Raw genomic sequence first — 57425 nt, 5'->3', positions numbered from 1 at the left:
CCCCGAGCACGAACGGGAGGCTCTCCGCGGCCAGCGACGGCAGCATAGTGGCGAGGGACGGCGTCGTGAACACGGCCTGAACGGTCAGGGCGCCGGCGTAGAGCACCACGAACTCGACGAGCAGGACGGCCAGAATGGCGGGCAACGTGCGGCGGAGCACCCGGCGGATGACCAGCGCCGTGGTGGGAAGGCCCCGGCTCCGGGCGGTCTGGACGTGTCCTTCGATCGCGGCGATCCGAGTCGCAGCGCGCACATGCACCGTGATGGCCGTTGCGCCACCCAAGAGGACCACGGTGGCGGGAAGGAGCAGGGTGCTCAGTGCGCCCGCACCGGCATGGGCGGTCGGCCCGTCATCCAGCACGGGCATGAGTTCGGCCTGGACGGCGAACCAGAACACAAGGATGAGCGCCAGCCAGGCCAGACAGACAGCGCAGCCGGCGGCAACCAGCGACCGCAGTCTCGGGTCGATCCAGCCGTTCCGCCGAGCGGCCAGCAGGCCCCCGCCGATGCCCAGCACGCCGGACAGGATCGGTGCGGCCACGGTGCCGGCGGTCGCGAGGGGGAGCCGGGCCGAGAGTGTGTGCAGCAGCGCACTGTCGGAGCCACCGAGCCAGGTCGCCAGGAGCACGCCGCCGACGGTCAGGGAGAGGATCAACAACCCTAGCCAGCGGGGCCCTGCAACTGTGCGCATGAGTGCTCGGATCTGCTTGGTGCGGCCGGATCGTGGCCTGACGGGTGTCAGAATCGGACTTGAGCTAACTGTATGCAAAAAAGACGCCTGCCCGCACCTTTGGTGCCAGAGTTTGCCCCGATTGGGTCGCGAGTTCGCTTCATATTGTATGCATCATGCGGAGGGTGCGGCGGCGATATGGTCAGGAAACAAACCGGCAACACCGGATGGCTAGCATCCAGACATGGTTGACCTCTTCAGTGGTTATGGCGCCACCTCCGCCCCGCCCCGCGAGCGAGGCCGGACCTCGGCCTGGGACGAAATGTTTCCTGACCCGTCGTCGCTCTCCCCCTCAGAGGCGCGCGCCGCCTACAAGGACGTGTACGCCGCCCTCGCCCGGATGACGCAGGAAGAACTGCGGGGCCGTACGGATGCGCTCGCCAGTTCGTACCTGGCGCAGGGCGTGACGTTCGACTTCGCCGGCGAGGAACGACCGTTCCCCCTCGACGCTGTTCCCCGGGTGATCGAGCAGCCGGAGTGGGTGAACGTCGAGGCCGGCATCAAGCAGCGGGTCCTCGCACTGGAAGCCTTTCTCGCCGACATCTACGGCCCCCAGGCCGCGGTTCGGGACGGCGTCATCCCGGCCGGCCTGATCACCTCGTCCACACACTTCCACCGTCAGTCCGCGGGCATCGTCTCGGCGAACAACGTACGCATCCAGGTGTCAGGCATCGACCTCATCCGCGACGAGATGGGCGCCTGGCGGGTGCTCGAAGACAACGTGCGGGTGCCCAGCGGGGTCAGTTACGTCATCTCCAACCGGCGTGTGATGGCCCAGACCCTGCCCGAGCTGTTCGTGTCAATGCGGGTGCGACCGGTGGGCGACTACCCCAACAAACTACTGCAGGCCCTGCGCGCCTCGGCCCCGGCCGGCGTCGACGACCCGAACATCGTGGTGCTCACCCCCGGCGTCTTCAATTCGGCCTACTTCGAGCACACCCTGCTCGCCCGCCTGATGGGCGTCGAGCTCGTCGAGGGCCGCGACCTCTTCTGCTCCGGCGGCCGCGTGTGGATGCGCACCACGGCCGGTCCTACCCGGGTCGATGTGATCTACCGCCGGGTCGACGACGAGTTCCTGGACCCGCTGCAGTTCCGCGCCGACTCGCAACTGGGTTCGCCTGGCATCCTGATGGCCGCGCGGCTGGGCAATGTGACCATCGCCAACGCCGTGGGCAACGGGGTCGCCGACGACAAGCTCGTCTACACCTACCTGCCCGAGCTGATCAAGTACTACCTCGGCGAAGACGCGATCATACCCAACGTCGACACCTGGCGGCTCGAAGACCCGCTCGCGCTCGAAGAGGTGCTGGACAGGCTCGACGAGCTCGTCGTCAAGCCCGTCGACGGCTCCGGCGGTAAAGGCCTTGTGGTGGGCCCGGCAGCGTCGAAGGCCGAACTCGAGACCCTGCGTCGGCAGCTGCTCCTGGATCCGCGCGGCTGGATCGCCCAGCCTGTGGTGCAGCTGTCCACCATCCCGACCCTCGTCGACGACGGCATTCGGCCCCGGCACGCCGACCTCCGCCCATTCGCGGTGAACGACGGGTCGGATGTCTGGGTGCTGCCCGGCGGGCTCACCCGGGTGGCCCTGCCGGAGGGCGAGCTGGTGGTCAACTCCAGCCAGGGCGGCGGGTCGAAGGACACCTGGGTGATCGGGCTCGAGCCCGACTTCCACACCAACGGGTCGGCCCGCAACATCCAGGGCCTGGTCAACGACCAGGCCGCTAACACCCAGTCGATCGCCATCATCCCGACCCGGGTCGTCGACCATTCCCCGCAGGACACCCCGCCGGGTGGCGACCAGGACCAGGACCAGCAACAACAACAGCAGCGCACCACCACCACCAACATCGCGACTGCCAACGCGGAGGGGACCCTCGAATGCTGAGCCGCATCGCCGAGAGCCTGTTCTGGATCGGCCGCTACATCGAACGCAGTGACGGCACCGCGCGCATCCTGGATGTGCACCTGCAGCTGCTTCTGGAAGATCCGTGGATCGAGGAGAACCTGGCCTGCCGGTCGCTGCTGCACCTGATGGGCAGCCCGGTGCCGCCGGACCGTGAACTCACCCGCAAGGACGTGCTCGCGACCCTGGCGGCCGACCGCACGCATCCGGCCTCGATCGCCTACTCGCTCGGCGCCGCCAGGGAGAACGCCCGCCGGGCCAGGGAGATCGTCTCCACCGAGCTGTGGGAGTGCCTGAACACCACGTACACGAGGATGCCGAGGAACATCGCCAGTGCCAAAACCCACGACTTCTTCGGCTGGGTGCGCGAACGTGCCGCCCTGGCCGTCGGCATCGTCGAGTCCAGCGCCAGCCGGGACGATGCCTGGCACTTCTTCACCCTGGGCTGCAGCCTCGAACAGGCCGATATGACCGCGCGGCTGCTCGCCACCCGGTCGCTGACCGAGAACAGCGGACCGTCCTGGACCACGATCCTGCGTTCCTGCGGGGCGTACGAGTCGTACCTGCGCACCTACCGGGGGGTGCCGTCCGCGCGGAATGCCGCCGAGTTCCTGCTGCTGGACCGGCTGTTCCCCCGGTCGATCGTGTTCTCGATCTCCCGGGCCGAGCAGTGCCTGCAGGAACTGGAACCGCGCACCGACCGGCTGGGCGTCTCCGAGTCGTCGCAGCGGGTGCTCGGCCAGATCCGCAGCCAGCTGGAGTACCGGCCGATCATGGAAATCCTGGGCGACCTGCCTAAACACATGGACATGGTGCAGGACGCCACCAGCACCGCGTCGGAGTCGATCGGGCACCGGTACTTCCCGACCAGCGCGGTGCCGACCTGGACTGGAGAGGCCTCGTGAAGCGCCTGCGAATCCGGCACACCACCGGCTACCGATACCAGGGCGAGGTGGCCACCTCGTACAACGAAGCACGGATGCTGCCCGTCACGTCACCCGACCAGTTCGTGTTGTATTCCAACCTGGACATCAGCCCCGTCTCGAGCAACCACGACTACGTGGACTACTGGGGCACCAGGGTGTCGTCGTTCGAGGTGCTCACCCCGCACGCCGAGCTCACCCTCACCGCCAACAGCCTCGTGGAGGTGTCGCCGCGAGAGCACCAGCTGCATCCGATGCAGTGGGAAGACCTGGCGGCGTTGGTGGCCCGCTCGACCTCTTCGGTCGAACAGTCCTGGCAGACCTCACTCACCGAGCCGCCGGCGGACGTGGTCGCCAGCGCCGCCGAGATCGCCGGCCGGCTGGACCCCTGTGACGCGGCGCTGGCGATCTGCCGGTTCGTGGGCGAGAATATGGCCTACGTGCAGGGTGTCACCGGGGTCAAGACCAATGCCCGCGAGGCCTGGGCCGACAAGCGCGGCGTCTGTCAGGACATCACCCACGTGGCACTCGGCGCGCTACGGTCGGTGGGCATCCCGGCCCGCTACGTGTCCGGCTACCTGCACCCCAAGCCTCAGGCCGGGATCGGCGAGACCGTCACCGGGGAATCACACGCCTGGGTGGAGTGGTTCTGCGGCGAGTGGCGGGGCTTCGACCCCACCAACCTGATCGACATCGGCGACCGGCACGTGGGCGTGGGCCGCGGCCGTGACTACAACGACATCGCCCCCCTGCGCGGCGTGTACGCGGGGTCGAGCGGATCGCAGCTGTTCGTGAAGGTGGAGATCACCCGGGAGTCGTAGCCGCGCGCTCGGCCCGGGCGACCGCGCTGCGTAGACTGGTAGTTGCAAGCGCGTTGTACTTGCGTCTTAGTCGAAAGTCGGGTCGAGGGAGCAGCACGGATGAGCATCGAAGACGACGCTGTCGAGGTTCGGGCGCAGGGCTGGCGCACCCTGGCCGCCCTGCACGGCCGCATTGAGACAGTGCTGGAGCGGACCCTGCAGGCCGGCTTCGACCTGTCGGTGGTGGAGTTCACTGTGCTCGACGCCCTCAGCCGCCAGCACGGCTGGCACATGCGGATGCAGCAACTCGCCCGCGCCGCCGCCCTGTCGAGCAGCGCGACGACCCGCCTGGTGAACCGGCTGGAAGACCGGGCGCTGCTCACTCGCATCCTCTGCGCCGACGACCGCCGCGGCGTCTACACGGAGCTCACCGAGGCCGGCAAGGCGCTGCTGGCCCGCGCCCGCCCGGTCTACGACGAGGCGCTGGCCGGCGCCCTGGCCGCCGCCGAGGAAGAATCCGAACTCGGCCCGCTGGTCGCCGCACTGCACCGCCTGCCCGACCTGGCCCGCGCCGGGGTCTAGCCTTCGCCCGCGCTGCCATCGAGCAGCCCGAGCCCGAGTCCGCCCGCATCCGCGCTTGCCCGCCCGAATCCGCGCCCGCGAGTCGCCGCAGAAGTGCCCTTCGGGTGCTCTGAAGGGGCACATTGCGGCAAGTCGGTGCGGTCAGGCGGGGGCGTGCGCCTCGAGGAACTTGTAGACCTCGGTGGGATCGACGCCGGGGAACGTGCCCGTCGGCAGGGCGGCGAGCAGGCTTGTGGGGGTGCGGGCGACGGGCCAGGCCTGGCCCGCCCAGCGGCCGGAGAGGTCGTCGGGCGCGCGGCGGCAGCAGGATTCGTCCGGGCAGTGTGACACGGCCCGGTTGGTGGTCTCCCGACCGCGGAACCAGTTGACGTGGGCGAACGGCACGCCGACGCTCACGGAGTAGTCGCCCTCCTTGGCCTTCTCGATGCGGGAGGTGCACCAGAACGTACCGGCCGGGGTGTCGGTGTACTGGTACCAGGGGCTGAAACGGTCCGGCACGTCGAAGACCGTGCGCGCCGTCCAGCTGCGGCACACCGTGCTGCCCTCCACGGCGCCGAGCGCGTCGCTGGGGAACTGCACGTCGTCGTTTTCGTAGGCTTTGATGATGGTTCCGGATTCGTGCACCTTCATGAAGTGCACCGGAATGCCCAGTCTGGCCGTGGCGAGGTTGGTGAACCGGTGCGCGGCGGTTTCGTACGACACCGAGAAGGCATCCCGCAGGTCTTCAAGCGAGATCCTGCGGGCGGCCTTGGCGTCGTTCAGCAGTCGCAGGGTGTCGGTCTGCGGCAGCAGGATGGCCGCGGTGAGGTAATTGGTCTCCACACGCTGTCGCAGAAAATCGGCGTAACTTTCCGGTTCGGAGTGCCCGCAGAGGTGGCTGGCGAAGGCCTGCAGGATGGGGGAGCGGCTGTCGCGGGACGTGGACTGCTCGGTGGGCAGGTAAATTCGGCCGTTGCGCTTGTCGGTGACCGACCGGGTGGAGTGCGGCAGGTCGCCCACGTAATGCAGGGAGAAGCCGAGATGCGCCGCCATGTCGGCGACCACCTGGTGTGAGACCGGGCCACCGGAATGCCCGACGGCGGTGAGCAGCTCGAGCGCCTGCGCCTCGAGGTCGGGGAAGTAATTGTCCCGTTCGCGCATCTCGGCGCGCAGCTGCGCGTTGGCCCGCCGGGCCTCCTCCGGGGTGGCCGCCCGTTCCCGGTGCAGCCGTTCGATCTCATTGTGCAGGGTGAGGATGGTCTGCAGGGTGTCGTCGGGCTGGCCGGGTCCGACCCGGAACCGCGGCAGCCCCAGCGCCGTGAAGACAGGCCCGCGCTGGGCGCGTTCGACGGCGATCTCCAGCGCCGCACGCGGGGTGGGCGCATCCGTGCGGAGCAACTCGTCGACCGTGGTGTCCAGGGCCGCCGCGATCAGCCGCAGCATCGACAGGCGCGGTTCGCGTTTGCCGTTCTCGATCATGGAGATCTGCGAGGGTGCCCGGTCCACGGCCGCGGCGAGGGTGTCGAGGGTGAGGCCGAGCCGGTGCCGGCGGTCCCGGATGCGCCGGCCCAGCGTGAGCGCGTCGAGGCCCGCTGCGCCCGGATCGGCACCGCCCGGCACGGGGGGCCCGGCGGCGGCCGGCCGCGTGATCGGCGCTGCGGACGACTGGATGGGATCGACGTTGACCATCTGCTCATGCTCACATGCGGCGATTGTTCACACAACCGGAAGAACAGGATTTCTTCTTCGGATCGAGCTCGGAGTGCGGTCGATGGCGCGCAGCAGAGTGAGTGCACGCACCTGTTCGCAATGACGCTGACCGAGGAGAACACCATGACGAATCCCACCGCAGCCGGCACCCCCGCATCCGGCCGCCCCGCCGCCCGCCCCGGCGACCAGACCCAGACGGCCGCGGAGCTCGCCCTGGAATGGGCGGCTGACCCCCGCTGGGAGGGCGTGCGCCGCGACTACACCGCCGAGGACGTGATCGCCCTGCGCGGCGCCGTTCGTGAGGAGCGCACCCTGGCACGCCGCGGAGCCGAGAAGCTCTGGGAGCTCATCCACGAGAACGGCACCCCGGAGAATCCCGAGTGGGTCGCCGCACTCGGCGCCCTCACAGGCAACCAGGCTGTGCAGCAGGTGCGCGCCGGGCTCAAGGCCATTTACCTGTCGGGCTGGCAGGTCGCCGCCGACGCGAACCTGTCCGGCCAGACCTACCCCGACCAGTCGCTCTACCCGGCGAACTCGGTGCCGGCCGTGGTGCGACGCATCAACAACGCGCTGCTGCGGGCCGGCCAGATCGAGGGCGCCGAGGCGGCCGGAGCCGACACCTGCAGTGATGGCGCCGGCATCGATTGGATGGCGCCCATCGTCGCCGACGCCGAGGCCGGGTTCGGCGGACCGCTGAACGCTTACGAGCTGATGGCCTCGATGATCGAGGCCGGCGCGGCGGGCGTGCACTGGGAGGACCAGCTGGCCAGCGAGAAGAAGTGCGGCCACATGGGCGGCAAGGTGCTCGTGCCCACCGGCCAACATATCCGCACCCTCAACGCCGCCCGGCTGGCGGCGGATGTCGCCGGCGTGCCCACCGTCATCATCGCCCGCACCGACTCGCTCGCGGCCAGCCTGATCACGAGCGACATCGACGAGCGCGACCAGGAATTCCTCACCGGCGGCCGGACCGCCGAGGGGTTCTACGACACCGCCAACGGACCTGACGTGGTGATCATGCGTGGCCTGGCCTACGCGCCGTACGCCGACCTGCTGTGGGTGGAGAGCTCGGAGCCCGACCTCGAGCTCGCCCAGCGCTTCGCCAGGGAGATCCACGCTCAGTTCCCCGGCAAGAAGCTCGCCTACAACTGCTCCCCGTCGTTCAACTGGAAGTCCCACCTCAACGACGAGCAGATCGCCGCGTTCCAACGGGAACTCGCGGCCTGCGGCTACGCCTTCCAGTTCATCACGCTGGCCGGTTTCCACGCCCTCAACCACTCCATGTTCACCCTGGCCAAGGACTACTCCGAGCGTCAGATGAGCGCATATGTCGACCTGCAGGAGGCCGAGTTCGCCTCTGAGGCCGACGGATATACCGCCACCCGCCACCAGCGGGAGGTGGGCACCGGCTACTTCGACCGGATCGCCACCGCGCTCAACCCGACCAGCGCCACCCTCGCCCTGGCCGGATCCACCGAGGCCGAGCAGTTCTAGCCGGCCTCGCCCCAGGCATCAGCCCGACATCCGTATCGCTTCGAAGGAGAAAACGATCATGACCACACCACCGCTTTCTACGGCGCCGAGCACCGCTCGCCGGGTCTCGACAGGCTCGACCACCGGGACAGGCTCGACCACCGCCCCGCGCCCTGCCCGCGCATTCGGTGAGACCAGCACGGGCAGCTTCGCCACCATCCCCCCACACCTCGAGGTGACCGGGTCCCTCGGCGACCGCTACGACGAGGTCCTCACGCCGGCGGCCCTCGAATTTTTAGCCGAGCTGCACGACCGGTTCGCCGGTACCCGGCACGACCTGCTGGCTACCCGGCTCCAGACCCGGGTGGACGCCGCCAATGGGCGCGACCCGCGGTTCCTGCCCGAGACCGCGCACATCCGCGACGACCCGACGTGGCGGGTGGCCGGCGCGGGCCCCGGCCTGGAAAGCCGCCGGGTGGAGATCACCGGACCGACCGACCGCAAGATGGCCATTAATGCGCTGAACTCCGGAGCGGCCGTCTGGCTGGCCGACCAGGAAGACGCGACCAGCCCCACCTGGGCGAACGTGATCGAGGGCCAGCTCACCCTGTTCGACGCCGTGCGCGGCACCCTTTCGTACGACGGCCCGGACGGCAAGGCGTACAGGGTCACCGGCGCTCCCTCCGACCGAAAGGACGGCGCGACCCCCGGGTCCACGCCGACCATCGTCATGCGGCCGCGCGGCTGGCACCTGGTGGAGAAGAACCTCACCTTCGTCGACCGGGCCAATCGGCGGATGCCGGCCTCCGGCAGCCTGGTGGACTTCGGCCTCTACGCGTTCCACAACGCGCACAGGCTGATCGAGAACGGCAGCGGGCCCTACTTCTACCTGCCCAAGCTCGAAAGCCACCTCGAGGCGCGGCTGTGGAACGACATCTTCAGCCACAGCGAAGATCACCTGAACCTCGGCCACGGCACCATCCGCGCCACCGTGCTGATCGAGACCATCCAGGCCGCGTTCGAAATGGACGAGATCCTTTACGAGCTGCGCGACCACTGTGCGGGCCTGAACGCCGGGCGCTGGGACTACATTTTCAGCATCATCAAGACCTTTCGCGCCAGGGGCCGCCGGTTCGTGCTGCCCGACCGCAAGGAGATCACCATGACGGTGCCGTTCATGCGGTCCTACACCGAGCTGCTCGTGGCCACTTGCCACCGGCGGGGCGCGTACGCCATCGGCGGGATGAGCGCCTTCATCCCCAACCGGCGTGACCCCGCCGTGACCGCGCGGGCGCTGGAACAGGTGGCCGCGGACAAGCGCCGCGAGGCCGGCGACGGTTTCGACGGCACCTGGGTGGCGCACCCGGACCTGATCCCCACCGCCAGGGCGGAGTTCGACGCCGTGCTGGGCGACCGGCCCAACCAGCTGCAGCGCACCCGCGATGAGGTTCAGGTCACCGCTGCCGAGCTTCTGGATGTTGCGTCGGCCGGCGGCCAGATCACCGAGGCCGGGGTGCGCGACAACGTGCGTATCGCCCTCCGCTACATCGAGTCCTGGCTGCGCGGCGTCGGCGCGGCGGCGATCGACAACCTGATGGAGGACGCCGCGACCGCGGAGATCTCCAGGTCGCAGATATGGCAGTGGATCCACGACAAGTCGGCCCTCGCCGACGGTCGCCGGGTAGACGCGAACTGGGTGGCCCGGCTGGTCGATGAGGAGATGGCGGCGCTGTCACGCACGCCAGGGGACAGATTCGACGACGCCCTCGAGGTGTTCCGGGCCGCAGCCCTCGAACCCGAGTTTCCGACCTTCCTCACCGTCGCCGCCTACGCCCGCTACCTGTAGGCGCCAGGCACCCTGCGAACGGCACCCGATCGGCCCCGTCGGCACCCCGACGGGGCCGTTTGCGTGCCCGGGGCCGGACTGTGAAGCTGGGACAGTGACCGAGACCACACCGACAGACCCCACGCCCACGCGGCCCGCCACCGAGATGCGGATTCGCCCGGCCCGGCCCGGCGAGGCCGCGGCGCTCGCCGAGCTGGCCGCGGCTACCTTCGCGCTGGCCTGCCCGCCGCACACCAGTGCCGAGGCCATTGCCGCGTTTCTTCGCGATGTGCTCGCCCCGGCGAACTTCGAGGCCTTCCTCGCCGACCCGGATCGTCTCCTGCTCGTCGCCGAGACCGGCGCGGGCGCCCTCATCGGCTACACGATGCTCGTTTTCGGTGAACCACACGACGCGGATGCCGCCGGGGCGATCCGCATGCGCCCCACCGCCGAACTGAGCAAGTGCTACGTGCGCTCAGAGGCGCACGGCAGCGGCACGGCCGCCGCCCTGATGGCGGCCACGCTCGACGCCGCGCGGGAGCGTGGCGCCGCCGGCTCCTGGCTCGGGGTCAACCAGGAGAATGTGCGTGCCCTGCGCTTCTACGGCAAGCACGGGTACGAGCGGGTGGGCATGAAACGGTTCCTCGTGGGTGAGCGCTACGAGGACGACTACGTCCTCGAGCGCGCCCTTTAACGCTCACCGCATCCGCGAACCGTGAGTTAAGCCCCAAAAATCAAGAAATTCTGGTGCTTAGCTCACAGTTCGCGAACCTCCGGGCGAGCGGCCTTGACCTGCTCGTAGGCGGCCAGGGCGGCCCGGCGGGTCTCGCCGAGGTCGACGATGGGCTGCGGGTAGGCCGCGGTGCCCCACTCGGGCACGTTCTGCCGCACGTACTCGTTGTTAGGGTCGAACTTGGCCGCCTGCAGCTCGGGGTTGAACACCCGGAAGTACGGCGCGGCATCCGCCCCGGAACCAGCCACCCACTGCCAGCCGAACGGGTTGCTCGCCGGGTCGGCGTCGACGAGGGTGTCCCAGAACCACTGCTCGCCCAGCCGCCAGTCGATGAGCAGGTTCTTGATCAGGAACGACGCCGTCACCATGCGCACCCGGTTGTGCATGCTGCCGGTGCGCCACAACTCCCGCATACCGGCATCCACCAGGCGGAAGCCGGTGCGGCCCCGCCGCCAGGCGGTGAGCGCGGCGTCGTCCAGGGGCGGCCAGGGGAAAGCGTCGAAGCCGGGACGCAGGTTGGCCGTGGCCAGATCGGGCGCGTGGAAGAGCACGTGGTACGCGAACTCGCGCCAGCCGACCTCCGTGAGGAACCGGGTGGCGCTGGTGGCGGCCGCCCCGGTGAGGCCTCGACGGGCCACATCGGTGGCGTGCCAGATCTGGTGCGGGCTGATCTCGCCCCAGCGCAGGTGCGGCGAGAGCCTCGAGGTGGCCTGCTGGGCCGGCAGGTCGCGTTCGGTGCCGTACTGCGGCAGGGCGTCGTCGAGGAAGGCCGCGAGCGACTGCTGGGCGGCGTCCTCGCCGGGCGTCCAGGCCTCGCGGAGGCCGTCCGCCCAGTCCGGCCCGTGCGGCTCCAACTCCCACGATGCGAGGTCCTCGGAGTGCGCGCCGGCGAGTGCTGGGTGCGCCAGGTCGCCGGAGGGGTCGCCGTCGCCGGGCAGATCGAGCGACGCCGGCGCCGGGTAGGGCGCCCGCGGCGGCGGCCCGGCGGTGCAGGCCCGCCAGAACGGCGTGAACACGGTGTACGGGGTGCCGCCTCCGGTGCGGATGGTCCACGGTTCGAAGAGCAGGGAGCCGGCGAAGCTGTGCGCCACGACGCCCGCGTCGGTGAGGCTCGCCTTGATCCGGGTGTCCACGTCGCGCTCGGCGGCGCCGTACCGGCGGTTCCAGAACACCGCGCCGGCGCCGAGCTCTTCGACGAGTTCGCCGATCACGGTAGCCGCGGCACCGCGGCGCAGCAGCAGCCGGCCGCCCAGGGCCGCCGTGTCGGCGGCGAGCGAGGCGAGGCTCTGGTGCAGCCACCAGTGGGCGGCGCCGCCGAGCGGGCGGATGCCGGGGGAGACCTCGTCGAGAACGTAGACCAGCGCGAGCGGCCGGCCGCGTTCGACCGCGGCGGTCAGGGCCGGGTTGTCGCCCAGCCGCAGGTCGTCGCGCAGCCAGACGACCGACGGGCCCTCTGGTCGAATCGGAGAGGGGGCGGCGGCGCCCGGGTCGCCGGTCACGCGGCGCTCTCGTCGGCGTCGGAGACCCGCAGCACGATCTTGCCGCGGGTATGTCCTCCCTCGATCGCTCGGTGCGCTGCGGCGCCGTCATCGAGGTCGAAGACCGAGTCGATGTTCACCCGCACGCTTCCGTTGTCGATCAGCGCGGTGATGGTGTCGAGCACCCGGGCGTCCGCGGCGACCTTGTACCCGGTGGCGCGCACCCCGGCGGCGGCAGCCTCGGCCCGCATGGTGGGCCAGCTGCCGGTGGGGGCGTTCACGAGCAGGCCGTCCGGCCGCAGCACCGCAAGCGAGCGGGTGCCGGTGTTGTCGTGCACGTTGCCGATCAGGTCGATGACACTGTCGACGCCCGTGAGGGCTTCCTCGAACCGGGTCGTGCTGTAGTCGATCACCTCGTGCGCGCCGAGGCGGTGCAGGAACTCGACCGACGCCGTAGAGCCCGTCGCGGTGACGTGGGCGCCCAGGTGTCGGGCGAACTGCACCCCGAAGTGACCGACTCCGCCGCTGCCGGCATGCACGAGCATCCGCTGACCGGGGCGGGCCCCTGCGATGGTCACCATGCCCCAGGCGGTCAAGGCAGCCAGCGGGATGCCGGCTGCTTCGATGTGGCTCACCGCGGCGGGCTTGCGGGCGACGGACAGGCTCGACACCGCCAGGTACTCGGCGTAGCTGCCCGCGATCCGCGGCGGCCGGGCCATGCCGTACACGGCGTCGCCGGGCTGCAGCCCAAAGGTGTCGTATGGAGCGCGCACGACAATGCCGCTGAAGTCGTTGCCGAGAACCGCGGGGTAGGCGCCGATCGCGGCCGCGGCGCCGGACCCGGCCCTTGTTTTCGCGTCGATGGGGTTGATGCCGGCGGCCACCACGCGCACGAGGAGTTCGTCACTCACCACGACGGGCAGCGGGAGCTCGGCCACGTGCAATTCATCAGGGCCACCCGTACGGTCGATGACCAGGGCGCGCATGGAGGTGGGCAGGACCGAAGAAAAGGGCATGTGCCTATTCTGCGCCACGATCCTGAAGCCGTCCCCGACCGGGCCGGGCGGCTAAGTCCCGGACGGGCCCCGAGTGGCGAATCGTTGCTGCAACAACACCGCGACCACGATGATGAGACCTTTCGTGATGGACTGCACCGAGGTGTCCAGGTTGTTCTGGGTGAACACGTTGGTGAGGGTGCTGAAGATCAGAACTCCCAGCACGGTGCCCACGATCGTGCCGCGGCCGCCGATGAGCAGGGTGCCGCCGACCACCACGGCCGCGATGGCGTCGAGCTCATACAGGCCGCCGTGGGTGGACGTGCCGGCGGTGGTGCGGCCGAGCATCATGATCCCCGCGATCCCCGCGGTCAGGCCGCTGAGCACGTAGACGTAGACCAGGTGCCGCTTCACCCGGATGCCGGCCAGCCTGGACGCCTCCCGGTTGCCGCCGATGGCCACCGTGCGGCGGCCGAAGGTCGTGCGGTTCAGCAGGAACCAGGCCACGATGGCGACGATGAGGAAGACCCAGATCAGCAGGGGAACGCCGATGATGCTCGACCGGGTGAACTGCAGGAACCCGGTCTCGATGACGATCTGGGTGCGGCGGCCGGAGATGAGTTCGGCGAGGCCGCGGGCACCGACGAGCATGGCCAGCGTGGCCATGAACGCGACGACATTGCCGTACGCGATCACGATCCCGTTCACCAGCCCGGCCGCGATCCCCACGCCGAGCGGGATCAGCACCATCAATATCCAGGAGCTCTGGGTGGCGGCCGCCTGCACGGCGGCGAGGCTGGCGACCACGGTGGCCAGTCCCATCACCGACCCGACAGAGAGGTCGATGCCGCCCGCGATGATCACAAAGGTCAGGCCGATGCTGATCACTCCGATGATCGAGGCGAAACGGATGATGGTGAGGAAGTTGTCGTAGCTGGCGAATCGGTCGCCTGCCGTGATGGTTCCCACGATCACCAGCACCACGAGCGCGATCACCAACCCGAGGTTGCGGCCGACCGATCCGCTCATGATCCGCCGGAGGACTCCGGGATGGTTCTCGGCTTCGTTGTGGGAATCGCTCTGGGCGGCGATGGCGCCGTCTCGTTCGCTCACGCTGCTGCTCCTTTCATGACCAGATCGAGCACGCCGCGCTCGTCGATGGCGTGTGCGTCGGTGGTGGTCAGCACCTCGCCGTCGCCGATGACGAGTACCCGATCGGCCAGTCCGATGACTTCCTCGATTTCACTCGACACCAGGATGATGGCGGTGCCGGCGGCGGACAGCCGGCGGATGAGCGCGTAGATTTCGGCGCGGGCGCCCACATCGACGCCCCGGGTCGGTTCATCCAGCAACAACACCTTGGTGCCGTGCAGCAGCCAGCGGGCGAGGAGCACTTTCTGCTGGTTCCCGCCGGAAAGCGTGCGGGTGGCCCGGTCGGGGTCTGCCGGCCGCAGTTCGAGTGCCTGCATCTGCTCGAGCGCCAGTTGCCGTTCGCGGCGCTCGTCAAGGAACCCGCCGCGAGCGAACCTCGCGAAGGTCGACAGGGTGACGTTGCGGTAAACCTGTTCGTCGAGGATGAGGCCCTGGCTCTTGCGCTCCTCCGGAGCCAACCCGATACCGGCCCGGACGGCGTCGTTCACCGAGCCGGCCGTCAGCCGCACCCCCGACACCCTCACCCGTCCGCCCGAGGCCTTGCGCGCCCCGTAGATGGTCTCCAGAATCTCCGACCGGCCGGATCCGACCAGCCCGGCGAGGCCGACGATCTCGCCGGCGCGCACACTCAGGTTGACGTCGGAGAAGTGGCCGCGCAGGCTGAGGCCCTGCACATCGATCAACACCGGGGCGTCAGCGGCAACCGGGACCCGGTCGGGGAAGACGTTAGCCACGGCCCGTCCCGTCATCAGGGTGATCAGGTCGGCGGTGGGGGTGTCCGCAACGCTCAGGCCGACGGACATGCTGCTGCCGTCCTTGATCACGGTGATCCGGTCGCCGATCTGCCGGATCTCCTCGAGGCGGTGAGAGATGTATACGACGGCGACGCCCTGGGCGGTGAGCTCGCGGATGACCCTGAACAGGTTGCGCACCTCTTCGGAGTCCAGCACCGCGCTGGGCTCGTCCATGATGATCAGCTTCGTGTCGTGAGACAATGCCCGCGCCATGCTGACGATCTGCTTGTTGGCGGCGGACAGTCGGCCCACCTCGGTGCCGGGCGACAGATTGCCGTGGCCGAGCCGCACGAGCAGGGCGCGGGCGGCCCGGTTGGCCTCCTTCACCTTGAGCATTCCTCCGGACGCGCGCTCGTGCCCGAGGAAGATATTCTCGGCGATGGTGAGGCCCTCGACGACGTCGAGTTCCTGATACATCGTGGCGATGCCGAGACCGAGGGCGAAGACCGGATGGATGATGGACACCTCGTCGCCCTGCCACCGGATGACGCCCGCATCGGGTTGATACACCCCGGAGAGCACCTTGATCAGGGTGGACTTGCCGGCGCCGTTCTGCCCAAGTAGGCAGTGCACTTCGGCGGCACGAACCTCAAGGTCGACACCCTTGAGTGCCTGCACGCCGGCGAAAGCCTTCGTGATTCCGTGCACCATGAGCAGGGGTTCCGGATGGTCGTCGTCGATCATGTAGGCAACCTAACACACATATGTCGACGGGCGAGATTAAGTCGGCGATATTTGGGATACTTCTGCTACTGTGTGGTTCGTCAGCGTGGACAGGCCACCGGGATGCACCCTTCGCCCGGTTTGCTGCGCACCTCTTCGTTGGCGAACACTGCGATTCACCAATAAGGAGGACCACATGCATGCACTACATCCCAGGCGCCACAGGATGCTCCTGGCCGCCGGCACCTCGCTCGCCATGGTCGGACTGCTGGCGGCGTGCACCCCCGGCACCACCACCGAAACCGAGACCCAACCCACCGGCGCTTCTCTTGAGGGCAACGCGGAATCCGGGGACACCGTTGTGATCGGCTTCTCCGGCCCGGCCGCCGACCACGGCTGGTTGGGTGCGATCAACTCGGCGGCCATCGCCGAGGCGGAGAAGTACCCGGACATCGACCTCAGGGTCGCCGAAGGCACCAACGACGCGAACCTCCAGATCAGTCAGGTGGAGGGCTTCATCAACGACGGCGTCGACGCCATCGTCCTGCTGCCCACCGACGGCGCTGCCCTGACAGAGGTCGCCATCCAGGCGATGGAGGCGGGGATCCCGGTGATCAACGTCGACCGCGAATTCTCGAGCACCTTCGCCGCCCGCACCACGATCCTCGGCGACAACTACGGAATGGGAGTGAGCGCAGGAACCTACATCTGTGAGGAGCTCGGCGACAACCCAGACGCCGTCGTCGCGGAGATCGCCGGTATCGACTCGCTGCCGCTGACCCAGGACCGCAGCCGCGGCTTCGCTGACGCCCTGGACGACTGTGGCCTGTCGGTCGAGAACCGGGTGGCGGCTGACTTCACGGTGCAGGGTGGCGAGGCGGCGGCGTCCCAGCTGCTGTCCGCGGCGCCGCGGATCGACGCCCTCTGGAACCACGACGACGACCAGGGAGTCGGGGTGCTCGCGGCTATCGACGCGGCTGGCCGGGATGAGTTCATCATGGTCGGCGGAGCCGGTTCGGCGAACGCGATGCGGGAGATCGAGTCCGGTGACAGCGTGCTGAAGGCCACCGTCATCTACCCGTCCACCCAGGCCGCCGACGGCATCCGGCTCGCCAGGCTGCTGGTGCAGGACAAGTCGATGAGCGACCTCATCGAGGTTGAAGTGCCCAGCCGCATCGTGTTGAACGCCCCGGTTGTCACGAGCGAAAACGTCGACAAGTATCTGCCGAGCGCCTTCGAGTCCTGACCAGTCGGGACGCTCACGGCGGTTTCCGTGGGCGTCCCGCCATTCACGCCTTTCATGCGATGCCGGAAAAGAGGACACGTTGGACACGCTCCCGTTGAGGATTGCCATGGTGGGACACGGATTCATGGGGGCGGCACACTCTCAGGGCTGGAGGGTCGCTCCACGGTTCTTCGACCTGCCGGCGCGGCCTGAGATGGCGGTGCTCGTGGGCCGGAATCCCGACACCGCCGCCGCCGCCGCCGAGAAGTGGGGCTGGGCGGAGACCAGCACTGACTGGCGATCCGCTGTCACCCGCGATGACATCGACGTCGTCGACATCGTCACCCCCGGCCACAGCCACGCTGAGATCGCGATCGCGGCTCTTGACGCCGGCAAGCACGTGCTCTGTGAGAAACCCCTGGCGAATACCGCAGAAGAGGCCGAACAGATGGCGGCCGCGGCAGCCCGCGCGGCCGCGAACGGCATTTTCGCGATGGTGGGATTCACCTACCGGCGGGTGCCGGCCGCCACCTTCGCCCGAGATCTGGTGGCCGCTGGAACCATCGGCGAGATTCGCCAGGTGCGCGCCGCCTATCTGCAGGACTGGCTGGTCGACCCCACTGTGCCGTTGGCCTGGCGGCTGCAGAAGGACCTGGCCGGGTCCGGTGCTCTCGGTGACATCGGTGCGCACGCCATCGACTTGGCCGAGTTCATCACCGGTCAGCGGCTCACCTCGGTAAGCGGGGTGATGGAGACGTTTGTGACGGAGCGTCCGCTGCTCGCCAGCTCGTCGGGTCTCTCCGGCACTGCCTCGGCCGAGCGCGGCGCGGTGACCGTCGACGACGTTGCCCTGTTCACCGGTCGCTTCGACGGCGGCGCGCTGGGATCGTTCGAGGCCAGCCGAATGTCGACGGGGCGCAAGAACGCCCTGCGGATCGAGGTCGCCGGTTCCCTGGGTGCGGTCTCGTTCGACCTGGAAGACCTCAACGCGCTCGGCTACTACGACAGGGCGGCGCCCGCTGACCGCCAGGGCTTCACCCGCGTGCAGGTCACCGAGCCCGAGCATCCGTACATCTCGGCATGGTGGCCGGCGGGTCACCTGCTCGGCTACGAGCACGGGTTCACTCACCAGGCCCGGGATTTCGTGGAGGCGATCATGGCCGGCAGCCAGCCGAAACCGTCATTCGCGGACGGGCTGCACGTTCAACAGGTGCTCGCGGCCGTCGAGCGCAGTGCCGCGACGGGCAGCGCCTGGACGCCGACCCTCGAGAACGCCTGACCAACCCCTTTTAATCAGCCGGTTCCACCTAGTCACTGGAGAATTCGATGCCCCGTCCCGTCACCCTGTTCACCGGCCAGTGGGCCGACCTTCCGTTCGAAGAAGTGGCCAGGCTTGCGTCCGGCTGGGGCTACGACGGGCTGGAGATCGCCTGCTGGGGCGACCACCTGGACCCCTGGCGGTGGGATGACGACGCCTATGTGGCCGATCGACTGGCGATTCTGGCGAAGTACAACCTCAAGGTCTACGCGATCTCCAACCACCTCAAGGGGCAGGCGGTCTGTGACGACCCGATCGACCAGCGGCACCGGGACATCCTGCCGGATGTGGTGTGGGGCGACGGCGACCCGGAGGGGGTGCGGCGGCGAGCGGCCGAGGAGATGAAGCACACCGCCCGGCTCGCGGCGAAGCTGGGGGTGAAGACCGTGATCGGCTTCACCGGTTCGTCGATCTGGAAGTACATCGCCATGTTCCCCCCGGTGTCGCAGGAGGCCATCGACGCGGGCTACCAGGACTTCGCCGACCGGTGGAACCCGATCCTCGACGTCTTCGACGAGGTTGGAGTGCGATTCGCGCATGAGGTGCACCCCAGCGAGATTGCCTACGACTACTGGACCACGGTGCGCACCCTCGAGGCCATCGGCCACCGGGAGGCGTTCGGGCTCAACTGGGACCCGAGTCACTTCGTCTGGCAGGACCTGGACCCGGTCGGGTTCCTCTGGGACTTCAGGGACCGGATCTATCACGTGGACTGCAAGGACACCAAGAAGCGCATGGTGAACGGGCGCAACGGTCGACTGGGCTCGCACCTGGCCTGGGCGGACCCGCGCCGGGGCTGGGATTTCATCTCCACCGGCCACGGTGACGTGCCCTGGGAGGACAGTTTCCGGATGCTGAACACCATCGGCTACGACGGCCCGATCTCGGTGGAATGGGAGGACGCCGGGATGGACCGCCTCGTCGGCGCCCCGGAGGCGCTGGAGTTCGTGCGCAGGTTGGCGTTCGAAGCGCCGACAGCCTCATTCGATGCCGCATTCAGCAGCCGCTGACGGTCCTATTTCGCCAGGGCAGCGGTTTCCATCAGTTCCAGCACCATGGCGTCCACCCGGGCGGGCGAGAGGGCGTGATGGATGGCCAGCATGCTTGCTCCGATCACGGCGGCGTCCGGACCTGCGCCGGACTGGGTGATCTGCAGGTGCTGGGTGGCCAGGGGCATCGACCGGGTGTACACGACCTCGCGTACACCGGCGATCAGATGCTCCCCGGCCTGCGCCATTGAGCCGCCGATCACGATGACCGACGGGTTGATCAGGCTGACGCAGGCGGTCAGTACCTCGCCGAGATCCCGGCCGGCCTGCCGCACCGCCTGGATGGCCTCGAGGTTGCCGCGTTTGACCAAGTCCACGACATCCTGGTTGGTGTTGATATGCAGCCCCTGGCCGCGCAGCTGCGCGGCCAGGGCGGGCCCGGACGCCAACGCCTCCAGGCAGCCGCGGTTGCCGCAGTGGCAGGGCACGTCGGCCCCACGCGGCACCTGCACGTGGCCGATGTCCCCGGCGATGCCCTGGGCGCCGCGCTGCAGGATGCCGCCGGAGATCACGCCGGAGCCGATGCCGGTGGCCACCTTGACGAAGATGAGATGGTCCACATTCGGCCAGGCGGTCTCGCGTTCGCCGAGTGCCATGATGTTCACGTCGTTGTCCACCAGCACGGGAACGTGGAAATGCGCTTGCAGGGTGCCGCGCACGTCGAACCGGTCCCAGCCGGGCATGATCGGCGGGTTGATCGGCCGGCCGCTGCTGTATTCGACCGGGCCGGGCAGGCCAACCCCGATGGCGAGCAGGTCGGCTGTGGGCCGGCCGGACTCGCGCAAGAGGGTGTCACCGGCCTCGATCACCCAGCCGAGCACCGAGTCGGGCCCGGCGGCGACGGCGATGGCGGCGCTTGTCTCGTACAACGGGCGCCCGGTCAGATCGCTGACCGCGATCCGCACGTGAGAGGCGCCGATGTCCACGCCGAGCACGATTTTCGTGCCGGTTGCCAGCGCCACCTGGGAGGACGGCCGACCACCGGTGGACGGCGCGTCGGCGCTGGGGCCGACGAGGCCGAGCTTGACGAGGGAGTCGATGCGCAGGGCGATGGTCGAACGAGCGAGCCCGGTGAGGCTGGCCAATTCGGTGCGCGTGCGGGAGTGGCCGTCGCGAAGGATCTGGAAGAGATCACTCGTGCCGGTGGAGCCGAGCGCATCTCCACGACTTATGTCGATCATCTATCAATCAAAGCACAACATTCGACTGATTTCTGTCGAGCAGAATCAAATGATCGATCGTCCGACTCAGCGGCCGTAGTCGTAGGGCGGCGGTGCGTCGGCGCGCTCACGCTCGCGCTGGTGGTTGAGCAGGTCGATCAGCTGGTCGGCGAAACCCACCAGGATCCTGATCTGGTCGTCGTCCCGGTCGATCCAGCGGCACTCGGGCACGGCGTTGCGGGGCACGAAGTTGTCGTGCTCCTCCCACACCAGCAGAGTACGGTCGGCGCCGAGCACGTACTGTTGCCACCAGATCTGCCGCAGGTACGAGCGGGGGATGCTGCGCCACGGTTTGCTGGTGGTCTTGATCTCGGCGAGTTCGAAGACGCCGTTCCTCGCCAGGCCCAGGCCGTCGGGAGTGGCCAGATGGCGGGGCTGCCCCGCGGCGTGGAACAGATTGGTGCTCGGTTCGATGCCGTAGTTCGCCAGCACCCAGGTGGCGATTTCAGGTTCCCTGGCCCGACCGTGGTCGGTGTACGGATTGCCGCCGAATCCGCTGCCGTTGATCTTTTCCCTGGCCGCGTTGTGCACGGATTTCTCGGTGGCGAGCTTGGCGACATCCGTGGCGGTGATGCCTTGGCTGCGAGCCCGAAGCCAGGCGACCCGGTCGGTGGAGTCGGCCACGATGCGACCGAGGTGCGCCATCGCCGGCGCCGGCGGCGGAGTCGCGGCGGCGGCGGACGGGGAGATGGAGATCTGCTCATCCAACTGGAAGAGGGACAGCAGCGAGTGGGGCACAGGTTCCATTCTGCTCTCTGTCGGCGGCCTCGGCCGCCACCCCGCCGGGGGACACCGAACCCAGTAGCGGCCTCCTCGCGGTGCTCCTCGGCGCCGGACTGCTGCTGGCCCGCGGGTTGCGTCGGGCATAACCGCGGCACGCCCGCACACAGGAACACCCCGGACGAATAGTCGTCCGGGGTGTTTTTGTGCGGCCGGCGGCAACGAGATCAGGCGACTTCGCGCACAACCCCGTTCCTTATCACGAGGCGGCGCTGGGCGCGCCTGGCGACAGCCGAGTCGTGGGTGACCACAATCAGGGTGAGGCCCTTCGCCCGCCAAAGGCCCTCGAGCAGGTCCATGATCTCGTCACGGGTCTGCTCGTCAAGATTCCCGGTCGGTTCGTCGGCCAGCAGCACCGCCGGCTCTTTCACGAGGGCACGGGCGATCGCCACGCGCTGCTGTTGGCCGCCGGAGAGTTCGGCCGGCAGGTGGCTGCCGCGCTCGCCGAGCCCCACGGACTCGAGCGCTGCCGCGGCCCGCGAGGTGCGATCCGGCGTGGAAACCCCGAGCGGCGCGAGCGCGGTCTCCACGTTCTCCTGCGCGGTGAGAGTGGGGATCAGGTTGAAACCCTGGAACACGAAGCCGACCTCCCGCGCCCGGATCTCGCCCAGCGGCCCCTGGCCGAGCTTGGAGAGGTCGGACGACCCGAGCTGCACCGTGCCCTCGCTGGGCCGGTCAAGGGCGCCGAGCATCTGCAGCAGGGTGGACTTGCCGCCACCGGTCGGTCCCTGGATGGCGACCATCTGGCCATCCGGAATGGACAGCGTGACCTTGTTGAGGGCTGTGACCGAGCGCTTGCCCTGATCGTATTTTTTGGTGACATTGGTCAGTTCATACATGGGAGCTCAATTCTCGGGATGAAATCGGCAGTGGAGGTCACGCGATGCTGCGCAGTGCTTCGGACGGGCTCAGGCGCGAGGCGCGCCAGCCGCCGATCGCGCCGGCGAGCAGCCCACCGAGGACAGCGAGTCCGACGGCGATGAGGATGACCGACAGCGTCACGGGCACCTGCAGCACGATGTCGGAGGTGGCGGCTTCGACCGTTGCCTGACCGAAGCCGCCGCCGGGGCCGCCCAGGGCGGATGCCGGGTCTGCCGTGGCCGCGCCCGCGGTCAGGGTGGGGGCCACGAGGTTGATCACCAGGATGCCGGCCAGGCCGACCGCGATGCCGACAACCCCGCCGATCAGACCCTGTACCAGGGATTCGCCGGCAACCTGCCGCACGATCCGGCCGTTAGACCAGCCGATCGCCTTGAGGGTGCCGAATTCGCGGGTGCGGCGGGTGACGCCGGAGATCGTGAACAGGATGGCGATCAGGAACGCCGCCGCCAGCACGATGAGCGACAGCCAGAGGCCGAGGTTCTTGACCAGGTCTGAGGCGCTGGAGAGCGACCCTGACACGCTCGAGGCGAGGTCGGATTGGGTCTGCACGGTGGCATCCGGCAGGGCGCCCTCGACGTCGGCCTGGATCTGCTCGATGTCGGTGGACGAAGCGGCCTGCACGTAGATGTCGGTGACTTGATCGGTCAGGCCGGACAAGGCCTGGGCGACATCGAGAGGGATGTAGACGTTGGAGGCGGTGGCGGCATCCGCCGACGAGGCTGTGACCAGGCCGACGACGGTGAAGTCGGTGCCCGCGATGGCGACGGTGTCGCCCACGACGAGTTCGGCGGTGGTGGCGTAGCTGGCGTCGAGGACGGCCACGTTGGTGCCCGCGTCGGCGCTCTCCAGGCTGCGTCCGTCGGTGAGGCTCACGGCCGAGAGCGGTCCGACGGCGTCATCGGCCGGGTCGAGGCCCAGCACGGTGAAGGAGTCGACGCTGAACGAACTGCCGCCGGCGCCGTCGGGCCCGCCGCTGGGTGGGGTTCCGCCGACTGCGGCGTCGTCTCCGGTCGGAGCGGTGCCGGTGTCGGTGGTGGAGCGTTCGGGCAGGGCGCCGTCGAAGGTGGTGTTGCTCAGCGACAGGGTCGCGGCGGCTGCGGAGACGTTGTCGATGCCGCTGGCGGTGTCCAGCGCGATGGCGTCGAAAGCGGTGGTGCCCCGGTCGACGGAGAGCCGGGACTGGCTGACGGTGGTGGTCCCGTCGGTGGTGGCGCCGGCATCCGCGCCGAAGTCGAAGTTCTGCGGCCCGCCGGTGCCTGCTTCGCCCTCGGTGGGCGCGGCCGGGGTTTGGCTGACGGTGATGTCGGTGCCGACGCCGTAAACCGAGGCCAGCACGGTGGACTGTGCCAGCTGCACTCCGCTCGACACGGCGTTGACAATAATGACCAGGGCGATGGCGAGCGCCATGCCGATGGCGACGATGGCGGTCTGCTTACGGCGACCCGCCAGCTCTCGTCGCAGATACGTGACAAACATCGATTCTCCAGTCCGGTGGCAGGGAGGTTCCCGCCGTTGCCTTAGAAGCTAAGGAGCGCGGTTGTGGCTGCACTATGGCCTGCCTATGAATCGGCCCAGAAGGCCGCCGGGCGCGTTTTCTCAGGATCGTCGTGGGTGACGTAAAGCCGGTTCATAGGAAAGGCATGGATACTTCGACGCATGAACACCCGAACCAACGAGCAGCCGGCCCACGGACCCCGCCTTCGCAAGGCCGACGGCTCCCCGATCCGGGTGCTCGTCGTCGACGACGAACCCACCCTCACCGACCTGCTCTCGATGGCCCTCCGCTACGAGGGCTGGGAGGTGCGCACGGCCGGCGAAGGCCGGGCCGCGCTCACCCAGGCGCGCGAGTTCCGGCCCGACGTCATCGTTCTCGACATCATGCTGCCCGACATCGACGGCCTGCAGGTGCTCCAGCGGCTGCGGGCGGATGGCTACCAAACGCCCGTGCTCTTCCTCACCGCCAAGGACTCGCTCGACGACCGCATCGCCGGCCTCACAGCAGGTGGCGACGACTACGTCACCAAGCCGTTCAGCCTGGAAGAGGTCGTCGCCAGGCTGCGCGGCCTCATCCGTCGCTCCACGATGGCCGTCTCCGACTCCAGCGACCCCCGGATCTCCGTGGGTGACCTCACCCTCGACGAGGACAGCTACGAGGTGTTCCGCGCGGGCGAACAGATCGAGCTGACCGCTACCGAGTTCGAACTGCTGCGGTTCCTGATGCGCAACCCGCGCCGGGTGCTCAGCAAGGCCCAGATCCTCGACAGGGTGTGGAGCTACGACTTCGGTGGCAAGTCCTCGGTCGTGGAGATCTACATCTCCTATCTGCGCAAGAAGGTGGATGCCGGCCGCGAGCCGATGATCCACACCGTGCGCGGCGCCGGTTACATGCTGAAGATCGCCTGATGGCCAGGGGAGCATCCGCCGCCACCGCCCCCATCATCCCGACCCGCAGCGGCCGGGCGCCCTGGACCTTGCGCCGGCGCCTGGTTGTCGCCGTGGTGGGCCTGCTCGCCTTGGTCAGTCTGGTCATCGGAGTGGTGAGCGTGGCCATCCTCAGCGCCAACCTGATGGACGGCCTCGACCGGCAGGTTGAGAGCGCGGCCGAACGTTCCAGCGTGGCCTTCGGCGGCGGGCGGCCGACGGGCGCCGACTTCAACATCGGCACGCCCACGGCCAGCAAGGTGCTCAACGGACCCTCCCAGCCGCCGGGCACCCTCGCGCTGGTCTATGACGGCAGCACCGTCACAACCGGCTACACCGACGACACCGGAACTGTTGTGGCCCTGAGCAACGACCAGGTCACCCAGCTACTCACCGAGCTCGACGCCGCGGTGCAGGAGGGCAGCACGTCGGTCCCGTTCACTGTGGACCTCGGCAGCGACGTCGGCGAGTACCGGGTCCTCGCCCAGGCAGCACCCACCGGGGCGCTCTACCTGGTAGGGCTACCCGTGTCCAGCGTTACCGGCACGGCCACCCAATTGGCGCTCGTCATCGCCGTCGTGTCGCTGGCCGGCATCGTGCTGGTGGCGTTCCTCGCCACCGCGATCGTGCGCCTGGCCCTGCGTCCCTTGCAGCGGGTGACCGCCACGGCCACCCGGGTCTCCGAACTGCCGCTGGATCGCGGTGAGGTGCTGCTCGTCGACCGGGTTCCGCTGGCAGACACCGATCCCCGCACCGAGGTCGGCCGGGTGGGCTCGGCGCTCAACCGCATGCTCGACCACGTCGACATCGCCCTCGAAACCCGGCAGGCCAGCGAGAACAAGGTGCGCCAGTTCGTGGCGGATGCCAGCCACGAGTTGCGCACCCCGCTCGCGTCGATCCGCGGCTACTCCGAGCTCACCCGGCGCAGCGGCCAGGAACTGCCGCCGGACGCCATCCACGCGCTCGGGCGCATCGAGTCGGAGTCGGTGCGGATGACGGGCCTCGTTGAAGACCTGCTACTGCTCGCCCGCCTCGACGAGGGCCGCGAGCTGGAACGCGAGCCCGTGGACCTCACCAGGCTGCTCGTGGACGTGGTCAGTGACGCCCATGCGGTCGGCCGCGACCACAGCTGGGACCTCGACCTGCCTGACGAACCCGTGCTGGCGTCCGGTGACGGGCCGCGCCTGCACCAGGTTTTCGCGAACTTGCTCGCCAACGCCCGCGTGCACACCGACGCGGGCACCCGGGTGCACGTGTCGCTGACCACCGAGGGCCCCAGCGCCGTGGTCACCGTGACCGACGACGGCCCCGGTATCCCGGAGAATCTACGGGCGACCCTGTTCGAGAGGTTCGCCCGCGGCGACAGCTCCAGGTTCCGCGGCACCGGCGGCAGCACCGGTCTCGGCCTGGCGATCGTGCAGGCCGTCGTCCTGGCCCACCACGGCGAGGTCATGGTGGATAGCAGGCCGGGGCGCACCAGCTTCAGGGTGGCGCTGCCCCTGGCCTGAGCTGGGGCGAGGCCGGCAGGATCAATCCGGGCGCACTCCGCCGATGATCGCCCGCAGCCGTTCCATCGGGGCCTTGGGGTTGCGAGCCTCATCAAGGAGCCCGTTGGTCTCCTGCAGGGTGTCGGTCAGCTGGGTGTAACAGAACCCCGCCAGCGCCGTGCTCGCCAGGACGGCGCCCACCACGGCGGCGAGGCGGGCGAGGAAATCATCCGTGGAGCTGGCGCTGGAGTAGCCCCACGCCTCGGCGTCGGCGTCCTCCCGCGGAAATGAGATGCCGCCGAACTCGGTGAGCATCACCGGCCGGCCGGCGGCGTTCCGGCCGGACGGGTCCTGGCCGGGGAGCACGAGACGCCGCCCGGCCGGGCCAAGCCCGGTGAGCAGCCGGGTGATCGCGTCGTCGTCCTGGTAGCGCGCGCGCAGCGCTTCGCCGTCCGCGTCGTAGTCGTGGACCGTCAGGATGTCGGAGTCGACGTGTTCCCAGCCGTCGTTGGACACGACCGGGCGAGACGGATCGATCGCCCGGGTGAGTGCGACCAACGCCCTCACGAAGGAGGCCTGGGCGGGGTCGTGGCCGATGTGCGGCACCCCCCAGCTCTCGTTCACCGGCACCCAGGTGACGATCGACGGATGCGAGAGGTCGCGCTCCAGCACGGCCGTCCACTCCGCGACCGTGCGCCGCATGGCCGTCGCGCTGAATTCGAAGGCGCCAGGGGCCTCGCCCCAGACGAGCAGGCCAAGCCGGTCGGCCCAGTACAGGAAGCGTGGATCCTCGATCTTCTGGTGCACCCTGGCGGCGTTGAAGCCGAGTTCCTTGATCAGCTCGACGTCGCGGCGCAGATCCTGCGGCGACGGGCTGGCCAGGTGGGACTGCGGCCAGTACCCCTGCTGAAGCACCGATCGCACGTAGTACGGCCGCTCGTTGAGCAGAAACCGGCCCGCGCCGATGCCGGCGGAACGGAGCCCGAGATAGGACCAGACCTCGTCCTGGATCGTTCCCGCTGTCGTCAGGGTGACGGTGGCGTCGAGCAGCCGCGGTGTCTCCGGGCTCCAGAGCAACTCCTCGGAGGCCTGGCCGTTCGTCTGCGCCGGCAGGGTGATGGTGGTGGTGGAGGACACGTCGGACACCGTGTGGCTGGCCTCCGCCACCGGTGCGCCCTCAAAGCTCAGGGCGTAGCGGAGCGTGCTGCCGGTCGCCGGTCGCCGGTTCAGGTCCACCCGCACCCGCACGGTGCCGGTGACGAGGTCCGGTGTCCAGTGCAGCAGCGACACCGCAGTCTCGTTGGTGGCCTCCAGCCAGACCGGTTGCCAGATGCCGCTGGTGCGGTGGTACCAGATTGAGTGCGGGTCGAGCCGCCAGTCCTGTTTGCCGCGTGGCTGGGCGGCGTCGACGGGGTCGTCAACCGCGCAGACGACCACGGTGTGCTCGGCCAGGGTCGGGGTGAGGACATCGGTGATGTCGTATGAGAACGGGGTCTGCCCGCCCTCGTGCTCACCGACCAGGCAGCCGTCGATCCAGACCCTGGCCCGGTAGTCGACCGCCGCGAAGCGCAGGTGCATCCGCTGCGCCAGGGGAGAGCCGGGATCGAAACCCGCCGCGGCCAGGTCGTGGGCGCCGAACCGGCGGGAGAACCAGACGGTGCGGTGGTAGCCGGTGTCGTGGATGCCCGAGGTGGCCGATTCGAACGGGAACGGCACCTGGATGGTGCGGTCGAACCGCGGCTGCGCGTACCAGCGCGCGGCCTCGCCCTCTTCGGCGTCGTCGAAGGCGAACCCCCACGCGCCCGCCAACTCATGCCAGCGCCGGCGCACGAGTTGCGGCCGCGGGTGGATGCCCTCCTGTCGGCTGGCTCGGAAGTCACTCTGGCCGGCATCTGCGCTGATGGTCATGTCTCCCATCATGCTCCGGATGGCCCGCCGGTACAGCTACTCGCGACCAGTCGGGCTTCCGTCGGGGGAGTTCAACCGTTTCAGCAGCAGGGCGAACTGGTGCAGGTCTGCTTCGGGCCAGGCGGCCAGCCTGCCGTGCAGGAGGCTCTTGTCACCTCCGGGCATTGCCGCCATTTTCTGGATCGCCAGGGGGGTTGCCGCGAGGAATCTGGCGCGCCCGTCGGCGGGGTCCGCAGCGAGCTCGAGCAGGCCGAGGTCCTCGAGCAGCCGGGCCTGGCGGCTGATCACACTGCGGTCCACCTCGAGCGCCTCCGCCAGGGCGCTTGCATGCGTGGGTCCACAGCGCCGCAGCGTTCGCAGGATCTTGAGACCGAACGGCTGGAGCGCCGGGTCGATGCGCAGGGCCGAGTCGCGCATGGCGCCGCGCACATAGGCGGCCAGCTCCATCATCTGTTCCTCGACCTCGGCCAGAGCCTCGGCGGCAGGGGCCGCTGGGGCCGTGTCGCCGGGCTCGGTGGCCGGGAGGAGTGCGCCGTGTTCGGTCATGACCATCACACTATCGACCGGTGCTCGGGTCGTCAGAGGAGCCTGAGTCGCGCTGCACGCGGATCGAGCCCGTCGGGTGAGCCAGGCCCACCGGGGTGAGGCCGGCGGAGGCCGCGCCCACTTCGATCAGCATGTCCTCGGCGTCTTCGAGTTCGCGCAGGTCGTCATCCTCGAGGTTCCCGGGTGACGTCGGCGCGGTCTGTGCCGCCTCGGCCTTGGTCAGGGCGATGGCAGTCTGGGTGCCGAGCGACGCGTTGGGCATCAGCGCGACCATCACCAGGGTGATCACGGCCAGCGGCACACCGAGCAGAAAGACCGTGCCGACGCCGGTGCCGTAGGCCGACTCGACGACGACGCGGATGGCGTCAGGCAGGTCGCTGACGTGGGGGATGACACCGGAGCCCAGCGTCTTCACGGCGACGACCTGGTCGGCCGGGGCGAGCGTGCTGATGCCGTCCTTGATGTGCTGGGCGACGACGGTGCCGAGCACGGAGCCGAGCACCGAGACGCCGACCGTGCCGCCGAGGCTGCGGAAGAACGTGACCGCGCTGGTGGCCACGCCGAGGTTGTTGACCTCGATCGAGTTCTGCACCACCAGGACCAGGTTCTGCATGACCATGCCCAGGCCCGCACCGAGGACGAACATGAAGATGCCGACCAGGATCAGGTTGGTGTCGTACTGCAGGGTGCCGAGCAGCAGGAGTCCGGCAACCACAAGGACCGAACCGGAGACCATGATCGACTTCCACTTGCCGGTGCGGCTGATCAGGGTGCCGAACAGCGTCGACGAGATCAACAGTCCGCCCATCATCGGAATGGTGAGCAGCCCGGACTGGGTGGGCGTGGCGCCGCGGGCCAGCTGCATGTACTGGCTGAGGAAGACGGAGGTGCCGAACATCGACACGCCCACCGAGATGCTGGCGACGGTGGCCAGGGTGAAGGTGCGGTTCTTGAACAGCGTCAGCGGGATGATCGGCTCGGGAGCCTTGAATTCGACGATAACGGCGGCGACGAGCAGCAGCGCGGCGGCGGCGACCATGACGAACGAGGTGACGGATGCCCACGCGAAGTCGTTGCCGGCCAAAGTGACCCAGATCATCAACAACGAGACGCCACCGGCGATCAGCGCGGCACCGAGGTAGTCGATCTTCACTGCGCGCTTCACCCGCGGCGGCAGGTGCAGGGTGCGCTGCAGGAGAACGATGGCGACGATGGCGATGGGCAGGGCGATGAAGAAGTTCCAGCGCCAGCCGAAGGCATCCGTCACCACGCCGCCGAGCAGCGGGCCGCCGACGGTGCCGAGGGCCATGACGCCGCCGAACAGGCCGGCGTACTTGCCGCGGTCACGGGGGCTGATGATGTCGGCCATGATGATCTGGCTGAGCGCGGCGAGACCGCCGGCGCCGAGGCCCTGCAGCACGCGGAAGCCGATGAGGGTGCCGGTGTCCTGCGAGAAGCCGGCCAAGGCCGAGCCGATCACGAAGGTGGCCAGGGCGAGCTGGATGAGCAGCTTGCGGTTGAAGAGGTCGGCGAACTTGCCCCAGATGGGCGTCGACACCGTGGTCGCGAGCAGGGTGGCCGTGATGACCCACGTGTACGCGGACTGGTCGCCCTTCAGGTCGGAAATGATGATCGGCAGCGAGGTGCTGACGACGGTTCCGGCGAGGATCGAGACGAACATGCCCAGCAGCAGGCCGGACAGGGCCTCGAGGACCTGGCGCTTGGTCATGGAACCGTCGGCCGAGATGGCCCGGTTCGGGGGAGTGGTGGTGGAACGGCGTGACATGAATCTCCAGCTACGTAATTGACAGATGTCAACTATAAATACATAGTGGACTTCTGTCAACTAGTTTTCGGACCTGGGTGGGCGCGAGCTCGATTTGCACGTCGCCGGGGGAATCCCGTAAGGTGGGGAACAGCCAAAGACCGCCGGTTGTCGCTGCCCAGAAATGGAAAAGCGATCGAAGGTTCATTCACGTGAACGGCCCGCGCAGGTGTTCGAAGTTAGCCAGTCCGACTGGCCCCAGCTCCGGCGCTTGCGCTGGGGCTTTTTTCATGTCTGCGCCCCGGGCTACCGGCACATGAATATTTAGAGGAGCGCCATGGCGAACAAGGAAGCAACGGTCGCCGAGCTGCAGGAGAAATTCCAGAGCTCGACCGCCGTTCTGCTCACCGAGTACCGCGGACTCACTGTTGCGAAGCTCAAGGAGCTGCGCACGTCCATCAGTGAGGACGCCACGTACGCCGTGGTAAAGAACACGCTCACCAAGATCGCGGCCAACAACGCCGGCATCACGTCTTTCGACGAGGAGCTCGTTGGTCCGTCCGCTATCGCTTTCGTACACGGTGACCCTGTCGCCGTCGCGAAGAAGCTGCGTGCCTTTACCAAGGCAAACCCTCTCCTGGTTGTCAAGGGCGGTTACTTCGACGGTAACCCCCTGACCGCCGCAGAGGTAGGCAAGCTCGCCGACCTCGAGTCCCGTGAAGTTCTGCTCGGCAAGCTTGCCGGCGCCTTCAAGGCCTCGCTGTTCGGAGCCGCATATCTGTTCAACGCACCGCTGTCGAAGGCTGTTCGCACCATCGAAGCGCTGCGTGAAAAGCAGGAGTCCGCGAACTAGGCATCTGCCTGTACCGCGGTGAGTAACTAAGAAACTAATAGGAGAAAAATCATGGCAAAGCTTTCCACTGAAGAGCTGCTCGAGCAGTTCAAGGGCCTCACCCTCATCGAGCTCTCCGAGTTCGTCAAGGCATTCGAGGAGACCTTCGAGGTCACCGCGGCTGCACCCGTCGCTGCTGCCGGAGCCGCTGGCCCCGCCGCCGCTGTCGAAGAGGTCGAAGAGCAGAGCGCGTTCGACGTCATCCTCGACGCCGTTGGCGACAAGAAGATCCAGGTCATCAAGGTTGTGCGCGAGCTCACCAGCCTGGGCCTCGGCGAGGCCAAGGCCGTTGTCGATGGCGCGCCGAAGGCCGTCCTCGAGGGCGTTGCGAAGGAAGCTGCCGAGAAGGCAAAGGCTTCCCTCGAGGCCGCTGGCGCAACCGTCACCCTCAAGTAATCTCGCCCCGCAAGGGGATAGTTACTCGCACGGGCGCCGCATCCATTGGATGCGGCGCCCGTTGCCGTTAACCCGCGAACCGTGAGAAAAGCACCGAAAAAGCCGAGTTTTCGGGGCTAAGCTCACGGCTCGCAGGCTGGATATATAGCTTGGCTATGTATAGGGTGGGGGGATGTCCGCAGATCTTCATGTAATCCTCGGGGACCTGGTCTCCGTCAACCACCGCCTCACCCGCGTGGCCGCTCGCGCCGCGCGCGGCACCGAGTCACCCGCCCTGTGGCGGACCCTCAGTGTGCTGCGCTCCACCGGTCCGATCCGCCTTGGCGAACTGGCCGACCTGAGCCGCGTCTCGCAGCCCACCGCCACCAAGCTCGCCGGCGGCCTCGTTGCCCGCGGCTGGATAGAGCGCACCAACGACCCCGACGACGCCCGCGTCAGCCTCATCGCCAGCACGCCGGCGGGGGAGGCCGCACTCGCGGCCTGGCGCGCCGAACTGGCCGCCGCTCTGCTGCCGTACTTTGCCGACCTCTCCGCCGGCGACGTCGAGACACTCGAACGCGCGGTCGCCATCCTGCGCGACAGGGTTGAGGCCACCGAACGGATGGCGGCGCCGCACCGCCTCGCCGCCGAGCCCACGGTGACCGCCCGATGAGCCGGCGCGCCGCCCCGGCCACCGTGTCCTCCGCGTCCGCGGCACCGACCGCCGCCGCGCCAGCGCCTGATGCGTCGGCCGCCAGCATCCTGCACCAGCCAACGGCGGTGTGGGCCGTGGCCTTCGCCTGCGTGATCGCGTTCATGGGCATCGGCCTCGTCGACCCGATCCTGCCGGCCATCGCGGCTGACCTCGCCGCAACGCCCACCGAGACCGAGATGCTCTTCACGAGCTACCTGCTCATCACCGGTATCGCCATGTTCTTCACCAGCTGGCTGTCCAGCCGCATCGGCGCCAAGCGCACCCTGTTGATCGGGCTGGCCCTGATCGTCGCGTTCGCCCTCGCGGCCGGGCTGTCGCAGGACGTCGAATCTATCATCGGCTTCCGCGCCGGCTGGGGCCTGGGCAACGCCCTTTTCATCTCCACAGCCTTGGCCACCATCGTGGGCGCCGCGGCCGGTGGAACATCCTCGGCGATCATCCTCTACGAGGCCGCACTCGGCCTCGGAATCGCGATCGGACCGCTGCTCGGCGGGCTGCTGGGCAGCATCAGCTGGCGCGGACCGTTCTTCGGCAGCGCCACCCTCATGGCCGTCGGGTTCATCGCTATCGTGGTGTTGCTCAAGACCGAAGGGCCCCAGCCGGTGCCCACCCGGCTGTCCGCCCCCTTCCGGGCGCTGGCCCGGCCGGGTCTGGGCATCCTCGCCGGTGCCGCCCTGTTCTACAACATCGGTTTCTTCGTGCTCTTGGCCTACACGCCGTTCGCGCTCGTGCCGCTGGGCCTGGGCAGCGCCGTCAACCTGGGACTGGTCTTCTTCGGATGGGGGCTCTCGTTGGCCGTGACCTCGGTCTGGGTGGCGCCTCTGCTCACCCGGCGGATGCGCCGCAGCAGGGTGCTTTGGCTCGTGCTGCCCTTGCTCGCCCTTGACCTGGCAGCGGCCGGCCTGTTGATCGGGTCGGCGACCGGGCTGGTCGGGTGCGTGATCGTCGGCGGACTGTTGCTCGGCGTCTTGAACACCGTGCTCACCGAGAGCGTGATGGAGGCCACCGACCTGCCCCGAAGCGTGGCGTCGTCCGCGTACTCTGGGGTGCGGTTCCTCGGTGGGGCGATCGCTCCGCCTGCGGCCACCCTGCTCGCCGACCACTTCAGCTCGGCGACGCCCTTCTACGCCGCCGCCGCGGCCGTTCTCGTGGCGCTGCTGGTGATCGTGCTCGGACACCGCCACCTCGCCCGCGCCGACGGTGCCGTCGAGGACCCCCTCGAGGAAGCCGAGGCCATCGCCGTCGGCGACAGCTGACCGGAGCACCCGCGCCAGGCTGTCGTAGCGCAGGTGCCTACTCGTGGCGTCCGGTTAGTGCGCGCGGTGGTCCTGGATGGTCATGCGCGGGCCGTGGCGCGGGGCACGGTAGCCGCTGTCCAGGATGAGTCGCACCACGCGCTGGCGGTGGTCCGCGAAGGGTTCGAGCAGTTCGAGCATTCCGTCGTCGTCGACGGGGGAGCCGGTCAGGGCCCAGCCCACCTGGGCGGCGAGGTGGTAGTCGCCCACGCTCACGGAATCGGGGTCGCCGTGCGAGCGCTGGGTCACCTCCGCGGCGGTCCAGCGGCCGACGCCGGGCAGGGACTGCAGCCGCCGTGCGACGGTGCCGGCGTCGACCGGTCGGTCAACCGACGCCGCCACGGCCGCGACAGAAACGGCCGTGCGCGAGCGGCGTGGATCGACGCCGGCCCGATGCCAGTCCCACGACGGCACCAGCCGCCAGCGGTCGGGCCCGGGGGAGACCATCATTCCCTCTGGTGCGGGGCCCGGAGCCGCTTCGCCGTGCTGGCGGATGAGGCGGTACCAGGCCCGGTGGGCCTCGAGGGCGGTGACCTTCTGTTCGATGATCGCGGGGATCAGGGCCTCGAAGACCAGCCCGGAGCTGCCCAGCCAGACGCCGGGGTTGCGGCGGCGCACCTCGGCGAGGGCAGGGTGGCCGCCGAGGTCGAGCCCGGTCCAGTCGTCGCCGTCGCCCAGCAGCGCGGGCACCTGGGCGATGCTCCACTCGGCGCCCGGTCCCCAGGCGCGGGCGTCGACGACGCCGTCTGCACCGTGCCGCAGCAGCAGGGTCGCCGGTCCGAGCGGGGTGCGCTGGGCGCGCCAGAGCCCGGCGGCGTCGGCGCGGGCGGTGGGGTCGCCCCGGCCGCGGCGGTGCGGCGACATGGTGGCCATCAGGTCGAACGGGCGCCGGGGTGCATACCGGGTGGATGCCGAGGGCGCGGCATCCGGCGTCGTGCCGCGGGATGTCGTGCAGAGGGGTGCGGTGCCGGCGGTTGGCGTGCCTGGGAAATCGGGAATCATCCCCTCGAGGCTAACCCGCAAGTCACCGCGGTGCACTCGTGCTCGAGCGCATCACCAAGTTGGTCGGCGCCCTCGTCAGCCCCGGGGTCACCGGCGCCGACGGCTGCTCGAGCGCGCGCAACAGGGACTCCACGGCCATCCTGGCCTGGTTGCGCGGGTGCTGTTCGATGGTGGTGAGCCGGAACATCTCGGCATAGGGATGCCCGTCGATGCCGATCACCGAGAGTTCGGACGGAATCAGGATGCCGAGTTCCCTGGCCGCGACGATGAGGCCGAACGCGATCTCGTCGCTGGCCGCAAAGACCGCCGTCGGCCGCCGGTGCGGGTCGCCGAACAAGGCCAGGCCGGCGCCGTACCCGCCGGGAACCGTGAAGGCGCAGGGGGCGAAGCAGCCATCCGCGGACAGCCCGGCGGCACTCATGGCCATATTGAAGCCGGTGAGCCTTTTCGTGTGCACAGCGAAATCCATCTGGTCCACCTGGTCGCCGCCGATGTGGCGGATGTCGGTGTGGCCGAGGCTGAGCAGATGTTCGGTGGCCAACCGCGCGGCCGCGGTGTCGTCGATCGCAATGGTATGCACGCCGGGGATCTCACCGCCGATGCCGACCAAGGGACGACCCAGTCGGTGCAGGAGCCCGACCTCGGCGTCGCTGAGCTCGACGCCGACGGAGATGACACCGTCGAACCGCTTGCGGGCGAGAAAGAAGTCAAAGACCCGCTCCCGTTCGGCCGAGTGCGCCGGGAGGTTGTACAGCGTCATGTCGTAGCCCTCGGCGAGCAGGGACCGCTCGAGGCTCTCGAGGACCTCGGAGAAGAACCACCGGCTGATGAACGGAATGATCACACCGATGCTCTTGGTGCGCCCGGTCACCAGGCTGGCCGCATTCGGGGAGGCAACGTAACCGATCAGGGTGGCGGCGTCGACCACCTTTCGGCGCGTCTCTTCCGACACGTAGCCCCGGCCGCTGAGGGCACGGGAGGCCGTGGCCTTGGCGACACCGGCCAGGCGTGCGACATCGGCGATCGCGCTCATGCCAGCCTCCCCATCGTTGGAACCGCTGTGCACACCATAGCCGTTCGACGACAGGGGTGGAATCGGTTCCAGAAATTCGACACCGAAGTGTGACTGATTCGAAGGGCCAATGTCGTGAGAGCGTTATCTTTGTCAACCTGTAACCAAGTCGGGCTTGTGTCGATCGATTCTGTGCCGTACTTTGTGGTGTGGAACCGGTTCCTTATGCAACCGTTTCCATATCTGGAACCCAGAGCACCTGAACCACACATTCGGCCCGACCGGTCAAACCGATACGGCCACCAGCATTACTCAACGAGGAGGATTTGCATGAGCGTGAAACAGCATCGCCGGCTCTTGGTCCCGGTCGCTGCAGCCGCAGTGATGGGACTCGCCCTGGCCGGCTGTACCGGCGACATCGCCGCCCAGACCGCAGAAGACACCGACTGCGCCGCTTACACCGACTACGGCACCTTTGAGGGCAGCCCCGAGGTCACCATCGGCGGCACCATTCAGGACGATGAAGCCGACCGGCTCGTGAAGTCCTGGGCCGACTTCCAGGCTTGCACCGGCATCACCGTGAACTACACGGGCACCAAGGAGTTCGAGGCTCAGATCGCCGTTCTGGCCGAGGGTGGCAGCGCCCCGGACATCGGCATCATTCCTCAGCCGGGCCTGTTCAACAAGCTCGCGGATGCCGGCTTCCTCAAGGCCGCACCCGCAGCCGTGGAAGCCAACGTCGACGAGTGGTGGTCCGCCGACTGGAAGGGCTACGGCACCGCGGCCGACGGCACCTTCTACGCCGCACCGCTGATGGCCAGCGTCAAGGGCTACGTCTGGTACTCGCCCTCGGAGTTCAAGGAGAAGGGCTACGAGATCCCCACCTCGCTCGACGAGATGATGGACCTCACCGCGCAGATCGCCAGTGACGGCACCGTGCCGTGGTGCGCTGGCGTGGGTTCGGGCGACGCCACGGGTTGGCCGGGAACGGACTGGGTTGAGGACTACGTTCTTCGCCAGGCCGGCGCGGAAACCTACGACAAGTGGGTCACGCACGAGATCCCGTTCAACGACCCTGCCATCGTCACCGCATTCAACTCGGTCGGCGACATCCTGAAGAACCCGGAGTACGTCAACGCCGGACTCGGCGACGTCTCGTCGATCATCTCCACGGAGTTCGGCGACGCCGGCCTCCCGGTCCTCGATGGCACCTGCGCGCTGCACCACCAGGCCTCGTTCTACGAGGGCTTCTGGAAGAACGCCGATGGGTCTGACGCCACGGTTGCGCCCGACGGCGACGTCTACGCGTTCCTCCTGCCGCCCGCTGAGTCCGGTGGAGAGCAGGCCGTCACCGGTGGTGGCGAGCTCGTCAGTGCCTTCGCCGAAAGCGACGAAATCACCGCAGTGCTCAGCTACCTCTCCAGCGACACGTGGGCGAACAACCGCGTGGCGCTCAAGGGCGTCATCAGTGCCAACACCGGCCTCGACGCCTCGCTGGCCTCCAGCGACATCCTGAAGCAGAGCGTTGAGATCCTGCAGGACCCGAACACGGTCTTCCGTTTCGACGGCTCTGACCTGATGCCGGGTGCCGTTGGCACCGACTCGTTCTGGAAGGGCATTGTGTCCTGGCTGAGCGGCGACGACACCCAGAAGGTTGTCGACACCATCGAGTCGAGCTGGCCGAAGAGCTAGTTCCGCATTCCGGGGTGGGTCCGCCGCGAGGCGGGCCCACCCCTGCATGACCCCCCACACTTTTCACCACCCCCTCTCTCGAGACCATAGAAGGGTCCGGCCAATGACGACCGCAGATCTGCTCGGCAAGATAATTCAGGTGGTAGCGGCCCTCGCCGCCTTCTCGCTCGTTATCGGGCTTGTGCTGTTCCTTATCGACAAGGCGCCCAAACGTGGGCGCGACTACTGGCAACTTGCCTTCTTCCTGCTCCCCGCCCTGATCCTGCTGGCTGTCGGACTCATCTACCCCGCCTTCCGGACCTCCCTGCTGGCATTCAGCAACAGTTCCGGCGAATGGGTGGGCGGCGAGAACTTCGTCTGGATGTTCACCCAGCCGGCCGCACTCATCACCCTCGGCAACACCGTGATCTGGGTCGTCGTGGTGCCGATTCTCTCCACCGCCATCGGCCTGGCCTATGCGCTGTTCATCGACAAGTCCCGCGGCGAGAAATACTTCAAGGCGCTGGTCTTCATGCCCATGGCGATTTCCTTCGTGGGCGCCGGCATCATCTGGCGCTTCGTCTACGACTACAAGTCCGGCGACAGCGCCCAGATCGGCCTGCTCAACCAGATCCTGGTGTGGTTCGGCGCCGAACCCGTGCAGTGGCTGCAGACCTCGCCGATCAACACCTTCCTGCTGATCGTCGTGATGATCTGGATCCAAACCGGATTCGCCATGGTCATCTGCTCCGCTGCGATCAAGGGTGTTCCGACCGAGCAGATCGAGGCCGCGCAGCTGGACGGCACCAACCCGTGGCAGCGGTTCACCAACGTGACCCTGCCGGGCATCCGCGGTTCGCTGGTGGTGGTGATCACCACAATCTCGATCGCCACCCTCAAGGTGTTCGACATCGTGCGCACCATGACCGCCGGTAACTTCGACACCAGCGTCATCGCCAACGAGATGTACACCCAGGCCTTCCGGGCCGGCGAGCAGGGCCGAGGCGCCGCGCTCGCGATCGTGCTGTTCCTCCTGGTGCTGCCGATCGTCATCTATAACGTACGAGTCCTGCGTCAGCAGAGGGAGATCCGATGAGCGACAACGTAGTCGACCTGCCCATCCCGGGCACCGCGAAGGGCAAGGCCGACTCGACCGCCGAGGTGGTCGGCAAGGCCTCACGGGTGAAGCGACGGCTCACCTCGCGCACGGCGACCGCCGTGGCCCTCGTCATCGCGGTGCTGTGGACCCTGCCCACCTTCGGGCTGTTCATCTCATCGTTCAGGCCGGCCGGCCTGATCAGCACCACCGGTTGGTGGACGATCTTCCAGAACCCGGGCTTCACCCTGGCCAACTACCAGGAAGTGCTGTTCAGCACCTCGCAGTCGTCCCCGCAGCTGGGCGCATACTTCGTGAACTCGCTGGCCATCGCGATCCCAGCCACGCTGTTCCCGCTGGTGATCGCGGCGATGGCCGCCTACGCCTTCGCCTGGATCAAGTTCAAGTGGAGCGGCGCCCTGTTCGTGCTGATATTCGCGCTGCAGATCGTGCCGCTGCAGCTCGCGTTGATCCCGCTGCTACAGATGTTCACCCAGTTCCTGCGGCCTGGGCAAATCTGGATCCATGAACTGATCCCGATGATTCCCGAACAGGGCTACCTGCCGGTCTGGATCGCGCACACGATCTTCGCGCTGCCACTGGCGATCTTCCTGCTGCACAACTTCATCTCCGAGATTCCCGGTGAGGTCATTGAGGCGGCCAGGGTGGATGGCGCCAGCCACGGCCAGGTCTTCTTCAGGATCGTGCTACCGCTGGCGGTTCCGGCGCTGGCATCGTTCGCGATCTTCCAGTTCCTCTGGGTTTGGAACGACCTGCTCGTGGCGTTGATCTTCTCGGGCGGCACGCAGGATGTGGCGCCGCTCACGCAGAGACTGGCGGAGCTGACCGGCACCAGGGGCCAGGACTGGCAGCGCCTGACGGCGGCCGCGTTCGTGTCGCTGGTCGTGCCGTTGATCGTGTTCTTCAGCTTGCAGCGCTACTTCGTGCGCGGCCTGCTGGCGGGTTCGACCAAGGGATAGCTTCCCCACGTTCCCGGGCCGGCACTGGCGTCGGCTGGGACGGACCGGCCCCGGATTCCCGGGGTCGGTCCGCTGTCTTAGAGTGAGACCATGAGCGGATCGCACGGCGGGGGCCGACGTCCCCCAGGAGAGTCCCTGGGACGCCGCAACCGCGTCAGCGGCGACGACCCGGCCGCCCAGAAAGCACAGAACGCCGAAGCGCCCGAGATCCCCAACCTGATCGGCCGCATCCGGGCCCTGTTCGCCCCGCACGCACGCAAGCTCATCGTCACGGTCATCCTGGTGCTGATCTCTGCGGGACTCTCGGTTCTGCCGCCGCTGCTCATCCAGCGGGCCTTCGACCAGGGCCTGTTCCCCCCGTCCGGCGGACCCAACCTGCAGCGGCTGACCGTGCTCGTGGCCCTGATGATCGCGGCATACCTCACCACGGCGCTGCTGGGCGTCTGGCAGACCTGGCTCACGGCCACCGTGGGTAACTCGGTGATGGGCGAGCTGCGAGTGCGGCTGTTTACCCACCTGCAGGCCATGGAGCTGAGCTTCTTCACCCGCACCAAGACCGGTGTGATCCAGTCCAGGCTGCAGAATGACGTCGGCGGGGTGGCGAGCGTGCTTACCAACACCGTCTCCAGCGTGCTCGGCAACGCCGTGACGGTGATCGCCGCGTTCGTGGCAATGCTGCTGCTCAATTGGCAGCTGGCGATCGTGGCCGTGATCCTGATGCCTATCCTGGTCTTCGCCCAACGCCGGGTGGGTCAGGTTCGGGCCCGCATCGCGGGCAAGACCCAGGAGTCTCTCTCCGACATGACCGCGATCACGCAGGAGACGTTGAGCGTGTCAGGCATCCTGCTCTCCAAGAGCTTCACCCGGCAGAAGGCCGAGATCGCCCGCTACTCGCTCGAGAACGACAATCAGGTGCACCTGCAGGTCAGCCAGCAGATGAGCGGCCAGTGGTTCTTTGCCATGGTCAGCATCTTCCTCTCCAGCATCCCGGCCATCGTCTACCTGGTCGCGGGCCTGCTGCTCACCAACGGTGCCACCGACATCACCGCTGGCACCGTGGTGGCCTTCACTACGGTGCAGGCCCGGCTGCTTTTCCCCTTGCTGGGCCTGATGCGGGTGGCCCTGGACCTGCAGACCTCCAGCGCCCTTTTCGCACGCATCTTCCAGTACCTTGACCTCACCCCGGCCATCAGCGACGCTCCCGACGCCCGTCCGGTGCCCGCCGTGACCGGCCGGGTGCAGTTCGACGCGGTCACCTTCGCCTACCCGGATGCCGACGTCGACGCCCGGCCCACCCTGGACGCGGTCTCCTTCACGATCGAACCCGGCGCGTTCGCTGCCTTCGTCGGGCCCAGCGGCGCGGGCAAGACCACAGTGTCATACCTGATCCCGCGTTTCTACGAGGCGACGGGCGGCCGGGTGCTGTTCTCCGGAGTCGACGTGCGAGACCTCGAACAGGAGTCCCTGGTCTCCCACATCGGCATCGTCAGCCAGGAGACCTACCTCTTCCACGCGACCATCGCCGAGAACCTCCGGTATGCCAAACCCGAGGCCACGGATGCCGAACTCGAGATTGCCGCGCGCGCCGCGAACATCCACAACACCATCGCCTCGTTCCCGGCCGGCTACGACACCGTGGTCGGCGAGCGGGGCTACCGGCTCTCGGGTGGCGAGAAGCAGCGGGTGGCGATCGCCCGGGTGCTGCTGAAGAACCCTGAGGTGCTGATCCTCGATGAGGCCACCAGCGCGCTCGACGCGATCTCCGAGCGGGTGGTGCAGGCCGCCCTCGACACCGCATCCCGCGGCCGCACGACCATCGCCATCGCCCACCGGTTGTCGACCATCGTGACCGCCGACGTGATCTTTGTGGTCGACCGCGGTCGCGTGGTGGAGAGCGGCACCCACTCCCAGTTGGTCGCCGCCGGCGGCACCTACGCCGAGCTCTACGCCGAGCAGGTCCCCGCGCCGCTCCCCGAGCAGGCTCGCGAACTGTGAGTTAAGCCCCAAAAACCTCGAGTTTTCGGTGCTTAACTCACGGCTCGCGAGCGGCGAGCATGGACTCCATGAGGGTGATTTCCGCGTTCTGCGAGATGATCACCGAGTTGGCGAAACCGAGAATCGAGGTGTTGTTGGCGCGGTCCTGAACGGACTCGGCCATTTTCACAGCGCCCTGGTGGTGGGCGATCATCAGGGTGAGAAACTGGCGCTCGGCGTCGACGCCGGTCGCGGCGGTGAGGGCGGCGATCTGCTCGTCGGTGGCGAGTCCGGGCATCGGGTCGCCCGGGGTGCGGCCGCCATCGGTGTGGGCGTGCCCGGCGTCCGAGCGGCCGGGCCGGGTCATCCAGGTCATCGACGGCTCGGGGCCGGCCTGGGACAGGTCCCATTCGGTGAGCCAGCCGTAGAGCTGGCCGGCCTGCTGGGCCTGGGTGGTGGCGATGTCATAGCCGAGCAGGCGCACATCCGCAGCATTGCTGCGATCGCGAATGATCATGGCCAGTTCGACCCCCTGCAGGTGGTGCACCTGCATGTCGCGCGCGAATCCGGCCTCGGCACTGGTCGCCGTCGGCGTGGGATTGTCGATGGTGCTCAGCCGACCGACCGAGAAGCCGACCAGGCCGATCGCGACGGCCGCGACGGCGGCCGTGACGATCAGCGCGGCGCGCCGGGCGGTACTACGCCTTTCCGGGGGCATCGTAGGCGCCGGTGCAGAGCGCGCCGGGTTCGGGAACGTTGTTGCTCTTCCAGTGCTCCTCGAAGAACGCGGCGACGCGCTCATCGTCGGCCGAGTCGACCTGCAGCTGCACGTTCCAGCCGCTCACCACGATGGGGGCGGGCAAACCGTCGAACGGCGAGAGGATCACGTAAGTGGACGGGAGCGCCGCCTTGAGCGTGGCCAGCTCGTCATCGGAGATGGACGGGTCGTAGGTCACCCAGAGCGCACCGTGCTCGAGGGAGTGCACGGCGTTCTCGCTCGGCACGGGTTCGGTGTAGACGCCGCAGTTGAGCCAGGTTGGATTGTGGTCGCCGCCGGCGGGCGGGGTCTGCGGGTATGAGACCGGGGTCTCCACGTGCAACGAGGCGTTCTCGAAAGTCTCCACGCCGTCGATCTCGGCGCCATCGCCGCCGGCGGAGTAGCTCGCGCTCTGCGGGGTGAGCACGATCGAGGTGATCAGCAGGCCGATGACCGCGACGGCGACGGCGATCCCGCTGATGAGGCCGATGCGCCGGTTGCGGGCGCTGCGTTTTTGCTCGCGGTGGTACTGCTCGAGCTTCTGGGAGCGCTGGGCCGCCCGTCGCTGTTTGACACCCGGCTTGGGCGTCGACGATCCGGATGTGCCGGTGGGCGGGGCAGGGGTCACGAGGGGCCTCTTTCGTTTGCTGTGCACTTATTCGAACGCATACACCGGCGCCCAGCCTTCCCCGGCTGTCGATCTCACAGATGGTTCACAGGCTGGTCGCCACTCCCGGGCGGCGACTAGAGTGAAGACGTGATCACCCTGACGTCGTGTCCCTGTTGCTGCTTTCGCTAGCCGACCCGCACATTCACACTCTCGGTTCCAGGACCGCCCAACCTGGCCAGCGGCCACGCCTGCATCGTCCCGCGACACGTCCATAGACGTAAGGATCCCACTATGAAAATCGCTGACACCATCCTCGACCTCATCGGCAACACGCCGCTGGTCAAGCTGCACAAGGTCACGGAGGGCGTCTCGGCCACCGTGCTCGTCAAGCTCGAATACCTCAACCCCGGCGGGTCCGCGAAGGACCGCATCGCCACCCGCATCATCGACGCCGCCGAACGCGACGGACGCCTCAAGCCCGGCGGCACCATCGTCGAGCCGACCTCCGGCAACACCGGCGTCGGCCTGGCCCTGGTCGCCCAGCAGCGTGGCTACAAGTGCGTATTCGTGCTGCCGGACAAGGTGGGCGAGGACAAGCGCAACGTTCTCACCGCCTACGGCGCCGAGATCGTCGTGACACCGACATCCGTGGCCCCCGACGACCCTGAGTCGTACTACAGCGTGTCGGACCGCCTCGCCCGGGAGATCCCCGGCGCCTTCAAGCCCAACCAGTACTCCAATCCGAACGGGCCGCTCAGCCATTACGAGTCCACGGGCCCGGAGATCTGGCGGGACACCGACGCAACGGTCACCCACTTCGTCGCCGGCGTCGGCACCGGCGGCACCATCACCGGCACCGGCCGCTACCTGCGCGAGGTGTCGAACGACGCCGTGCGCATCATTGGGGCCGACCCCGAAGGCTCGGTCTACTCCGGTGGCACCGGCCGGCCCTACCTCGTCGAGGGCGTCGGTGAGGACTTCTGGCCGGGCGCATACGACCCGGCCGTGCCGCACGAGATCATCGCGGTCTCCGACGCTGACTCCTTCGCCATGACCCGCCGCCTCGCCCTCGAGGAGGGCATCCTGGTAGGCGGCTCGAGCGGCATGGCGGTCGTCGCTGCCCTGCGCGCCGCGAAGGACCTGCCCGCCGATGCCGTCGTCGTCGTGCTGCTGCCCGACGGCGGTCGCGGCTACCTGGGCAAGATCTTCAACGACGGCTGGATGCGAAGTTACGGCTTCTCGAATGCGCCCGCCGGTCACACCGTTGCCGACCTGCTGCACTCCAAGACCGGCACCCTCCCGGCGTTCGTCTATGTGCACCCGAACGACACCGTGCGCGACGCCATCGAGACGATGACCTCGGCGAGCGTGTCGCAGCTGCTCGTACTGGCGGCAAAGCCGCCCGTGGTGATGGGCGAGGTCGTCGGCGCGCTCGATGAGCGCAGCCTGATGGGCCGGGTATTCTCCGGCGAAGCCAAGCTCACCGACAAGGTCGGCTCGATCGTGGGCGACGCCCTGCCGCTGATCGGTGTGAACGAGCCAGTCGGTTCGGCCCGCGCCGCGTTCGCCGAACACGACGCGCTGCTGGTCACCGACGGCGGCAAGCCGCTCGGCGTGATCACCCGGCACGACCTCCTCACCTACCTCAGCGTCTAGCCCCCGCCCGCGCAGCTGCTGCGCCCGGCCAGACACACCCCGATCTTTTTGAAAGTGACCCCATCATGAGCCAGTCAGACAGCCAGAAGTTCAGCACCATCGCCATCCACGCCGGTCAGGAGTTCGACCCCAGCACTGGCGCGGTCATCCCGCCGATCTTCCAGACCTCCACCTACGTGCAGGAGAGCATCGGTGTTCTTCGTGGCGGCTACGAGTACAGCCGCGGCGGCAACCCCACCCGCACGGCGCTGGAAACCATGCTCGCCGCACTCGAGGGTGGCAAGCACGGCCTGTCCTTCGCCAGCGGACTCGCGGCCGAGGACAGCCTGCTGCGCGCGGTCCTCGTTCCGGGTGACCATGTGGTGCTCGGCAACGACGTCTACGGCGGCACGCACCGGCTGATCAACCGGGTGCACGGCGCCTGGGGGGTGCGCAACACCACGGTGGAGATGAGCGACCTGGCCGCGGTCGAAGCGGCGATCATCCCCGGCGAAACGAAGATCCTCTGGGTGGAGACGCCGAGCAACCCGCTGATGAAGATCAGCGACATCGCCAGCCTCGTCACGATCGGGCACCGGCACGGCGTGCTCGTGGTCGTGGACAACACCTTCGCGTCACCCGCCCTGCAGCAGCCCCTCGCCCTGGGCGCCGACGTCGTCGTGCACTCCACCACCAAGTACCTCGGTGGGCATTCCGACGTCATCGGCGGCGGTCTGGTCATCAACGACGACGAGCTGGCCGAGAAGACCAAGTTCATCCAGTTCGCGGCCGGCCCCGTTTCCGCTCCGCTGGACGCCTGGCTCACCGTGCGCGGCATCAAGACCCTCGCGGTGCGGATGGAACGGCACAGCAGCAACGCGCTCACCATCGCCAGGTACCTCGATACCCACCCGGCCATCGAGAAGGTCTACTACCCCGGCTTGGAAAGCCACTCCGGTCACGAACTGGCCAAGGCCCAGATGAGTGCCTTCGGCGGCATGCTCTCCGTTGCATTTGTGGGTGGTGAAAGCGCGGCCCGGCGTTTCGCCGAGTCAATGGAGCTGTTCCAGCTGGCTGAATCGCTCGGCGGCGTCGAATCGCTGGTGAACTACCCGTCCGAGATGACCCACGCCTCGGTGCGCGGCACCGAGCTCGAGGTGGCCACCAACATCGTGCGCCTCTCGGTGGGCATCGAAGACATCGACGACCTGCTCGCCGACCTCGCCCAGGCGCTACCCGCGAGCTGAGCTAGCGTGGCAGCAATTCGACGCACGCTGTCGTTTCTGCCATTGAACTGCGGGTCGCTGCTGGGCACGATGGGACCGTGAGTACATCGTGAGCACGACCGGCGGGCGCCTCGGCGTGCTGCAAGGCACCGCACTGTACGTCGCGGCGGTGCTCGGCACCGGCATCCTGGTGCTGCCCGGCCTGGCCGCGCAGGCCGCAGGGCCGGCGTCGGTCCTGGCCGTCGCCGCGGTGTCCGTGCTGTCGATCCCGCTGGCCGGGACGTTCGCAGCGCTGGCCGCGCGGTACCCGGATGCCGGTGGTGTGGCCAGCTACGTGCGTCGCACGCTCGGTGACACGTGGGCCCGGGTGACCGGGTATTGGTTCTTCTTCGGGGTGGGCGCGGGTGCCCCGGTGGTGGCCGTGCTCGGCGCCGGCTACGTGGCGGCCATCGTGGGGGTTGACCGCTCGGTGGTGCCGTGGCTGGGGCTGGCGCTGCTGGTGCCGCCGTTCGTCGCGAACTACTTCGGCGTGCGGGTGTCCGGGGCAGCCCAGCTGGCGCTCACCGGTGCGCTGCTGGCCATCGTCATCGGTGTTGTCGCCGTGGCGGCACCCGCGGCGAATCCAGGCAACTTCACCCCATTCCTCAGCCATGGCTGGGGTGGCGTCGGCGCCGCGATCAGCTTGTTCGTCTGGGCGTTCGCCGGCTGGGAAGTCGGGACCCACATCGCCGGCGAGTTCCGCAACCCGCGCCGCACCATACCGCTGGCCACCGGGATCGCCCTCGTGGTGGTGGGGGTGTCCTATCTGGCCTTGCAATACGTCACCGTCGGAGTGCTGGGTGCCGCCGCCGGCACCGGGCGGGTGCCGCTGCTCGACCTCGTCGCGGCGTCGACCTTCGGCGTGGGTCCGGTGCTGGTTGCCGCCATTGCCGCCATCGTGGCGCTCGGGGTGCTGAACGTCTACATCGGTGCGTTCGCCAAGCTTGCCGCATCGCTCGGCCGCGACGGCGACCTGCCGGGCTGGCTAGCGCCAGGGGCCGAGTCCGGCGGCGTCCCGCGGCGCGCCCTAGTGGTGGTCGCCGCCCTCGTGACGGTCTACTTCGGCCTGATGGTGGCGACGGGCATGGAACTGACACCGTTCATCCTCACCCACACGAGCTCGATGGTGGCGATCTACGTACTCGGCATGGTCGCCGCGGTGCGTCTACTGCGTCCGCGCAGCGTGGGCTGGTGGCTGGCCGCGGTCTCGGTTGTGCTCACCTCCGGGCTGTTGGTGCTCGCCGGCGTTCACCTGGTCGTCCCCGTCGGGCTCGCCGTCGTCGCCCTTGTGGTGGGGGTGCTGTCCCGGCGTCGTTCGACACCGCCCGTATCGACACTGACCGAAAGAGAAAATGCCGCATGACCTCTGTCTCCTCCCGCTTCGTCGACCTCAGCCACGTAATCAGTGCCGGCCAGGTGACCTACCCAGGGCTACCCGCACCGGTGATCACGCCGTATCTCAGCCGGGAAGACTCACGAAGCCGGTACGCACCAGGCACCGAGTTCGCCATGGACACCATCACGATGATCGGCAATACCGGCACGTACCTCGACAGCCCGTTCCACCGTTATGAGGGCGGCGTCGACCTGGCCGAGCTGCCGCTCGAGTCCCTGGCCGACCTGCCCGCGCTCGTATTCCGCCACGAGCATGCATCGGAGCGGGGGATACCGGCCGCCGATTTTGACGGGCAGGATCTCGCCGGAACGGCCGTGCTGCTGAACACCGGATGGGACCTGCACTTCGGCGCGCCGGTCTACGCCAGCGGCGCCCCGTTCCTCACCGAGGCGGGCGCGCAGGCCCTCGTCGATGCGGAGGTGGCGCTCGTCGGCATCGACTCGCTGAACATCGACGACACCGAGTCTGGGGGAGAACGTCCGGCTCACTCGCTGCTGCTGGCCGCCGGTATCCCGGTCGTGGAACATCTCACCGGGCTGGGAGGACTCCCCGACCGGGGAGCCCGCTTCTTCGCCGTGCCACCGCGCGTGCGTAACTTCGGCACCTTCCCTGTACGGGCCTTCGCGCTCGTGCCCTGAGCCGGCAACTGTTGCCCGGACGGACCATTGCGTCCGGTACGCCGGGAACACTTGTCCGCACGGGCAACAGTTAGCCGTTACAGGGTGCTGTGGACCACCCGGGTGAGCCCGGCGGGCACCAGTACGGTGCCGTCGACCGCGGTGTTCGTGAGCAACTCGGTTCCGCTGGCCGGCCAGGACTGGTCGGCATCCGAGTGGTTGATCAGAAACAGGAACTCGTCGGTGTCGGTGGAGCGGATGATGGTCTCGACACCGTCAATGCTGCGGGCCGCCTCGATGCCGGCGGTGTTGAGCACGTCGAGCAGCAGGGAGTCCAGGTCGGTACCGGTGAGCTTGGTCGAGATGTACCAGGCCGACCCCGCACCGTACACGTTGCGGGTGAGTGCCGGTCCGCCGGCGGCGGGGCCATCCACGTACCGGGCCAACACCTCGGCGGTGGAGACCTCGATATCGTCGGTCCAGGCGGTCCCCGTGCGGGAATCGCTGAGGGTGACGGTCTCGTTCTCGTGCAGCGGCAGGAACTCGGGGATGGTCAGACCGAGCACCTCCCGCAGGGCTCCGGGTGCGGCTCCGGCGTAGACGGTGTCGTTCTCATCGACGATGCCGGAGAAGTAGGAAACGACCAGGTGGCCGCCGTCCCGTACGTAGCCGGTGAGGTTCTCCGACGCCGCCGGTCCGACGAGGTAGAGGCTGGGCGCGACGACGAGGGCGTAGCCGGTCAGGTCCGCGGTGGGATGCGCGAAGTCCACCGACACGTTGCGGTTCCAGAGCGCCGTGTAGAAGGCCTCGAGGCGTTCACGGTGGCCCAGTTCGGCACTCGGGCGCCATTCGAAGTCCTGGGCCCAGAACGACTCGGTGTCCCAGAGCAGGGCGACCCGGGCCTGAACGCGGGAGCCACGCACGGCCTCGAGCGACCCGAGGGTTTCGCCCAGGGCGACGACCTCGCGCCAGACCCGGGTCTCGGCGCCGGCGTGCGGAAGCATCGCGGAGTGGAACTTCTCAACACCGAACCTGGAGGCCCGGAACTGGAAGAACAGAATGGCGTCAGCACCGCGGGCCAGGTGGGAGAGTGAATTGCGGGCCATCTCGCCGGCACGCTTGGCAATGTTGCGGGGTTGCCAGTTGACGGCGCCGGTGGAATGCTCCATCAGAATCCACGGGGCCCCGCCGGCCAGCGACCGGCTGAGGTCGGCATCCATCGCCAGCAACACGTGGTTGTCAGCGCGTTCGGCCACCAGGTAGTGGTCGTTGGCGACGATGTCCACCTCCCTGGCCCACTTCCAGTAGTCGGGGGAGAGGCAATTGGTAGCCATGAAGTTGGTGGTCACGGGGATGTCCGGCGTGAACCGGCGGATGACGTCACGCTCGTTGATGTAGCACTCGAGCAGCGCGTCCGAGGTGAACCGGTGGAAGTCCAGGCGCTGCGCCTGGTTGGTCACCGATGCCGACTGTCGGGGTGCGTCGATCTCATCCCACTCGCCGTAGACCTGGCCCCAGAAGGTCGTGCCCCACTTTTCGTTGAGCGTGTCGAGGGTGGCGTAGCGCTTCTGCAGCCACATCCTGAAGGCGGCCACGGAGTGGTCGTCGTAGGAATCGCTGATCGGCGCGCCGTACTCGTTGTGCACGTGCCAAAGCACGAGCGCCGGGTGGTTCGCGTACCGGCGGGCTAGCTGCTCGGTGATGGCGGCGGCGGCCCGGCGGTAGTCGGGGCTCGACGGGCTGACCATGCCGCGGGAGCCGTTGCCCAGGGTGATGCCGTCACGGGTGACCGGGCGGGAGTCCGGATACTTTTTCCAGAACCAGGCCGGCGGCGCCGCCGTTGGCGTGGCCAGGTCGATGTCGATGCCGGCCTCATGCAGCAGGCCGAAGATGTCGTCGAGCTGGCTGAAGTCGTATTCGCCCTCGCGTGGTTCCAAGATGCCCCAGGCGAAGATCGCGATGCTGACCAGGTTGATGCCCGCCTGTTTCATCAGCGCGATGTCTTCCAGCCAGGTCTCGCGGGGCCATTGTTCGGGGTTGTAGTCGCCCCCGTACCGAAGCCCGGTCGTGCCCTTCAGCCACCGGTCCGTCGTGGGAGGGCTGGCTGGGGATGTGGTGTGGATCGACATTGGTCTAGGACTCCTTCAACTGTGTGCGCTCCCAGTTCTAGCACAGTAATTCAGCGCAAGCCAGATCATTAGCCCGTGTTGACATGGTGAAGATTGTGTGAACTACTAGTACCGCTCCCAGTTCGTACCGAATTTTCTCGATACGACGGCGGGGCGCCAACACACAGCACCCAGCTTTCATCAAGGAGGACGAATGCGTACGTCAATTCGGGTAGGAGCAGTGGCCATGGCCACCGCCGCCGCACTGCTCATGTCAGGTTGTTCGGCAAACACTGGCGGGGGTGACGACGGTCCCGTCAAGCTGAACTACTGGGCCTGGGCCCCGAACCTGGAAAAGGTGGTCGACCTCTGGAACGCGGAGAACCCCGACATCCAGGTCACCGTGCAGAAGCAGGACGGCGGCGACCCCGCGATCACCAAGCTGCTCACGGCCATCAAGGCCGGCAGCGGTGCACCCGACCTGATTCAGGCCGAGTACCAGAAGATCCCCACCCTGGTCTCGTCCGACGCGTTGGCTGACCTGTCTGAGTATGGTGCCGGCGACATCGAGGATTCCTTCGCCGATGGCGTCTGGGATTCCGTCACCCTCGGGTCGGATGCGATCTACGCGATCCCGCAGGACAGCGGACCGATGATGTTCTTCTACCGGGCCGACATCTTCGAGCAGCTCGGGCTGACCGTACCCACCACCTGGGACGAATACGCCGAGGTCGCCCGTGCCGTGCACGCCGCTGACCCGGCCAAGTACCTGGGCACCTTCTCGTCCAACGACGCCGGCTGGTTCACCGGTATGGCTCAGCAGGCCGGCGCCTCCTGGTGGGGCATCGACGGCGAGGCCTGGAGCGTCGACATCGCCGAAACCCCCACCGAGACTGTTGCCGGCTATTGGGGCGGCCTCGTCGAAGAGGGCGTCATCGACAATAAGCCGATGTACACGCCCGAATGGAACGCCGGACTCAATAACGGCGAACAGGTCGGCTGGCTGAGCGCCGTCTGGGCTCCCGGAGTGCTGGGCGGCAACGCCGCAGACACCGCCGGGCTCTGGAAGGCCGCTCCCATGCCGCAGTGGGATGTCGACGCACCCGCCACCGGCAACTGGGGCGGATCCTCGACGGCCGTGACCACCCAGTCCGAGCACCAGGAGGCGGCCACCAAGTTTGCCACCTGGCTGAACACCGACGCGGAGGCCGTGCAGGCCCTGGTCAACACCTCAGGGATTTACCCCGCCGACGCCGCCCAGGCCGAAGCTGCGCTGACCGCCCCGCCGGAGTTCTTCAGCAACCAGCCGGACTTCTACGAGGTCGCAGCCAAGGTGGCCGACACCGTGAGCCCATTCACCTATGGTCCGAACGTGAACGTGGCCTACAGCGCGTACAACGACGAGTTCGCGAAGGCGGCCGACGCCAAGACCCAGAGCGCCTTCCTCGAAGCCGTCGCTGCAATGCAGAAGATCACCACCGACGACATGAAGAAGAGCGGCTTCACGGTCGAATAGACGCGGTCGAATGACGCTACGCGGCTCGCGCTACACCCGCGGAGTCCGCCGGCCGACCGGCCGGCGGACTCCCGCACCATCCATCACCACCCAGATCGAGTCGATTGAGGACAACTTGTGACAGTGACAGAGGCCCCCGTGGCCATCAGGGGCAGCAATCCGCCGGTACGCCGGGGGCGCGGCACCTTTCGTTCGAGGGTGCTCGTGCCCTACGCGATGCTGGCACCCGGCATCATCCTGTTCGTGGCCTTCATGGCCGCGCCTATCGTCTACACGCTCTTCCTGAGCTTTCAGAAGACCAAGGTGTCCGGCCTCGGTCTCGGCTCCGGCGCGCGCAGCACGGTCTTCGCCGGCATCGACAACTACGTCACGACCCTCACGAACACCGAGTTCGGCGCCAGCGTCGGACGGGTGCTGGTCTACGGCTTCATCCTGATCCCTCTGATGCTGGGCCTCGCGCTGCTCTTCGCCCTGCTGCTGGACTCGCGCCGAACCCGCGCCGCCGGTTTCTCCCGCACGGCTATCTTCCTGCCGTACGCTGTGCCCGCCGTGATCAGCTCGCTGCTCTGGGGCTTTTTGTACCTGCCGGCCGTGAGCCCGTTCTATTTCGTCTTCGACAAGCTGGGCTGGGATGTTCCTTCGCTGCTCTCGTCCGGCGGGGTCACCTTCGCGATCGCCAACATCGCCCTCTGGGGCGGCGTGGGATTCAACATGATCGTGATGTACACCTCCCTCAAGTCGGTGCCCTCCGATATATACGAGGCCGCCAAGCTGGACGGCGCCAGCGAAATCCAGATCGCGCTGCGCATCAAGATTCCTATTATCGCCCCGGCGATCGTGATGACCGCGTTGTTCTCGATGGTCGCCACCCTGCAGGTGTTCGCCGAGCCCACGACGCTCCGCCCGCTCACCAACTCGCTGTCCACCAGCTGGTCTCCGCTGATGCTGGTCTACCGGGATGCCTTCACCCGCGACGACATCTACTCCGCCGCCGCCACCTCGATCGTCATCGCCCTGGTGACCTTCGCCTTCTCATTCCTGTTCCTGCGCGTCGTGCAGAAACGTGCCTTCGGCCAGGAGGACTGACCCATGACAACCACACTCGTTCCCACCCGGCCCGACCGCTCCCTGCGTAAGGCCGAGCGAGCCTCGGCCCGCACCTTCCGGCAGAAGGCCAGCCCGGTGTCCACCGGCATCCTCATCATCGGCGCGATCTACTGCCTGTTCCCGGTCTTCTGGGTCCTGATGGCGTCGAGCAAGGACAGTTCCGAACTGTTCTCCACCTTCACGCTGATGCCCAGCACCCACCTGTGGGACAACATCGTCGAGCTCAGCCAGTACCGCGACGGCTTGTTCTGGCGCTGGGTGCTCAACACCGCGATCTATGCCGGTGTCGGCGCCCTGGCCTCCACCTGGATCTCGGCGATCTCCGGCTACGTGCTGGCCAAGTTCGAGTTCCCCGGCAAGAAGGTCGTCTTCTCGATCCTGCTGATGGGCGTGCTGGTTCCCGGCGTCATCCTCGCCATCCCGCAGTACTTCCTGTTGGCCGAGGTGGGCCTGACCAACACCATGTGGTCGGTGCTGCTGCCCCAGATCATCAGCCCGTACGGCATCTACCTGGCCCGCATCTACGCCGCGGCCTCCGTGCCCACCGAGGTCATCGAGGCCTCCCGCACCGAGGGCGCCGGCGAGCTGTACATCTTCAACCGCATCGTCCTGCCGATGATGGGCCCTGGCCTGGTGACGATCTTCCTGTTCCAGTTCGTTGCCGTCTGGAACAACTTCATGCTGCCGTACATCATGCTCGGCGACGACCAGCTCTTCCCGGTCACCGTGGGCCTGAGCGGCCTGCTCAACCAGGGCGCATCCGCACCGTCGATGTATACCCTGGTGATCACGGGCGCGCTTCTGTCGATCATTCCGCTGATCATTCTGTTCCTCGTTCTGCAGCGCTACTGGAAGGTCGACCTCGCCGCCGGTGCGGTAAAGGCCTGACGGTCGCTAGGCTTCAGTCGTGACCCCGCCCCCCGCCAAGCGCCGGCCGACCATCGATGACGTGGCCGCCGCTGCCGGCGTCTCCAGAGGCACGGTGTCCCGGGTGCTCAACGGCGGTCACTGGGTAAGCCCGGATTCCCTGGCGTCGGTCAACAGCGCGATCAAGAAGACCGGCTACCGGGTCAATCCGCACGCCCGCAGCCTCGCCACGAGCCGGGCGAACTCGGTGGCGTTCCTGCTGACCGAATCACATGACCGCCTGTTCGAAGACCCGAACTTCGCCGTTCTGATGCGGGGCGCGTCAAAGGCGCTGTCCGTGCACGACATCTCGCTCGTGCTGATCATGGCGGGCAACGAGGACGAACAGCGCCGGGCCACCGAGTTCATCACCGCCGGCCACGTTGACGGGGTGCTCCTTGTTTCGTCCCACAGTGACCGTCGCGGGCTGATCTCCGAGATTGTCGCGGCCGGCGTACCGGCGATCGCTTGTGGTGTTCCGCTCGGATTCGAACGCAAGATGGGCTACGTGGCTGCCGACGACTACGCCGGCGCCCGGGAACTTGTGCACCATCTCGCCGGACTCGGCCGAAAACGCATCGCCACAATCGCGGGCCCCAAAGATACCTCTGGAGGCATGCGTCGATTCGAAGGGTATGCGGATGAGCTCGGGGACGACTTCGATGAGACCTTGGTGGCCCGCGGCGACTACAGCAGGGCCAGTGGGGCGCAGTCGATGACCGAACTTCTCGAGCGCCACCCCGACCTTGACGCCGTCTTCGCGGCCAACGACGTCATGGCCGCGGGCGCCATCGACGTCCTGCTGGCTTCCGGCCGCCGGGTGCCAGAAGACGTCGCCGTCGGCGGGTTCGACGACGCTCCCGTTGCGACCCAAACCACACCGCCGCTGACCACGATGCACCAGCCGTTCGAGCGCATCAGCGAGGAAATGGTGCGTTTGCTGCTGCGAGTCATCGGCGGCGAACGGCCCGCCGCCATCGTGCTGCCCACCGACCTGGTGGTGCGCGAGAGCGCCTGAGCTGAGCCCGCTCCCGGCGTGGCACGCCCGGTGTGACTGTCACATATCCCCAGCGCTGGGGTATGTGACCGTCACATCGTGCACCCCCGCGAGGTGCGTCGCGTGCATAATTGGGATGCGTCCACAATTTGTGACCGTGCACATTCGAACGAGGCCTCCTCCCGTGCCAGCTGATCTGCCCAAGAGTCGCGCACCCAGCATCCGGGATGTCGCGCGCCTTGCCGGGGTGTCGCACCAGACGGTTTCCCGGGTGCTCAACAACCACCCGAGCATCCGTGATTCGACCAAGGCCCGCGTGCAACAGGTCATGGAGGAACTGCAGTATCGCCCCAACCGGGCGGCCCGCGCGCTGTCCCGCGGCAGCTCCCGCACCATCGGGGTGCTTTCGGCGTCGAGCTCTCAATACGGCCCGGCCAGCAGTATCGCCGCCATCCAGGATGCCGCCCGCGAGGCCGGCTACTACGTCAACACAGCCAATCTCACCTCCGTCGACCCCGAAACCATCGAGGCCGCTCTCGACCACCTGATGTTGCAGTCCGTGGAGGGCATCGTCGTGATCGCCCCGCAGATGCGGGTCTTCGACGTCCTCGAACAACTCTCCGTCGCCGTGCCCTATGTGACCCTGCAGTCCACCGGGAGCCTGAACGAACACGGCCTGTCTTTCGATCAGATCGCCGGCGCCCGGGCCGCGACCCGGCACCTCATCGAACTGGGACATCGCAATATCTACCATCTGGCCGGCCCACAGGACTGGATCGAGGCCGAGGCGCGCATGCGCGGCTTCCTCGACGAGATGGGGGCAATGGATGTGCCGACAACCGCGCCCATTTTGGGTGACTGGACCGCTGACTTCGGCTACCACGTCGGCCGCGAGTTGTTGAGGGTGCGCGATTTCACCGCCATTTTCTCTTCGAACGACCAGATGGCGCTCGGCCTGATGCATGCCATCCGGGATGCCGGACTCAACATCCCCGGCGACGTGAGCGTGGTTGGCTTCGATGATATTCCGGAAGCGGCACATTTCTGGCCACCACTTACGACGGTGCGGCAAGATTTTCCGGAGCTCGGCCGACGCTGCATGGCGCTGCTGCTCGATGACCTCAACCCCGGCCCCAAGGAGCAACGCCGCGCCATCATCCCCGAGCTTGTCGTACGCGCGTCGACAGGTCCGCCGGCGTTCTGACCGACGTCCGTCAGGAGCCCGGCCGGGCACTCGTCACAGCTGTTACCCAAAAGTGACAAACCGCACTTGACACAGGATTCCCCGATGCGGCTAACATGAGGTCAGCGATGTGACCGTTCACATTGCGAGCTACCTGCACCACTTCAGACAAGGGAGTCGATTCTGTGAGCACGTCTACTGCGCAGCCCGCCGCACAGGCAGCTCTCGGCGACGAGTCGTTCGGCTCTGGAATCGATAACCCGGCCGCTGTCGAGATCGCCGCGGTGTCGGCATGAGCACCTTCGGCCCGCAGATCGAGGTTGCCATCGCTCGTGTCCGCGCGGACATCGCCCGTCTGCACGGTGAGTTGACCAACAACGGCCTGGTCGTTTGGACCGGCGGCAATGTCTCGGGCCGGGTGCCTGGCGCTGATCTGTTTGTGATCAAGCCGTCCGGTGTGGACTACGCCGACTTGGCGCCGGAGAACATGATTCTCTGTGATCTGGACGGGGCCGTGATCCCGGAGACGCCCGGGTCGGACCGGTCGCCGTCGTCGGACACTGCCGCGCACGCTTACGTGTACCGGAACATGCCCGAGGTCGGTGGGGTTGTCCACNGGCCGAGTGCGGTCTTGGTGAAGGTGCGCATGATGAGGTCCTTTGCTGTGGAGTGTGGGGGCTTGCTTGGTATGCAGGTGGTTCGTCCCCACGTCAGAAAAGGTTTGGTCCCTGTGTGGCGCGTGTGCGGAATGTGCCGCCTAGAAGTGGCGGAAGCGATCTGGTGCGAGATCCCAGGGGTCCTTGCCCAGCAGCTCGGCGACGCCGCGGAAGACGCAGCTTTCAATGACCATGCGCTGATGAAACTCGTCGGTGCGGTGCAACCCGCTCAACCGCTGGATCGGCAGACGGAAGAAGGTGATGCGGCGCCCGGGCGCATCGACGGCGTAACGCGCCACCCCCACGCCGGGAATCACGTTCAGCGGCCCAGTGGCCACCTCGAAACCCACGTCGGCGAGTTCGGCAGGCCACACCATGCGCAAATAGTCGACAGTCGACGCGATGGTCATGTCGAACATGTCCACCCGCGTGCGCAGGGGAGGAAGGAACGGGCCGGTGGCAGAACTGCGGATGCCGCGGCCGTGTCGGTCTCGACCCCGACCGCGAGAGGTCGGTGATTGCACGGTCGTGCGGCGGGAACGAGGCATGTCCTCATTCTACTTCCGGGCATCGGCGGTACCCTGAATCACCATGTCAGTCAGAGCGTGTTCAAGAATCTCCTGCAACGACGGGGCCGTGGCCACGCTCACGTTCTCGTATGCCGACTCGATGGCAGTACTGGGACCGCTGGCCGGCACCCACGAACCGCACACCTATGACCTCTGCGAACGGCACGCCCGCCTGACCACCCCGCCGCAGGGTTGGCAAATGATCAGGCATCGCATCGTGTCGATCACGGATGCCGAATACGGCGCCCAGCCCTCGCCGTAATCGGCTCCGTGGCGCCCTCCACGCGCGGGCGACAGTGGGCGTTCCGCTCCGACACGCCCGGGTGTCAGATCCAATTTGCGGCGCCTCCGGAATCCCCGTAATGTCATCTCTCGTCACCCCACAGGTTCGGAAAAGCCGCAGAGCTTCCGGCCTCAAGCGGGACCAACTCCCAGTCAAAACAACCCAGATCGTCTTCGATGTGGCTCTTCGTTTTGGCCAGGAATCAGCTCTTCGCAACAGATCCTTCGGATCGAACGAACGGAGCGGTTTCAGGCACTAGTTTGCCGAAAACACGCCGCTCACTCGATTTGACACGGATTCTTGCGGAGGCTAAGGTAGTCAAGTTGCCCCGGAGCGACAGCCATTCACTTGGCCAGAAGTCGGGTGCGTCCGATCCTTGAGAACTCAACAGCGTGCACAATGTCAAATGCCAAAAACCTCGTGGTTTGGATCCGTTTCTAGCGGTGAAGGGCCAGGAGATTCCTTTG

The 57425-nt window shown here is 67.7% G+C and carries 49 protein-coding genes and 1 pseudogene (1 of these 50 running past the window's edge); 31 read left to right on the top strand and 19 right to left on the bottom strand.

The window, feature by feature from the left end:
- On the bottom strand, window positions 1-691 hold the beginning of the coding sequence (locus E3O42_RS08385) for an ABC transporter permease subunit (protein WP_134453506.1). Its footprint begins 977 nt before the window's first position; 691 of the gene's 1668 nt are visible here — the first part of the coding sequence; the start codon lies at window positions 689-691; its stop codon lies beyond the left edge, outside the window.
- Window positions 692-914: 223 nt separating this feature from the next.
- Between E3O42_RS08385 and E3O42_RS08380 the strand changes: the two genes are divergently transcribed.
- The 4 genes from E3O42_RS08380 (at window position 915) to E3O42_RS08365 (ending at window position 4938) form a co-directional block, all read left to right on the top strand.
- Entirely contained in the window at window positions 915-2615 is a 1701-nt protein-coding gene (locus E3O42_RS08380; RefSeq protein WP_134453505.1) for a circularly permuted type 2 ATP-grasp protein, read from the top strand.
- The gene (locus E3O42_RS08375) at window positions 2609-3538 is read left to right on the top strand and encodes an alpha-E domain-containing protein (protein WP_134453504.1); all 930 of its coding nucleotides are present in this window, start codon (window positions 2609-2611) and stop codon (window positions 3536-3538) included. The genes E3O42_RS08380 and E3O42_RS08375 overlap by 7 nt, the downstream gene beginning before the upstream one ends.
- Window positions 3535-4377 (top strand): transglutaminase family protein, encoded by an 843-nt coding sequence (locus tag E3O42_RS08370; RefSeq protein ID WP_134453503.1) that lies wholly within the window; start codon window positions 3535-3537, stop codon window positions 4375-4377. The genes E3O42_RS08375 and E3O42_RS08370 overlap by 4 nt, the downstream gene beginning before the upstream one ends.
- 99 nt (window positions 4378-4476) lie before the next feature.
- Window positions 4477-4938: a MarR family winged helix-turn-helix transcriptional regulator gene (locus E3O42_RS08365; protein ID WP_134453502.1), complete on the top strand. Its 462-nt coding sequence runs from the start codon at window positions 4477-4479 to the stop codon at window positions 4936-4938.
- Between the two features lie 141 nt (window positions 4939-5079).
- Here the strand turns inward: E3O42_RS08365 and E3O42_RS08360 are convergent, their stop codons facing one another.
- Window positions 5080-6606, bottom strand: a complete 1527-nt coding sequence (locus E3O42_RS08360) for a helix-turn-helix transcriptional regulator (protein ID WP_134453501.1) — start codon at window positions 6604-6606, stop codon at window positions 5080-5082.
- A gap of 144 nt (window positions 6607-6750) precedes the next feature.
- On the opposite strand from E3O42_RS08360, the gene aceA reads away from it, so the two are divergent.
- The 3 genes from aceA to E3O42_RS08345 all read left to right on the top strand — a co-directional run bounded on the left by aceA (window position 6751) and on the right by E3O42_RS08345 (window position 10619).
- Window positions 6751-8121, top strand: a complete 1371-nt coding sequence (aceA, locus tag E3O42_RS08355) for an isocitrate lyase (RefSeq protein ID WP_134453500.1) — start codon at window positions 6751-6753, stop codon at window positions 8119-8121.
- 58 nt (window positions 8122-8179) lie between these two features.
- Window positions 8180-9946, top strand: coding sequence for a malate synthase A (gene aceB, locus E3O42_RS08350; protein ID WP_134453499.1), 1767 nt, complete (start codon window positions 8180-8182; stop codon window positions 9944-9946).
- Window positions 9947-10040: 94 nt separating this feature from the next.
- On the top strand, window positions 10041-10619 hold the full coding sequence (locus E3O42_RS08345) for a GNAT family N-acetyltransferase (RefSeq protein ID WP_338144940.1): 579 nt from the start codon (window positions 10041-10043) through the stop codon (window positions 10617-10619).
- A 62-nt stretch (window positions 10620-10681) separates the two neighbouring features.
- Here the strand turns inward: E3O42_RS08345 and E3O42_RS08340 are convergent, their stop codons facing one another.
- From E3O42_RS08340 to E3O42_RS08325, 4 genes are read right to left on the bottom strand one after another with little or no spacing between them, the layout of a single operon-like run.
- Window positions 10682-12157: a cryptochrome/photolyase family protein gene (locus E3O42_RS08340; protein ID WP_241984724.1), complete on the bottom strand. Its 1476-nt coding sequence runs from the start codon at window positions 12155-12157 to the stop codon at window positions 10682-10684.
- Complete coding sequence (locus E3O42_RS08335) at window positions 12154-13152, bottom strand: NADP-dependent oxidoreductase (RefSeq protein ID WP_241984723.1); 999 nt, start codon at window positions 13150-13152, stop codon at window positions 12154-12156. The genes E3O42_RS08340 and E3O42_RS08335 overlap by 4 nt, the downstream gene beginning before the upstream one ends.
- 51 nt (window positions 13153-13203) lie before the next feature.
- Window positions 13204-14244, bottom strand: coding sequence for an ABC transporter permease (locus E3O42_RS08330; RefSeq protein ID WP_420897873.1), 1041 nt, complete (start codon window positions 14242-14244; stop codon window positions 13204-13206).
- Window positions 14241-15761, bottom strand: a complete 1521-nt coding sequence (locus E3O42_RS08325; RefSeq protein ID WP_134453498.1) for a sugar ABC transporter ATP-binding protein — start codon at window positions 15759-15761, stop codon at window positions 14241-14243. The genes E3O42_RS08330 and E3O42_RS08325 overlap by 4 nt, the downstream gene beginning before the upstream one ends.
- 175 nt (window positions 15762-15936) lie before the next feature.
- On the opposite strand from E3O42_RS08325, the gene E3O42_RS08320 reads away from it, so the two are divergent.
- From E3O42_RS08320 to E3O42_RS08310, 3 genes are all read left to right on the top strand, one after another.
- Entirely contained in the window at window positions 15937-16986 is a 1050-nt protein-coding gene (locus E3O42_RS08320) for a substrate-binding domain-containing protein (protein WP_134453497.1), read from the top strand.
- Between the two features lie 106 nt (window positions 16987-17092).
- Window positions 17093-18244, top strand: coding sequence for a Gfo/Idh/MocA family protein (locus tag E3O42_RS08315; RefSeq protein WP_134453496.1), 1152 nt, complete (start codon window positions 17093-17095; stop codon window positions 18242-18244).
- A 47-nt stretch (window positions 18245-18291) separates the two neighbouring features.
- A complete protein-coding gene (locus E3O42_RS08310; protein ID WP_134453495.1) occupies window positions 18292-19293 on the top strand; it encodes a sugar phosphate isomerase/epimerase family protein in 1002 nt (333 codons plus the stop codon).
- A 5-nt stretch (window positions 19294-19298) separates the two neighbouring features.
- Here the strand turns inward: E3O42_RS08310 and E3O42_RS08305 are convergent, their stop codons facing one another.
- The 4 genes from E3O42_RS08305 to E3O42_RS08290 form a co-directional block, all read right to left on the bottom strand.
- Complete coding sequence (locus tag E3O42_RS08305) at window positions 19299-20513, bottom strand: ROK family transcriptional regulator (RefSeq protein WP_174844235.1); 1215 nt, start codon at window positions 20511-20513, stop codon at window positions 19299-19301.
- 66 nt (window positions 20514-20579) lie between these two features.
- Window positions 20580-21197 (bottom strand): YqaJ viral recombinase family protein, encoded by a 618-nt coding sequence (locus E3O42_RS08300; RefSeq protein WP_241984732.1) that lies wholly within the window; start codon window positions 21195-21197, stop codon window positions 20580-20582.
- 302 nt (window positions 21198-21499) lie between these two features.
- Window positions 21500-22171 (bottom strand): ABC transporter ATP-binding protein, encoded by a 672-nt coding sequence (locus tag E3O42_RS08295; protein WP_134453493.1) that lies wholly within the window; start codon window positions 22169-22171, stop codon window positions 21500-21502.
- Window positions 22172-22208: 37 nt separating this feature from the next.
- A complete protein-coding gene (locus tag E3O42_RS08290) occupies window positions 22209-23690 on the bottom strand; it encodes an ABC transporter permease (RefSeq protein ID WP_134453492.1) in 1482 nt (493 codons plus the stop codon).
- A gap of 180 nt (window positions 23691-23870) precedes the next feature.
- Here E3O42_RS08290 and E3O42_RS08285 point away from each other — a divergent pair, with 180 nt between their 5' ends.
- Both E3O42_RS08285 and E3O42_RS08280 read left to right on the top strand, forming a co-directional pair.
- Window positions 23871-24617 (top strand): response regulator transcription factor, encoded by a 747-nt coding sequence (locus E3O42_RS08285; RefSeq protein ID WP_134453491.1) that lies wholly within the window; start codon window positions 23871-23873, stop codon window positions 24615-24617.
- Complete coding sequence (locus E3O42_RS08280) at window positions 24617-26143, top strand: sensor histidine kinase (RefSeq protein ID WP_134453490.1); 1527 nt, start codon at window positions 24617-24619, stop codon at window positions 26141-26143. The genes E3O42_RS08285 and E3O42_RS08280 overlap by 1 nt, the downstream gene beginning before the upstream one ends.
- Before the next feature lie 21 nt (window positions 26144-26164).
- Here the strand turns inward: E3O42_RS08280 and E3O42_RS08275 are convergent, their stop codons facing one another.
- From E3O42_RS08275 to E3O42_RS08265, 3 genes are read right to left on the bottom strand one after another with little or no spacing between them, the layout of a single operon-like run.
- The gene (locus E3O42_RS08275; RefSeq protein WP_134453489.1) at window positions 26165-28030 is read right to left on the bottom strand and encodes a glycoside hydrolase family 2 TIM barrel-domain containing protein; all 1866 of its coding nucleotides are present in this window, start codon (window positions 28028-28030) and stop codon (window positions 26165-26167) included.
- Between the two features lie 36 nt (window positions 28031-28066).
- A complete protein-coding gene (locus E3O42_RS08270; RefSeq protein ID WP_241984722.1) occupies window positions 28067-28576 on the bottom strand; it encodes a MarR family winged helix-turn-helix transcriptional regulator in 510 nt (169 codons plus the stop codon).
- A 10-nt stretch (window positions 28577-28586) separates the two neighbouring features.
- The gene (locus E3O42_RS08265; RefSeq protein ID WP_420897872.1) at window positions 28587-30362 is read right to left on the bottom strand and encodes an MDR family MFS transporter; all 1776 of its coding nucleotides are present in this window, start codon (window positions 30360-30362) and stop codon (window positions 28587-28589) included.
- A gap of 316 nt (window positions 30363-30678) precedes the next feature.
- Here E3O42_RS08265 and rplJ point away from each other — a divergent pair, with 316 nt between their 5' ends.
- The 4 genes from rplJ to E3O42_RS08245 all read left to right on the top strand — a co-directional run bounded on the left by rplJ (window position 30679) and on the right by E3O42_RS08245 (window position 33579).
- Window positions 30679-31194 carry a 50S ribosomal protein L10 gene (rplJ, locus tag E3O42_RS08260; RefSeq protein ID WP_088455040.1) on the top strand — a complete coding sequence of 172 codons (516 nt, stop codon included), beginning with the start codon at window positions 30679-30681 and terminating at the stop codon, window positions 31192-31194.
- Between the two features lie 51 nt (window positions 31195-31245).
- The gene (rplL, locus tag E3O42_RS08255; RefSeq protein ID WP_134453487.1) at window positions 31246-31629 is read left to right on the top strand and encodes a 50S ribosomal protein L7/L12; all 384 of its coding nucleotides are present in this window, start codon (window positions 31246-31248) and stop codon (window positions 31627-31629) included.
- 172 nt (window positions 31630-31801) lie between these two features.
- The gene (locus E3O42_RS08250; RefSeq protein WP_134453486.1) at window positions 31802-32281 is read left to right on the top strand and encodes a MarR family winged helix-turn-helix transcriptional regulator; all 480 of its coding nucleotides are present in this window, start codon (window positions 31802-31804) and stop codon (window positions 32279-32281) included.
- Entirely contained in the window at window positions 32278-33579 is a 1302-nt protein-coding gene (locus E3O42_RS08245; RefSeq protein WP_134453485.1) for an MFS transporter, read from the top strand. Before E3O42_RS08250 ends, E3O42_RS08245 begins: the two co-directional genes overlap by 4 nt.
- A gap of 54 nt (window positions 33580-33633) precedes the next feature.
- On the opposite strand, the gene E3O42_RS08240 is transcribed toward E3O42_RS08245, so the two are convergent.
- Together E3O42_RS08240 and E3O42_RS08235 are read right to left on the bottom strand one after the other, a co-directional pair.
- Window positions 33634-34620: a DNA-3-methyladenine glycosylase family protein gene (locus tag E3O42_RS08240; protein ID WP_241984721.1), complete on the bottom strand. Its 987-nt coding sequence runs from the start codon at window positions 34618-34620 to the stop codon at window positions 33634-33636.
- A 22-nt stretch (window positions 34621-34642) separates the two neighbouring features.
- Window positions 34643-35653 carry a LacI family DNA-binding transcriptional regulator gene (locus E3O42_RS08235; protein ID WP_134453484.1) on the bottom strand — a complete coding sequence of 337 codons (1011 nt, stop codon included), beginning with the start codon at window positions 35651-35653 and terminating at the stop codon, window positions 34643-34645.
- A gap of 309 nt (window positions 35654-35962) precedes the next feature.
- Here E3O42_RS08235 and E3O42_RS08230 point away from each other — a divergent pair, with 309 nt between their 5' ends.
- The 4 genes from E3O42_RS08230 to E3O42_RS08215 all read left to right on the top strand — a co-directional run bounded on the left by E3O42_RS08230 (window position 35963) and on the right by E3O42_RS08215 (window position 41374).
- Complete coding sequence (locus E3O42_RS08230; RefSeq protein WP_134453483.1) at window positions 35963-37324, top strand: ABC transporter substrate-binding protein; 1362 nt, start codon at window positions 35963-35965, stop codon at window positions 37322-37324.
- 103 nt (window positions 37325-37427) lie between these two features.
- Window positions 37428-38399, top strand: coding sequence for a carbohydrate ABC transporter permease (locus E3O42_RS08225; RefSeq protein WP_134453482.1), 972 nt, complete (start codon window positions 37428-37430; stop codon window positions 38397-38399).
- Window positions 38396-39379 carry a carbohydrate ABC transporter permease gene (locus tag E3O42_RS08220; RefSeq protein WP_134453481.1) on the top strand — a complete coding sequence of 328 codons (984 nt, stop codon included), beginning with the start codon at window positions 38396-38398 and terminating at the stop codon, window positions 39377-39379. Before E3O42_RS08225 ends, E3O42_RS08220 begins: the two co-directional genes overlap by 4 nt.
- A gap of 90 nt (window positions 39380-39469) precedes the next feature.
- Window positions 39470-41374 carry an ABC transporter ATP-binding protein gene (locus E3O42_RS08215; RefSeq protein ID WP_134453480.1) on the top strand — a complete coding sequence of 635 codons (1905 nt, stop codon included), beginning with the start codon at window positions 39470-39472 and terminating at the stop codon, window positions 41372-41374.
- Window positions 41375-41411: 37 nt separating this feature from the next.
- Here the strand turns inward: E3O42_RS08215 and E3O42_RS08210 are convergent, their stop codons facing one another.
- Window positions 41412-42071: a DUF305 domain-containing protein gene (locus tag E3O42_RS08210; protein ID WP_166787929.1), complete on the bottom strand. Its 660-nt coding sequence runs from the start codon at window positions 42069-42071 to the stop codon at window positions 41412-41414.
- Window positions 42052-42738, bottom strand: a complete 687-nt coding sequence (locus E3O42_RS08205) for a DUF3105 domain-containing protein (protein WP_134453478.1) — start codon at window positions 42736-42738, stop codon at window positions 42052-42054. Before E3O42_RS08205 ends, E3O42_RS08210 begins: the two co-directional genes overlap by 20 nt.
- Window positions 42739-43011: 273 nt before the next feature.
- On the opposite strand from E3O42_RS08205, the gene E3O42_RS08200 reads away from it, so the two are divergent.
- The 4 genes from E3O42_RS08200 to E3O42_RS08185 all read left to right on the top strand — a co-directional run bounded on the left by E3O42_RS08200 (window position 43012) and on the right by E3O42_RS08185 (window position 47654).
- On the top strand, window positions 43012-44376 hold the full coding sequence (locus tag E3O42_RS08200) for a cystathionine beta-synthase (RefSeq protein WP_134453477.1): 1365 nt from the start codon (window positions 43012-43014) through the stop codon (window positions 44374-44376).
- Window positions 44377-44441: 65 nt separating this feature from the next.
- Window positions 44442-45602, top strand: a complete 1161-nt coding sequence (locus E3O42_RS08195) for a cystathionine gamma-synthase (RefSeq protein ID WP_134453476.1) — start codon at window positions 44442-44444, stop codon at window positions 45600-45602.
- Window positions 45603-45690: 88 nt separating this feature from the next.
- Window positions 45691-46983, top strand: coding sequence for an APC family permease (locus tag E3O42_RS08190; RefSeq protein ID WP_241984720.1), 1293 nt, complete (start codon window positions 45691-45693; stop codon window positions 46981-46983).
- Complete coding sequence (locus tag E3O42_RS08185) at window positions 46980-47654, top strand: cyclase family protein (protein ID WP_134453474.1); 675 nt, start codon at window positions 46980-46982, stop codon at window positions 47652-47654. Before E3O42_RS08190 ends, E3O42_RS08185 begins: the two co-directional genes overlap by 4 nt.
- A gap of 77 nt (window positions 47655-47731) precedes the next feature.
- On the opposite strand, the gene E3O42_RS08180 is transcribed toward E3O42_RS08185, so the two are convergent.
- Entirely contained in the window at window positions 47732-49762 is a 2031-nt protein-coding gene (locus E3O42_RS08180; RefSeq protein ID WP_134453473.1) for a beta-galactosidase, read from the bottom strand.
- Window positions 49763-49955: 193 nt separating this feature from the next.
- On the opposite strand from E3O42_RS08180, the gene E3O42_RS08175 reads away from it, so the two are divergent.
- The 6 genes and pseudogenes from E3O42_RS08175 to E3O42_RS18945 form a co-directional block, all read left to right on the top strand.
- Entirely contained in the window at window positions 49956-51257 is a 1302-nt protein-coding gene (locus E3O42_RS08175; RefSeq protein ID WP_134453472.1) for an ABC transporter substrate-binding protein, read from the top strand.
- Between the two features lie 117 nt (window positions 51258-51374).
- Window positions 51375-52343, top strand: coding sequence for a carbohydrate ABC transporter permease (locus E3O42_RS08170; RefSeq protein ID WP_420897871.1), 969 nt, complete (start codon window positions 51375-51377; stop codon window positions 52341-52343).
- A gap of 3 nt (window positions 52344-52346) precedes the next feature.
- Entirely contained in the window at window positions 52347-53252 is a 906-nt protein-coding gene (locus E3O42_RS08165) for a carbohydrate ABC transporter permease (RefSeq protein ID WP_134453471.1), read from the top strand.
- A gap of 19 nt (window positions 53253-53271) precedes the next feature.
- Window positions 53272-54288 carry a LacI family DNA-binding transcriptional regulator gene (locus E3O42_RS08160; RefSeq protein ID WP_134453470.1) on the top strand — a complete coding sequence of 339 codons (1017 nt, stop codon included), beginning with the start codon at window positions 53272-53274 and terminating at the stop codon, window positions 54286-54288.
- A gap of 115 nt (window positions 54289-54403) precedes the next feature.
- Window positions 54404-55471, top strand: coding sequence for a LacI family DNA-binding transcriptional regulator (locus tag E3O42_RS08155; protein WP_134453469.1), 1068 nt, complete (start codon window positions 54404-54406; stop codon window positions 55469-55471).
- 271 nt (window positions 55472-55742) lie between these two features.
- Window positions 55743-56087 (top strand): annotated as a pseudogene (locus E3O42_RS18945) (class II aldolase/adducin family protein); the annotation flags it as partial.
- A gap of 120 nt (window positions 56088-56207) precedes the next feature.
- On the opposite strand, the gene E3O42_RS18940 reads toward E3O42_RS18945, so the two are convergent.
- Window positions 56208-56525: a metallopeptidase family protein gene (locus E3O42_RS18940; protein ID WP_420897875.1), complete on the bottom strand. Its 318-nt coding sequence runs from the start codon at window positions 56523-56525 to the stop codon at window positions 56208-56210.
- 172 nt (window positions 56526-56697) lie between these two features.
- Here E3O42_RS18940 and E3O42_RS08140 point away from each other — a divergent pair, with 172 nt between their 5' ends.
- Window positions 56698-56937, top strand: coding sequence for a DUF3499 family protein (locus E3O42_RS08140; protein ID WP_134453467.1), 240 nt, complete (start codon window positions 56698-56700; stop codon window positions 56935-56937).
- Window positions 56938-57425 lie beyond the last annotated feature (488 nt).

The sequence above is a fragment of the Cryobacterium adonitolivorans genome (assembly GCF_004402695.1).
GTDB classification, from domain to species: domain Bacteria; phylum Actinomycetota; class Actinomycetes; order Actinomycetales; family Microbacteriaceae; genus Cryobacterium; species Cryobacterium adonitolivorans.
The sequence above is the reverse complement of the archived record's forward strand: the minus strand, read 5'-3'. Positions and strand labels throughout refer to the sequence as shown.

Coding starts and splice junctions, on each gene's coding strand:
- E3O42_RS08380 (WP_134453505.1), top strand. CDS start 915: ATGGTTGACCTCTTCAGTGGTTATGGCGCCACCTCCGCCCCGCCCCGC.
- E3O42_RS08375 (WP_134453504.1), top strand. CDS start 2,609: ATGCTGAGCCGCATCGCCGAGAGCCTGTTCTGGATCGGCCGCTACATC.
- E3O42_RS08365 (WP_134453502.1), top strand. CDS start 4,477: ATGAGCATCGAAGACGACGCTGTCGAGGTTCGGGCGCAGGGCTGGCGC.
- E3O42_RS08360 (WP_134453501.1), bottom strand. CDS start 6,606: ATGGTCAACGTCGATCCCATCCAGTCGTCCGCAGCGCCGATCACGCGG.
- aceA (WP_134453500.1), top strand. CDS start 6,751: ATGACGAATCCCACCGCAGCCGGCACCCCCGCATCCGGCCGCCCCGCC.
- aceB (WP_134453499.1), top strand. CDS start 8,180: ATGACCACACCACCGCTTTCTACGGCGCCGAGCACCGCTCGCCGGGTC.
- E3O42_RS08335 (WP_241984723.1), bottom strand. CDS start 13,152: ATGCCCTTTTCTTCGGTCCTGCCCACCTCCATGCGCGCCCTGGTCATC.
- E3O42_RS08325 (WP_134453498.1), bottom strand. CDS start 15,761: ATGATCGACGACGACCATCCGGAACCCCTGCTCATGGTGCACGGAATC.
- E3O42_RS08320 (WP_134453497.1), top strand. CDS start 15,937: ATGCATGCACTACATCCCAGGCGCCACAGGATGCTCCTGGCCGCCGGC.
- E3O42_RS08315 (WP_134453496.1), top strand. CDS start 17,093: ATGGTGGGACACGGATTCATGGGGGCGGCACACTCTCAGGGCTGGAGG.
- E3O42_RS08310 (WP_134453495.1), top strand. CDS start 18,292: ATGCCCCGTCCCGTCACCCTGTTCACCGGCCAGTGGGCCGACCTTCCG.
- E3O42_RS08305 (WP_174844235.1), bottom strand. CDS start 20,513: ATGATCGACATAAGTCGTGGAGATGCGCTCGGCTCCACCGGCACGAGT.
- E3O42_RS08300 (WP_241984732.1), bottom strand. CDS start 21,197: ATGGCGCACCTCGGTCGCATCGTGGCCGACTCCACCGACCGGGTCGCC.
- E3O42_RS08295 (WP_134453493.1), bottom strand. CDS start 22,171: ATGTATGAACTGACCAATGTCACCAAAAAATACGATCAGGGCAAGCGC.
- E3O42_RS08290 (WP_134453492.1), bottom strand. CDS start 23,690: ATGTTTGTCACGTATCTGCGACGAGAGCTGGCGGGTCGCCGTAAGCAG.
- E3O42_RS08285 (WP_134453491.1), top strand. CDS start 23,871: ATGAACACCCGAACCAACGAGCAGCCGGCCCACGGACCCCGCCTTCGC.
- E3O42_RS08280 (WP_134453490.1), top strand. CDS start 24,617: ATGGCCAGGGGAGCATCCGCCGCCACCGCCCCCATCATCCCGACCCGC.
- E3O42_RS08275 (WP_134453489.1), bottom strand. CDS start 28,030: ATGACCATCAGCGCAGATGCCGGCCAGAGTGACTTCCGAGCCAGCCGA.
- E3O42_RS08270 (WP_241984722.1), bottom strand. CDS start 28,576: ATGACCGAACACGGCGCACTCCTCCCGGCCACCGAGCCCGGCGACACG.
- E3O42_RS08265 (WP_420897872.1), bottom strand. CDS start 30,362: ATGTCACGCCGTTCCACCACCACTCCCCCGAACCGGGCCATCTCGGCC.
- rplJ (WP_088455040.1), top strand. CDS start 30,679: ATGGCGAACAAGGAAGCAACGGTCGCCGAGCTGCAGGAGAAATTCCAG.
- rplL (WP_134453487.1), top strand. CDS start 31,246: ATGGCAAAGCTTTCCACTGAAGAGCTGCTCGAGCAGTTCAAGGGCCTC.
- E3O42_RS08250 (WP_134453486.1), top strand. CDS start 31,802: ATGTCCGCAGATCTTCATGTAATCCTCGGGGACCTGGTCTCCGTCAAC.
- E3O42_RS08245 (WP_134453485.1), top strand. CDS start 32,278: ATGAGCCGGCGCGCCGCCCCGGCCACCGTGTCCTCCGCGTCCGCGGCA.
- E3O42_RS08240 (WP_241984721.1), bottom strand. CDS start 34,620: ATGATTCCCGATTTCCCAGGCACGCCAACCGCCGGCACCGCACCCCTC.
- E3O42_RS08235 (WP_134453484.1), bottom strand. CDS start 35,653: ATGAGCGCGATCGCCGATGTCGCACGCCTGGCCGGTGTCGCCAAGGCC.
- E3O42_RS08230 (WP_134453483.1), top strand. CDS start 35,963: ATGAGCGTGAAACAGCATCGCCGGCTCTTGGTCCCGGTCGCTGCAGCC.
- E3O42_RS08225 (WP_134453482.1), top strand. CDS start 37,428: ATGACGACCGCAGATCTGCTCGGCAAGATAATTCAGGTGGTAGCGGCC.
- E3O42_RS08220 (WP_134453481.1), top strand. CDS start 38,396: ATGAGCGACAACGTAGTCGACCTGCCCATCCCGGGCACCGCGAAGGGC.
- E3O42_RS08215 (WP_134453480.1), top strand. CDS start 39,470: ATGAGCGGATCGCACGGCGGGGGCCGACGTCCCCCAGGAGAGTCCCTG.
- E3O42_RS08210 (WP_166787929.1), bottom strand. CDS start 42,071: ATGCCCCCGGAAAGGCGTAGTACCGCCCGGCGCGCCGCGCTGATCGTC.
- E3O42_RS08200 (WP_134453477.1), top strand. CDS start 43,012: ATGAAAATCGCTGACACCATCCTCGACCTCATCGGCAACACGCCGCTG.
- E3O42_RS08195 (WP_134453476.1), top strand. CDS start 44,442: ATGAGCCAGTCAGACAGCCAGAAGTTCAGCACCATCGCCATCCACGCC.
- E3O42_RS08185 (WP_134453474.1), top strand. CDS start 46,980: ATGACCTCTGTCTCCTCCCGCTTCGTCGACCTCAGCCACGTAATCAGT.
- E3O42_RS08180 (WP_134453473.1), bottom strand. CDS start 49,762: ATGTCGATCCACACCACATCCCCAGCCAGCCCTCCCACGACGGACCGG.
- E3O42_RS08175 (WP_134453472.1), top strand. CDS start 49,956: ATGCGTACGTCAATTCGGGTAGGAGCAGTGGCCATGGCCACCGCCGCC.
- E3O42_RS08165 (WP_134453471.1), top strand. CDS start 52,347: ATGACAACCACACTCGTTCCCACCCGGCCCGACCGCTCCCTGCGTAAG.
- E3O42_RS08155 (WP_134453469.1), top strand. CDS start 54,404: ATGCGTCCACAATTTGTGACCGTGCACATTCGAACGAGGCCTCCTCCC.
- E3O42_RS18940 (WP_420897875.1), bottom strand. CDS start 56,525: ATGTTCGACATGACCATCGCGTCGACTGTCGACTATTTGCGCATGGTG.
- E3O42_RS08140 (WP_134453467.1), top strand. CDS start 56,698: ATGTCAGTCAGAGCGTGTTCAAGAATCTCCTGCAACGACGGGGCCGTG.